54 protein-coding genes (1 of these 54 cut by a window edge) are annotated in these 55,744 nt (G+C 64.4%); 19 read left to right on the plus strand and 35 right to left on the minus strand.

Translation table 11 applies throughout. The annotated features are described in order from the left end of the window. The first annotated feature begins 7 nt into the window (after positions 1–7). Positions 8–148 (plus strand): GlsB/YeaQ/YmgE family stress response membrane protein, encoded by a 141-nt coding sequence (locus P0D68_RS31005; RefSeq protein WP_408468799.1) that lies wholly within the window; start codon positions 8–10, stop codon positions 146–148. 685 nt (positions 149–833) lie between these two features. Here P0D68_RS31005 and P0D68_RS31010 read toward each other — a convergent pair. Then, positions 834–1,475, minus strand: coding sequence for a YajG family lipoprotein (locus tag P0D68_RS31010; RefSeq protein WP_408184257.1), 642 nt, complete (start codon positions 1,473–1,475; stop codon positions 834–836). Between the two features lie 838 nt (positions 1,476–2,313). On the opposite strand from P0D68_RS31010, the gene P0D68_RS31015 reads away from it, so the two are divergent. After that, on the plus strand, positions 2,314–3,906 hold the full coding sequence (locus tag P0D68_RS31015; protein WP_408302562.1) for a methyl-accepting chemotaxis protein: 1,593 nt from the start codon (positions 2,314–2,316) through the stop codon (positions 3,904–3,906). Between the two features lie 115 nt (positions 3,907–4,021). Here P0D68_RS31015 and P0D68_RS31020 read toward each other — a convergent pair whose 3' ends face one another. Then, entirely contained in the window at positions 4,022–4,927 is a 906-nt protein-coding gene (locus P0D68_RS31020) for a LysR family transcriptional regulator (protein ID WP_408184182.1), read from the minus strand. Between the two features lie 281 nt (positions 4,928–5,208). Between P0D68_RS31020 and P0D68_RS31025 the strand changes: the two genes are divergently transcribed. Then, positions 5,209–5,499, plus strand: a complete 291-nt coding sequence (locus P0D68_RS31025; RefSeq protein WP_408302565.1) for a DUF1330 domain-containing protein — start codon at positions 5,209–5,211, stop codon at positions 5,497–5,499. A 173-nt stretch (positions 5,500–5,672) separates the two neighbouring features. Here P0D68_RS31025 and gph read toward each other — a convergent pair whose 3' ends face one another. The 5 genes from gph to P0D68_RS31050 form a co-directional block, all read right to left on the minus strand. Further along, a complete protein-coding gene (gene gph, locus P0D68_RS31030; protein ID WP_408468795.1) occupies positions 5,673–6,401 on the minus strand; it encodes a phosphoglycolate phosphatase in 729 nt (242 codons plus the stop codon). Between the two features lie 2 nt (positions 6,402–6,403). After that, positions 6,404–7,168, minus strand: a complete 765-nt coding sequence (locus P0D68_RS31035) for an HAD family hydrolase (RefSeq protein WP_408302569.1) — start codon at positions 7,166–7,168, stop codon at positions 6,404–6,406. A 165-nt stretch (positions 7,169–7,333) separates the two neighbouring features. Next, positions 7,334–7,756: an ExbD/TolR family protein gene (locus P0D68_RS31040; protein WP_408184186.1), complete on the minus strand. Its 423-nt coding sequence runs from the start codon at positions 7,754–7,756 to the stop codon at positions 7,334–7,336. Beyond that, positions 7,747–8,550 carry a MotA/TolQ/ExbB proton channel family protein gene (locus P0D68_RS31045; RefSeq protein WP_408302571.1) on the minus strand — a complete coding sequence of 268 codons (804 nt, stop codon included), beginning with the start codon at positions 8,548–8,550 and terminating at the stop codon, positions 7,747–7,749. The genes P0D68_RS31040 and P0D68_RS31045 overlap by 10 nt, the downstream gene beginning before the upstream one ends. A gap of 27 nt (positions 8,551–8,577) precedes the next feature. Further along, a complete protein-coding gene (locus P0D68_RS31050; protein ID WP_408468796.1) occupies positions 8,578–9,351 on the minus strand; it encodes an energy transducer TonB in 774 nt (257 codons plus the stop codon). Between the two features lie 215 nt (positions 9,352–9,566). Between P0D68_RS31050 and P0D68_RS31055 the strand changes: the two genes are divergently transcribed. Beyond that, a complete protein-coding gene (locus P0D68_RS31055; protein WP_091803622.1) occupies positions 9,567–10,697 on the plus strand; it encodes a YVTN family beta-propeller repeat protein in 1,131 nt (376 codons plus the stop codon). Between the two features lie 53 nt (positions 10,698–10,750). Here the strand turns inward: P0D68_RS31055 and P0D68_RS31060 are convergent, their stop codons facing one another. Beyond that, a complete protein-coding gene (locus P0D68_RS31060; RefSeq protein ID WP_408302575.1) occupies positions 10,751–13,114 on the minus strand; it encodes a TonB-dependent receptor in 2,364 nt (787 codons plus the stop codon). Between the two features lie 219 nt (positions 13,115–13,333). Here P0D68_RS31060 and P0D68_RS31065 point away from each other — a divergent pair, with 219 nt between their 5' ends. Continuing rightward, entirely contained in the window at positions 13,334–14,344 is a 1,011-nt protein-coding gene (locus tag P0D68_RS31065; protein WP_408302577.1) for a histidine kinase, read from the plus strand. On the opposite strand, the gene P0D68_RS31070 is transcribed toward P0D68_RS31065, so the two are convergent. The 12 genes from P0D68_RS31070 to P0D68_RS31125 all read right to left on the minus strand — a co-directional run bounded on the left by P0D68_RS31070 (position 14,314) and on the right by P0D68_RS31125 (position 25,829). Continuing rightward, positions 14,314–14,976, minus strand: coding sequence for a response regulator (locus P0D68_RS31070; RefSeq protein ID WP_091803612.1), 663 nt, complete (start codon positions 14,974–14,976; stop codon positions 14,314–14,316). The two genes, P0D68_RS31065 and P0D68_RS31070, sit on opposite strands and share 31 nt — an antisense overlap. A 2-nt stretch (positions 14,977–14,978) precedes the next feature. Further along, positions 14,979–16,193, minus strand: coding sequence for a pyrroloquinoline quinone biosynthesis protein PqqE (pqqE, locus tag P0D68_RS31075; protein ID WP_091803609.1), 1,215 nt, complete (start codon positions 16,191–16,193; stop codon positions 14,979–14,981). Positions 16,194–16,197: 4 nt separating this feature from the next. Beyond that, positions 16,198–16,488 carry a pyrroloquinoline quinone biosynthesis peptide chaperone PqqD gene (gene pqqD, locus P0D68_RS31080; protein WP_408302580.1) on the minus strand — a complete coding sequence of 97 codons (291 nt, stop codon included), beginning with the start codon at positions 16,486–16,488 and terminating at the stop codon, positions 16,198–16,200. Continuing rightward, positions 16,485–17,237: a pyrroloquinoline-quinone synthase PqqC gene (gene pqqC, locus P0D68_RS31085; protein WP_408184194.1), complete on the minus strand. Its 753-nt coding sequence runs from the start codon at positions 17,235–17,237 to the stop codon at positions 16,485–16,487. The genes pqqD and pqqC overlap by 4 nt, the downstream gene beginning before the upstream one ends. Before the next feature lie 78 nt (positions 17,238–17,315). Next, on the minus strand, positions 17,316–18,236 hold the full coding sequence (gene pqqB / locus P0D68_RS31090; RefSeq protein ID WP_408302582.1) for a pyrroloquinoline quinone biosynthesis protein PqqB: 921 nt from the start codon (positions 18,234–18,236) through the stop codon (positions 17,316–17,318). Beyond that, positions 18,233–19,246, minus strand: coding sequence for an alpha/beta fold hydrolase (locus P0D68_RS31095; protein ID WP_408302584.1), 1,014 nt, complete (start codon positions 19,244–19,246; stop codon positions 18,233–18,235). The genes pqqB and P0D68_RS31095 overlap by 4 nt, the downstream gene beginning before the upstream one ends. After that, the gene (locus P0D68_RS31100) at positions 19,243–19,809 is read right to left on the minus strand and encodes a cytochrome b (protein ID WP_091803597.1); all 567 of its coding nucleotides are present in this window, start codon (positions 19,807–19,809) and stop codon (positions 19,243–19,245) included. The genes P0D68_RS31095 and P0D68_RS31100 overlap by 4 nt, the downstream gene beginning before the upstream one ends. 78 nt (positions 19,810–19,887) lie before the next feature. Further along, positions 19,888–20,733, minus strand: coding sequence for a formylmethanofuran dehydrogenase subunit C (locus P0D68_RS31105; RefSeq protein ID WP_408302586.1), 846 nt, complete (start codon positions 20,731–20,733; stop codon positions 19,888–19,890). Next, on the minus strand, positions 20,730–21,689 hold the full coding sequence (fhcD, locus tag P0D68_RS31110) for a formylmethanofuran--tetrahydromethanopterin N-formyltransferase (protein ID WP_408302588.1): 960 nt from the start codon (positions 21,687–21,689) through the stop codon (positions 20,730–20,732). Before fhcD ends, P0D68_RS31105 begins: the two co-directional genes overlap by 4 nt. Before the next feature lie 21 nt (positions 21,690–21,710). Next, on the minus strand, positions 21,711–23,411 hold the full coding sequence (locus tag P0D68_RS31115; protein WP_408468797.1) for a formylmethanofuran dehydrogenase subunit A: 1,701 nt from the start codon (positions 23,409–23,411) through the stop codon (positions 21,711–21,713). After that, entirely contained in the window at positions 23,408–24,784 is a 1,377-nt protein-coding gene (locus tag P0D68_RS31120) for a molybdopterin-binding domain-containing protein (protein WP_408302713.1), read from the minus strand. The genes P0D68_RS31115 and P0D68_RS31120 overlap by 4 nt, the downstream gene beginning before the upstream one ends. A gap of 286 nt (positions 24,785–25,070) precedes the next feature. Further along, on the minus strand, positions 25,071–25,829 hold the full coding sequence (locus P0D68_RS31125) for a HisA/HisF-related TIM barrel protein (protein ID WP_091803582.1): 759 nt from the start codon (positions 25,827–25,829) through the stop codon (positions 25,071–25,073). A gap of 14 nt (positions 25,830–25,843) precedes the next feature. Here P0D68_RS31125 and P0D68_RS31130 point away from each other — a divergent pair, with 14 nt between their 5' ends. From P0D68_RS31130 to P0D68_RS31140, 3 genes are all read left to right on the plus strand, one after another. Then, positions 25,844–26,923, plus strand: coding sequence for an ATP-grasp domain-containing protein (locus tag P0D68_RS31130; RefSeq protein WP_408302592.1), 1,080 nt, complete (start codon positions 25,844–25,846; stop codon positions 26,921–26,923). Further along, on the plus strand, positions 26,920–28,059 hold the full coding sequence (locus P0D68_RS31135) for a hydantoinase/oxoprolinase family protein (RefSeq protein ID WP_408302595.1): 1,140 nt from the start codon (positions 26,920–26,922) through the stop codon (positions 28,057–28,059). The genes P0D68_RS31130 and P0D68_RS31135 overlap by 4 nt, the downstream gene beginning before the upstream one ends. Positions 28,060–28,216: 157 nt before the next feature. Beyond that, on the plus strand, positions 28,217–28,807 hold the full coding sequence (locus P0D68_RS31140) for an amino acid kinase family protein (protein WP_091803572.1): 591 nt from the start codon (positions 28,217–28,219) through the stop codon (positions 28,805–28,807). Between the two features lie 80 nt (positions 28,808–28,887). Here the strand turns inward: P0D68_RS31140 and P0D68_RS31145 are convergent, their stop codons facing one another. The 3 genes from P0D68_RS31145 to pqqA form a co-directional block, all read right to left on the minus strand. Further along, complete coding sequence (locus tag P0D68_RS31145; protein WP_408184202.1) at positions 28,888–29,631, minus strand: (5-formylfuran-3-yl)methyl phosphate synthase; 744 nt, start codon at positions 29,629–29,631, stop codon at positions 28,888–28,890. 26 nt (positions 29,632–29,657) lie between these two features. Continuing rightward, a complete protein-coding gene (locus P0D68_RS31150; RefSeq protein WP_408302598.1) occupies positions 29,658–30,257 on the minus strand; it encodes a DUF447 domain-containing protein in 600 nt (199 codons plus the stop codon). Between the two features lie 101 nt (positions 30,258–30,358). Next, positions 30,359–30,433: a pyrroloquinoline quinone precursor peptide PqqA gene (gene pqqA / locus P0D68_RS31155; protein ID WP_013342881.1), complete on the minus strand. Its 75-nt coding sequence runs from the start codon at positions 30,431–30,433 to the stop codon at positions 30,359–30,361. A 473-nt stretch (positions 30,434–30,906) separates the two neighbouring features. Here pqqA and P0D68_RS31160 point away from each other — a divergent pair, with 473 nt between their 5' ends. The 8 genes from P0D68_RS31160 (at position 30,907) to rpe (ending at position 40,115) form a co-directional block, all read left to right on the plus strand. After that, a complete protein-coding gene (locus P0D68_RS31160; protein WP_408302600.1) occupies positions 30,907–32,406 on the plus strand; it encodes a form I ribulose bisphosphate carboxylase large subunit in 1,500 nt (499 codons plus the stop codon). 109 nt (positions 32,407–32,515) lie between these two features. Then, complete coding sequence (locus P0D68_RS31165) at positions 32,516–32,944, plus strand: ribulose bisphosphate carboxylase small subunit (protein ID WP_408302602.1); 429 nt, start codon at positions 32,516–32,518, stop codon at positions 32,942–32,944. A 55-nt stretch (positions 32,945–32,999) separates the two neighbouring features. Next, on the plus strand, positions 33,000–34,049 hold the full coding sequence (gene cbbX, locus P0D68_RS31170; RefSeq protein WP_408302604.1) for a CbbX protein: 1,050 nt from the start codon (positions 33,000–33,002) through the stop codon (positions 34,047–34,049). A 26-nt stretch (positions 34,050–34,075) separates the two neighbouring features. Beyond that, positions 34,076–35,215, plus strand: a complete 1,140-nt coding sequence (locus tag P0D68_RS31175) for a class 1 fructose-bisphosphatase (RefSeq protein ID WP_408302606.1) — start codon at positions 34,076–34,078, stop codon at positions 35,213–35,215. A 64-nt stretch (positions 35,216–35,279) separates the two neighbouring features. Continuing rightward, positions 35,280–36,152 (plus strand): phosphoribulokinase, encoded by an 873-nt coding sequence (locus tag P0D68_RS31180; RefSeq protein WP_091803556.1) that lies wholly within the window; start codon positions 35,280–35,282, stop codon positions 36,150–36,152. A 46-nt stretch (positions 36,153–36,198) separates the two neighbouring features. Further along, positions 36,199–38,250 carry a transketolase gene (gene tkt, locus P0D68_RS31185; RefSeq protein ID WP_408302608.1) on the plus strand — a complete coding sequence of 684 codons (2,052 nt, stop codon included), beginning with the start codon at positions 36,199–36,201 and terminating at the stop codon, positions 38,248–38,250. 78 nt (positions 38,251–38,328) lie between these two features. Then, positions 38,329–39,366 (plus strand): class II fructose-bisphosphate aldolase, encoded by a 1,038-nt coding sequence (gene fba, locus P0D68_RS31190; protein ID WP_408302610.1) that lies wholly within the window; start codon positions 38,329–38,331, stop codon positions 39,364–39,366. A gap of 29 nt (positions 39,367–39,395) precedes the next feature. After that, positions 39,396–40,115 (plus strand): ribulose-phosphate 3-epimerase, encoded by a 720-nt coding sequence (rpe, locus tag P0D68_RS31195; RefSeq protein WP_408302612.1) that lies wholly within the window; start codon positions 39,396–39,398, stop codon positions 40,113–40,115. 22 nt (positions 40,116–40,137) lie between these two features. Here the strand turns inward: rpe and P0D68_RS31200 are convergent, their stop codons facing one another. The 3 genes from P0D68_RS31200 to P0D68_RS31210 all read right to left on the minus strand — a co-directional run bounded on the left by P0D68_RS31200 (position 40,138) and on the right by P0D68_RS31210 (position 44,275). After that, positions 40,138–41,520 carry a DUF6513 domain-containing protein gene (locus P0D68_RS31200; protein ID WP_408302614.1) on the minus strand — a complete coding sequence of 461 codons (1,383 nt, stop codon included), beginning with the start codon at positions 41,518–41,520 and terminating at the stop codon, positions 40,138–40,140. Positions 41,521–41,609: 89 nt separating this feature from the next. After that, positions 41,610–42,188, minus strand: a complete 579-nt coding sequence (locus P0D68_RS31205; protein WP_091803545.1) for a flavoprotein — start codon at positions 42,186–42,188, stop codon at positions 41,610–41,612. Beyond that, positions 42,185–44,275 carry a sigma-54-dependent Fis family transcriptional regulator gene (locus tag P0D68_RS31210; protein ID WP_408302616.1) on the minus strand — a complete coding sequence of 697 codons (2,091 nt, stop codon included), beginning with the start codon at positions 44,273–44,275 and terminating at the stop codon, positions 42,185–42,187. The genes P0D68_RS31205 and P0D68_RS31210 overlap by 4 nt, the downstream gene beginning before the upstream one ends. A gap of 439 nt (positions 44,276–44,714) precedes the next feature. Here P0D68_RS31210 and P0D68_RS31215 point away from each other — a divergent pair, with 439 nt between their 5' ends. Then, the gene (locus P0D68_RS31215) at positions 44,715–45,239 is read left to right on the plus strand and encodes a dihydroneopterin aldolase (protein WP_408302618.1); all 525 of its coding nucleotides are present in this window, start codon (positions 44,715–44,717) and stop codon (positions 45,237–45,239) included. A 79-nt stretch (positions 45,240–45,318) separates the two neighbouring features. Here the strand turns inward: P0D68_RS31215 and P0D68_RS31220 are convergent, their stop codons facing one another. The 9 genes from P0D68_RS31220 to P0D68_RS31260 form a co-directional block, all read right to left on the minus strand. Beyond that, positions 45,319–45,726: a hypothetical protein gene (locus P0D68_RS31220; RefSeq protein ID WP_408302620.1), complete on the minus strand. Its 408-nt coding sequence runs from the start codon at positions 45,724–45,726 to the stop codon at positions 45,319–45,321. An 87-nt stretch (positions 45,727–45,813) separates the two neighbouring features. Then, positions 45,814–46,323 carry a formaldehyde-activating enzyme gene (gene fae, locus P0D68_RS31225; protein ID WP_091803533.1) on the minus strand — a complete coding sequence of 170 codons (510 nt, stop codon included), beginning with the start codon at positions 46,321–46,323 and terminating at the stop codon, positions 45,814–45,816. Between the two features lie 101 nt (positions 46,324–46,424). Beyond that, complete coding sequence (locus P0D68_RS31230) at positions 46,425–47,363, minus strand: triphosphoribosyl-dephospho-CoA synthase (RefSeq protein ID WP_408302622.1); 939 nt, start codon at positions 47,361–47,363, stop codon at positions 46,425–46,427. Beyond that, positions 47,356–48,390 (minus strand): ATP-grasp domain-containing protein, encoded by a 1,035-nt coding sequence (locus P0D68_RS31235; RefSeq protein ID WP_408302624.1) that lies wholly within the window; start codon positions 48,388–48,390, stop codon positions 47,356–47,358. The genes P0D68_RS31230 and P0D68_RS31235 overlap by 8 nt, the downstream gene beginning before the upstream one ends. After that, complete coding sequence (mch, locus tag P0D68_RS31240) at positions 48,387–49,427, minus strand: methenyltetrahydromethanopterin cyclohydrolase (RefSeq protein ID WP_408302715.1); 1,041 nt, start codon at positions 49,425–49,427, stop codon at positions 48,387–48,389. The genes P0D68_RS31235 and mch overlap by 4 nt, the downstream gene beginning before the upstream one ends. After that, positions 49,402–50,604 carry an ATP-grasp domain-containing protein gene (locus tag P0D68_RS31245; protein WP_408302626.1) on the minus strand — a complete coding sequence of 401 codons (1,203 nt, stop codon included), beginning with the start codon at positions 50,602–50,604 and terminating at the stop codon, positions 49,402–49,404. The genes mch and P0D68_RS31245 overlap by 26 nt, the downstream gene beginning before the upstream one ends. A 43-nt stretch (positions 50,605–50,647) precedes the next feature. Continuing rightward, positions 50,648–51,589, minus strand: coding sequence for an NAD(P)-dependent methylenetetrahydromethanopterin dehydrogenase (locus P0D68_RS31250; RefSeq protein ID WP_408302628.1), 942 nt, complete (start codon positions 51,587–51,589; stop codon positions 50,648–50,650). 115 nt (positions 51,590–51,704) lie between these two features. Beyond that, positions 51,705–52,733, minus strand: coding sequence for a beta-ribofuranosylaminobenzene 5'-phosphate synthase family protein (locus P0D68_RS31255; RefSeq protein ID WP_408184219.1), 1,029 nt, complete (start codon positions 52,731–52,733; stop codon positions 51,705–51,707). Positions 52,734–52,926: 193 nt separating this feature from the next. After that, positions 52,927–53,325, minus strand: coding sequence for a 4a-hydroxytetrahydrobiopterin dehydratase (locus P0D68_RS31260; RefSeq protein ID WP_408184220.1), 399 nt, complete (start codon positions 53,323–53,325; stop codon positions 52,927–52,929). Between the two features lie 423 nt (positions 53,326–53,748). Here P0D68_RS31260 and P0D68_RS31265 point away from each other — a divergent pair, with 423 nt between their 5' ends. Next, positions 53,749–55,566, plus strand: a complete 1,818-nt coding sequence (locus tag P0D68_RS31265; RefSeq protein ID WP_408302631.1) for a methanol/ethanol family PQQ-dependent dehydrogenase — start codon at positions 53,749–53,751, stop codon at positions 55,564–55,566. Positions 55,567–55,737: 171 nt separating this feature from the next. After that, positions 55,738–55,744: the 5' end (the start) of a c-type cytochrome gene (locus P0D68_RS31270; RefSeq protein ID WP_091803505.1), read on the plus strand. It continues 413 nt past the right edge of the window; 7 of the gene's 420 nt are visible here — the first part of the coding sequence; it begins with the start codon at positions 55,738–55,740; the stop codon falls past the right edge of the window.

Genomic DNA, 55,744 nt, shown 5'->3' on the forward strand with positions numbered 1-55,744 from the left:
CGCATTCATCGGGGGTTGGCTGGGTGGGGCACTAGGATTACACCTGGGTAGCGGCATAATCGGGTCACTGATTACAGCTCTTATTGGGGCCGTTATTCTGCTTGCCATCCTGCGCCTTTTCAGCGGGGGTAGAGGGCGCGCCCTCTGACAGTACGAACACGGGTATCAGTTGTTTCCGGCCTATCTGTGGTTTTATGACGATAGGCTTTTGCGGAAGCTTTGGTGCCGTAAAGCGTTCCGGGCGACCTGACCCGCACTCCGATCGACTGAATGTTTTCGCCTGACCTGTCAGTCATCCGGAACTGCCGGGCGGCGAGATTTTGCCTCGTCGATACGTGTGACTCGAGAAGGCGCTGACGCTCTATCAATTTACAGTCTTATCCGAGTACGCGATGCCGGTGAAATCACCCGAACCAATATACAACCGGAGCAAACCTGTATGAGCGACGCGCGTGGCGCTCCTCTTGAGGTTTGTTCAACGCCTGCCCACACGCGTCGTCGTAAGCTCACGCGCTAGCAGACAAGCGCAGGCGTCGAACAAACCCAAACGACAAGCGTCTGTCATCGCCGTTGTCATCTGCAAAGTGACGATGTAGCGGTATTCACACGCCTTCTTGGTACTGCAGGCAACTCGCACAAGCTCGGTGGCAACGGCACAGATTACGACCTGTGCGTGCCGTCATGTCAGCATCGAACGGATCCGAAGTGGCGACGCCCGATGCTGCTCGACGCCGCCAATCTGCAGGTCCAGATACCGATTAGCACGCCCGGCTTGCGAGCCACGCGCTCCCGTCGTCTTCACGACGAGCGACGTGGCTGTCTCCTGGAGGAAGCTATTTCCCGCTTACCAGTTCCTTTGTCCGCTGGGTGATGGCAGACAGGCCTTTTTCCACGATCTCCTGCCAGTCGCTGGAGACCACGACCTGCTTGGATTCGCTAACGCGAGTCTTGACGGTCTGAGCACCATGAAGAGCACCGATATCGCCTGACAGTTGCAGTTCTGACTTCTGATTCGTTGTAATGGACCAGAAGCCGGGCTGGAACCATGCCCAGAAATCGATTAATTGTGCTGTCACCGGAGCGGCGGCGGCAAAGTTGGGGTCACCCTGCTTCACGACAATGTAACCCGCCTCCTGAAAGCCCGTGGCCAATGCGCTTTCAACGAGGCCGGAGGCCGTCTTGCCTTCGGGAAGCACCACATCGCCGAGTGCTTTGCCATAACCGTTTCTTTTCCTGCCGATCGCGCGAGCTTTCGACGCATCGCTAGAATCTTCATCAGGATCCAGTGATGCCATGTCGGCGCTGGGGGGCTTGACCGTAAAAATGCGTTTGTCCTGAACGGAATCAATTCGCACGTACTTGCCCGTCGTGGGGTTCGTGCCTTGAGGCGCGGAAACATCGACAGTTGTCCGGCCGAGCGCGCATCCGGCGAGGATGGACGCGGCGAGGCTATAGATTGCGATTCGACCCAACATCTTATTGTTTTGCTCCTGGTGGATTATTCTGGTTGCCAAGTCCAACGTTTGACGATGCCCAGCCGCAAAATGCACGCGCTGGTAATCCTGCGAGATCGGACGCATCGCTGCCAGCGCCGAGACGCTAGTTCATTTTGGCCCGGTGTCTTTTGTTGGAAATTCGCAGAGTACGCGTTCAGACCACGTCATTTGGAATAACGGCTTGTCATTGGAAATCTGAAGGTCGATATCGGGAAGGGCAGTCAGCACAAGAACCGCGGTCACGGGCCTGGGCAAGGTTGAGGCTCCTCTCCCGTACCGGCACACGTCAACGGGACTGCTGTCCCCTAAGGGTCGGTTTGGACAGCCGGAGCACTAATAAGCTGCCGCTAAAGCGCCGGTAGCGCGACCGGTGGCTGCGGGTCGGCTTCTGCCTTTCGCATACGCGCCTTGAACCTCGAATCATCAGGGCGCGCGAGGGACCGGGCGCGAGCACGAAAAGTCATTCGCCTCCACCAGAAGTCGGCCGGTTGAATCCGCCTTCCGAATGCGGCCGTTTGATCGGCATGCTCGCGGCACACACACGCCGCACGGAGCCTGAATCTCGTTCTGGCTCAGACGTTGGTCAAATGGTTGCTCGCCGTTGGAGCAATTTGGCGGCCTTCGTTTTTGCAGTGCCGCGGCGCCTTATATCAGCATGCAGCGCAAACCATAACCAACGATCCCGGGAAACATCTGTTGCTAAATCCCGCATTAATCTGAACGGCTTTGGGCCGTTAGCTAGGGAGTGACCTCGCGCACACCGTACCCTATTAGCTTGACGTGCATGCGTCGGCCCACATTCACACCTTCTATCGCCATGATCAGAAATTTAAGCATTCGTGCCCGCCTAGCGCTGGCGATGAGTTTTCTTGGAATGCTGCTAGTCACTGGTGGCATCATCGGTGTCGTTGGCGTGGCAATTGGCAACAACGATGTGAAGGAGCTGTATTCCAGCCGGCTGGCATCTTCAGAGGCTCTCGGTCAGGCAAACGTAGCACTCTCGAGAACCCGTCTGTGGCTGTATCGCGTCGCGCTCGACCCGGCCAGTCCAGATGTGCCCAAGGAAACTCAGACCGCCCGAGATCTGCTCACCGCATCGAAGAGGGCGTGGGATACGTATCGCACGCTGCCGTTTTCCAGCCCCGATGAAGCACACCGTGCGGCCGACGCGAATGCAAAGTTCGACGCATTCGTCGCAAACGGTCTGGAACCGATGTTCAGCGCCATTGCCACTCGTGATGCGGCAAAGATGCTCGAGGTCTGGCTGCATGTACCGCCGTCGTTGTTTATCGATGTGTCCGACGGCATGGATTCACTCGAACAGATTCAAGTCGCGGCTGCGAGGGCGACGTTTGATGCCGCGCAAGCACGCTTCCACCTGTTCGTTGGTATAGCAATCGCCGGTAGTGTCGTAGCGCTTGGTGCGGCGGCGCTCGCATGGTGGTCGCTGCAGCGGGCGATCGGCAGGCCGTTGACCCAGGCACTGTCCCACTTCGGGGCAATTGCCGACGGGGATCTGACCACACTGGTCGAGGTCCACTCGGGGGATGAAATGGGGCAACTGATGACTGGCCTGCAGACGATGCAAAGCAAACTGGTTCAGACAATCAGAATCGTGCGAGAGGGATCGCGGTCGATCGACACCGCCGCACATGAAATTTCGGCCGGTAATATGAACCTGTCGCAACGTACCGAAGAACAGGCCGCGTCGCTAGAGGAGACCGCCTCGTCCATGGAAGAACTGACTTCGACGGTTCGCCAGAACGCCGACAACGCGAAGCAGGTAAACCAGGTGGTGAGCAGTACGGCAATGCTAACCGAGCAGGGCAATCAGGCGACGCAGGATGTCGTCCAGACGATGCGGGGTCTATCCGACTCTTCCGGCAAGATTGCCGAAATTACAGGCGTAATCGAAGGGATTGCCTTTCAGACCAATATCCTGTCTTTGAATGCGGCCGTGGAAGCGGCACGCGCAGGCGAGCAGGGGCGCGGGTTCGCGGTGGTCGCCAGCGAAGTGCGCTCATTGGCCCAACGCAGCGCCACGGCGTCAAGGGAGATCAAGGCGCTCATTACGGATTCGCTGAGCCGCGTTGAAACCGGTGCGCAGCAGGCGGATCGCGCAACCCGGACCATGGCAGAAATCCTGACTTCTGTGCGAAGAGTCAGCGACCTGATCGGCGAAATTGCCGCCGCGTCTGAAGAACAGTCAAAGGGTATCGAACAGGTCAATCGTGCGGTTGCGCAAATGGATCAGGCGACCCAGCAGAACGCGGCGCTGGTCGAGCAAGCATCAGCGGCGGCGCTATCGCTCAAAGAGCGGGCGGGACAGCTGGAGACTACTGTCTCAGTATTTCGTGTCGGTGCCGTCAAAGATCCCGAAGGTGGTTACGCCCCTAGAGTGAGTAGCTAGAAGTCGCCGGAAGCTGGGGGTCACAAGACAATATGTCGTACCGAATGGCCTTTGTACCGCGTCGTGTCGAAAAAGTCGGGGACGCGTTTTTTACTGCCGCAAAATCGAATATCGTTTAATCAAAATAGGGCTCCAATACCCTCTCGATCCAATTCATAAAAGCCCGGACGCGTTGCGACAGGTTACGCCGATGTGCCACGACGAGCGACGCGGCAAGAGACTCAGGACGTAGGTCCGGCAGAATCTCCACTAGCGCGCCACGTTCGATGTGATGCACAAGCGCCGAATATCCCGCCTGAATCAACCCGATGCCGGCAAGCCCTGCTGCATGATAAGTCTGCACGCTGTTGACCTGCATCGCGCCCGGCAACGTAAGCGTCGCGTATCCATCGCCGTCAGGATATTCCCATCCAGCAAGCTTGCCGCCGAGCGTGCGCGTGTAATGAACCATCTGGTGCCCCTGGTCGCGCAGATCGTCGAGCGTGTGCGGTATGCCGTACCGTGCCAGATAGCTCGGACTCGCCGCATTGATCATGCGCAGCTTGCCAAGCGGTCGGGCAATCAGCGTCTCGTCGACGATCGGACCCAGCCGCACCACGCAATCGAACCCTTCCTGAACGAGATCGACACGCCGATCGGTGCTGGACACTTCCAGTTCCAACTCTGGATGCGCCGCCATCAGTTGAGGGAGTGCGGGAATCACGACGCTTTGTGCCAACTCGGTTGGCATGTCGACGCGCAACTTTCCCCGTAGTGGTGCGCCGTTACTCGCGAACATTGACTGCAATTCTTCTACTTCGGCCAGCAGGTCGCGTGCGCGTGAATAAAAGGCGCGTCCATCTTCGGTGAGTTGCACACTTCGCGTGGTCCGATGCAGGAGGGTGACCCCCACATCCCGCTCAAGCGCACTGACCACCATAGAGACACGTCCTTTCTGGATACCGAGGCTTTCGGCTGCACGCGTGAAGCTCGCCATTTCAGCGACACGTGAAAAAATCAGAAGTGCATCCAGGTTTTGCATTGTTCACCTGAGGAGTAACGGAGCGTTATGTTTGACGTCATTTATAGCTCAATTGCGACTCAGTAGACTAGCTTCTCGTGTCGTCCACAGGACAACCTGAACGAATGGGAGCGACGGCGGCTGGATGATCGATCATCAGGACGCGAGCAGAATCCCCTCCATTTCAGGGTCGGCACGTCGAATTAGGACAGGCTACTGCATACCCACACCTTATACGTGGGCGATTGCCAGCACGCACCCAGCGTTGAATTGAATGCGCTTACCACACCAGAGAGATAAACATGCCAAAAGGTTATCTGATCGCACACGTCAGCATTTCGGATGCAACCGTTTACGCCGCCTATGCAAAAGCCGCAGGCGATGCAATGAAGAATTTCAGCCCGAAGGTCATTGCGTCCTCGGGACAGTATGAAATTCTCGAAGGCGAAGCACACGAGCGGCATGTGATCTTTGAGTTCGATTCGTTCGCCGACGCCAAGCGTTTCTACGAGAGCCCCGAGTACCAGGCGGCCAAAGCGCTCCGCGCCGGAGCAGCGGCCGGGACGTTTGTCATTCTCGAAGGGACTTCATAACTCTGAGCGCGAAGCGCTCGAACACCAGGCCCACCGCTTCGACCAGGCGGCAGGCATTCACACGAATCCCTGCCTCCGCTCTTTTGGGGCGACACAGTGTGCGAAAGCGGGAAATAAAGCTTGCCGACGCATTACATTAAGATGCCTAACTAATTCACTGAATCTAAATCCATTCAAGTTTCTCCCCGACGACCTTGACCCCTACCACCCACACCCCACGACGCCAGAATCGCGGGCATCGCCATCAGCGAATCGATCAAACCATCACACTCCAGCGCCGCCGACCCCGCCGGCCCGGCATAGCCATAGCTTACGATGAACACCGGCAGACCGGCCGCTCGCGCGGCACTCACATCGACCGGCGAATCACCAACCAATACGCTGTGCTCAGGTTCCACGTCGAGCAGCCGGCACGCGTGCCACAGCGGTTCGGGATCGGGCTTCATTTTGTCGATAGAATCCCCCGCAACCACCACATCGAGGTAGCGGGCGAGCCCCGTTGCGAGCAGCAGTGGCGCGGCGAGTTCCTTCGGCTTGTTGGTCACGCAGGCAAGCCGGTATCCAAGCCGCTGCAACTCGCGGAGCCCACTCCCCACATCGGGAAAAACGCGGCCGAGGCGTCCATTGGTCTGCGCGTAGTGGCGATGGAACACATTCACCGCATGTTCGGCGTCGACGCGCCGAGCCAAACCGGCTGCTTCCAGCGAGCGTCGAACCAGATTGGGCACGCCCTTGCCGATAAAGCCGCTGACAGTCGCGAACGGCAAGGGCGCCGAACGGAACTCGTCGAGCATCTGGCTGACTGCTTCGACGATGTCCGGCGCGGTGTCGACCATCGTGCCGTCGAGATCGATCAGTACGGCTTTGGGTCGCATGCCTCTCACGAGAAGTTCCTGATGCATGCTCAGGCCGACTCGGTCAGCGCGTGGCGATGCCAATGACGCAAGGTGGCCAGATCGACCCAGCGAGCCTCTTCATTCGGGACCAACGAAGGAATCGGCGCGTGCGGCTCACCCAAGTCGGGCAGCACGGCCAACGCGCCGTCGAAGTCATCCTGCGACGTGTATGCGGTCGGTGTCACGATCGTAGGAACGCCGGCCGCGCGTGCCGCGCGCAGACCATTCGATGAGTCCTCGAAGGCAACGCAGTCCGAACCTTTGAGCCCGAGTTGCCGAAGCACGTCGAGGTAGACCTCGGGCGAGGGCTTCTTCTCGTGGGTCGTGCCGGCATCGCAGATTGCGGAGAAGCGGGTCCGCCACGCGGGTCCGAACGGTGTTTGCAGTAGTGCATCGAGGTTTGCGGGGGTCGTGGTCGTGGCGATCGCGACTGGAATGGCGGCAGCATGCGCCTCGGCAATCAGTCGCGCAATGCCTGGCCGCAACGGCAAACCGCCATTGCGCACGCGCTCTGCGTAATGGCGCGTCTTGATCGCATGCACGGCGTCGATCACGTCGCTCACGCGCGTGCCGTCCGCTTCTTCCAGATCGGCGACGTGCCAGTAATGCAGCAGGCGCTCCTTACCGCCCGCCACCTTCAAAAGGCGCGTGTAAAGGGGCTCGTCCCAGAACCAGTCGAGACCCGCTTCGGCGAATGCGGCATTGAAGGCCTGCAAATGAGCGGTCTCGGTATCGGCAAGCGTGCCGTCGACGTCGAAGATCAAGGCTTGCATGGTCCGGTGCTCCTGGTTTCATGCAGCCACGATAGCGGAGCCGGATGCCGATTTGAATTCAGAGATTCTTTGGACTTCGTTAAGGCATCCTTTATGTGAACGTGGCATGCGCCGCGCGGCGGCGCGAACGCAAGACAGCGCAAGGCAGCGCAAGTGCGGTGGTCTTCACTTCTTCGCCCGGGGATCAGTCACGAAGCCGATTTTCGTCAGCCCTCCGGCCTGTGCAGCCGACATCACGTCGGCGACGCGCTCGTAGGGCACTTTGCGGTCGGCCCGTAAATGCAGTTCGGGTTGAGGTTTCGCGCGAGCAGCCTCGGCGATCCTCGCGCGTAAAACATCGTCCGCCACGGCATGGCCGTCCCAGAGAATCGAGCCATCCGCCTGCACGGCGACGTCGAGATGCGCGGGTTTGAGATTGTCCGGCTGGCTGCTCGCTTGCGGAAGATCGATTTTCACCGCGTGCTGCATGGCCGGAATGGTGACGAGAAAGATGATCAGCAGCACCAGCATCACGTCGACAAGCGGCGTCATGTTGATTTCGCTCATCAGGCCGCTTTCGTCGTCGTCGGAGAACGGGGTCATTGCCATTTGAGCGCTCCATCGCGTGTGTCGTCGCTCGTGCCGTCATTCGCTCCGCCCGCCACCAGGGGTGCACCGCGCGGCACGATGCGCATGTCAGGACCGGTACTCGACGGCAGTTGCGAACCGGTTACGAAATACGCGTGCAGTCCATGCGCGAAACGCTTGAGTCTCGTCACGATCGACTTGTTCGCGCGTGTCAGGCCGTTATATCCCAGCACCGCCGGTATCGCCACGAACAGGCCGAAGGCCGTCATGATCAGCGACTCGCCGACCGGTCCGGCGACATGATCGATCGACGTCTGTCCCGTCTCGCCAATCAGGATCAACGCGTGATAAATGCCCCAGACGGTCCCGAACAGCCCCACGAAGGGCGCGGTGCTGCCGATCGACGCCAACACTGCGAGGCCGCTTTGCATGCGTGCAATGGCGTCGTCCATCGTGTCCTGCAGGCGGCGCGTAATCCAGTCGGATACGTCGATGCGGTCGTGCAGATGCGATTGCGTCTGCTGATGGTGGGCAGCGGCTTCCTCGCCGGCGAGAGCGAGCGCGAGAAGCGGATTGTCGCGGGGAGTCGACCCCGATGCGTGCGCGCCGAGGCTGCGCAATCCGTCTTCGAAACGATCGGCTTTCCAGAATTGCGCTTCGGCCTGGCGCGTCACGCGCTTGATCCGCATGATGGTCCATAGCTTGATGAGGATCACCGTCCACGACAGGACGGACATGATCAGCAGCGCGCTCAGAATGCAGCGCGTGATGATATCGCCGTTTTCCCAGACATTTGCGAGGCCATAGTGTTGCATGGTGTTTTCCTTTGACTCGGAGACAGGCTACTCGGCCAATCCGAAGATAAACGATTCCGAATAAGCGGCACGCACCGCTTCGCCGTTTTCCCGGTAGGGTTGGCACGCTCCCGCATGGATCGCAGCGAGCGCCGCGTCGTCGAGCCGGGGATAGCCACTGCTCTTTTGAACTTGAGCGGTTTCGATGTGGCCGCTCAGGCCTACCACGAATCGGACGATCGCAGTGCCGCTTTCACCGCGGCGCTTCGATACCTCGGGATAGTCCGGCTTGGGGATAGCGCAGTCGACGTGCGACACGCTCCTTGGGGTACTCGATGCAGGCACGGTGCGCTCGCCAGCGGTTGCAGAAGCATTCGCCGCCGGTGCTGCGGGGGATGGCGCAGCGGCAATGGGCGCAACCACCGGTGCAGGCGAGCGCGCGGAGTCGCCGGATGGCGACGGCACGCTCGGCGCCGGCGCTGCGCTCGCGCGCGGCGGCTTGGGATGAGGCTGCGGCAGGAGTTTGCTGCGTACTGCGGGGTGCGCGGCTTGCGGCGCGGCAACAGCGGCGGCCGGAGCGGGCACGGCAGGCTGAACAGGCGCGACAGGTTCGACAGGTTCGACAGGTGCAAGGACTTGCGAGTCATCCCTCAACAGCATCGCGACGATGGGCGTCGCTTCGAGCGTTCGCTCGACTGTCCTGTCTCGCGTCGCCAACACCCACCCAAGCAAGCCCGCATGAGCGGCGATGACGGCGCCCAGCGCCATGACGATACGACGCCGCGATGCCGTATCGATCGCGGTGTATCCAGCCGTCGCCATTGCACGTTCGAGCATTGCGGTCGAGGCCTCGCATTGGCCACCTCCGCGCTCATTTTCCACCCCTACAGCGCGTTTTAGTACTGCCGCTGGTCTCACCGAGTCAATTCGGGAAAATCTCCTGCCCGATGTGCGTTGTCAAACGATCCTCCGATGAACTACTTTGCTTGAATGGCGCGAGCTTTCGCGGCGTAGCGATTTCACTACGGAGTACAACAATGCTGGAGACAAGCTTTCGTATCACAACACCAGGACGGTCCCTCGCTTTCGCTGTCACCACCCTGGCCACCGCCGTTGCGGCGCTTGCGCTCGCCGCGAGTACCGCCTACGCGGCGGCCCCAATAGCCTACGTGACCAGCGAGAAGGCCGGTGTCGGCGTGATCGATCTGGATCAGATGACGTTGACGAAGACGTTTCCGGTCGGCGCCGACGGCCCGCGCGGCCTGAGTCTGAATGCGGATGGCACACGGCTTCTCGTGGCGAACAAGAATACCGGTGACCTGGCGGTGATCGACACGGCTTCGGGTCAGGTCGTCCAGCGTGTGAAGATCGGCAAGAACCCGGAATTTGTGCGCGTGCACAACGGCTACGCGTACGTGACCTACGAGCCCGGCGAAGACGGCGGCCCACCCGCCGCCAAAGGCAAGCCAGGTGCTGATAGCCCGCCCGCCGCCAACGGCAAGCCGGGCGCCGACGACGATGACGCCAACAAGCCGCCCGCGGAAATCGCGATCGTCGATATGAAGACCTGGCGCGTGATTCGTTCGGTCACGAGCGGCCACGAAACCGAGGGGATCGAATTTTCGCGCGACGGCAACACCATGCTTGTCACCAATGAGGGCGACGATACGGTCTCGGTCTATCACGTCCGCACGGGCGCGCCGGTCCGAACCGTGAAGCTCGCGGCAGGCGGCCGGCCGCGCGGCATCCGCCTGTCACCCGACGGCAAGGACTATGTCGTCACGCTCGAATCGCTGAGCAAGTTCGTGGTGATCGATGCGCGCACATTCCAGGTCGTGAAGACCGTCGATACGAAGCTCGGCCCGTACGGCGTAGCGTTCGGACCGGATGGCAAGCGTCTTTTCGTCGCCGCGGCGCGCGACAAGACGGTGCAGGTGTTCGACGGGCACAGCTACGAGCATGTCGCCGACGTGCCGGTGGGCCAGCGCTGCTGGCACTTCAGCTTTACGCCGGACGGCGCGAAACTGCTGGTGGCATGTGGCCGCTCCGATGCGGTCTATGTGCTCGATGCGCAGAATTATCAGCCGATCAAGCAGATCGGCGAACTGCCGTTGGCGTGGGGCATCGTCACGTATCCGCATAGCGACGGCTCGATCGAATCGCATTGAGCGCGTTGCCAGTGAGCCGATCGACGCGTCGGTCGGTTCACGCGCATTACGCGTTACTTCCACGCGTAGTGCAGCCCGACCCAGAAACCGCGCGGCGCGCCCGGCCCGACGAACTGCTCGTTGATCGGGTTGGCGCCGTCGAACGTATGGTTCGGGCCGTTGAAGAAGTTCTCGCCGAGCGCGCCGAAGCTCGCATAGCGTTTGTCCAGCAGGTTCGTGATGCTCGCGAAGACCTGAAGCTGTTTGGTCACCTGGTACGAGGTGTCCAGATCGATCAGCAGGTAGCCCGCGATCTTGCCGTTCACATCCTGGTTGTTCTCGTCGCCCTGCGCATAGACGCTGCCGCGCCAGGTCAGGTTCGTGCCGATGTTCCACTTCGCGGTGGCCGCGTAGTCGAGTTGCAGCTTGACGGTGTTCGCCGGGATACTGGGAATATGATCACCCGACTTGACGGTGATGTTGCCGTTCTGATCCGCACTGGAATTGCTCGGACTGCTTTCGGTCCAGCTCGACCGGTAGGTCGCGTCGACGTAGCTGTAGCTGGCCGTAACGGCGAGCGGCCCGAGCTGGCTGTGTCCTGAGAGTTCGAGGCCTTGACGGCGCGTGCGGCCGACATTCTGAAAGAAGCCCTGGTTGCTGGTGGCGCCATTGGTGCTGATGAACTCGATATCGTTGTCGAGTGTCGTGCTGTAGACGGCCGCGCTCCAGGTGGTCGCCTGGCCTATCCGTCCACGGGCGCCGATTTCAAAGGTCTTCGAGATCACCGGCTGGAGCGACGGATCCGACACGAAGTCGTTCGGCAGTGAGCAGGGCGCGGACGGATCCGCACAGGCCAGTTCGATGGCGGTCGGCGAACGCATGCCTTCGTTATAGGTGGCATAGGCCGTGAATGCGGAAGTCGGATTCCAGTTGATGCCGATCGCCGGATTGAAGCGGGAAAATGTATGGTGGCCGTCGAGCTGAGGCTGCGTGCCGCTCGAGTCGCCGATCGTGGCGTCTGCCCAGTTATAGCGGCCGGCGAGCGTCAGCGTCCATTGCTTCGTAAGCGACAAGGTATCCTGCAGATAGATGCCGTAGTTTCCGTTATGCGTTTTCGCCGCGGTTTCCTGTTCGAAATCGCCGATGCCGATGGTCGCGCGTGAAGCGGTGAACACCGCATTCTGGGAAGACTGGGTGTACCGGGAGTTGGCGATATCCGCGGATATACCCGCGACGAACTGGTTCTCCATCCCACCGAGCTTGCCGAGCAGCGTGAGTTGCAGGCTCGCGCCATAGCTGTCGGTCGAGACGATCGATCTTTCGTTGGTCGCCTGGGTCGTATCGACGTTGCCGTCGTCGTCCACCGCGCCGAAATTCGGATTGGTGTTGCTGCTGACGTTGTCGTTGCGGAAGTGCCGGTAATAGACGTTGCCGCTCAGCTCGACATGATCGTTGAAGTAATGATCGCCCGACAGCGTCGCGTAGGCGGCGCTGTTCAGATTCTGGTCGGGATAGGTATAGGGCTGCTTTGGATTGCCGAGGAATGAGCGCGGAATGGTCTGCGTGCCGTGCAGATCGTTGTCCGCGCCGCCGCCCGAGAACGACAGCGTCGTATCCGCGTCGGTATAGCGCAGCTTGCCGAATGCCTGCCGCACGCGGCTGGAATTCTGCTCCGCCCAGCCGTTGTCGGTGGTCGCGTTGCCGGTCACGTAGTAATCGAGATTCTGACCGATGGTGCCGCCCTGTTCGATCTGGGCGGACTTGCGGCCCCAGGAGCCCACTTGCACCTCGGCCTCGCCGCCGGGGCTCGTCTTGCCGTTCTTCGTCGTGATCGCGATGGCGCCGCCCAGCGTGTTGAGACCGTAGGTCGGGTTCGAACCGGGAATCAGCTGGATCGTATCGATCGCCTGTTGCGGCAGCAGGTCCCAGTTGACCACGTCGCCGAACGGCTCGTTCACGCGCACGCCGTCGACGAACACGGAAAGGCCTTGCGGCGTGCCGAGCAAAGGCGACGCGGTGAAGCCGCGATAATTGACGTTGACCTGATAAGAATTGCCCTGCGCATCGGCGATATCGACACTCGGCAGGTTCGTCGCGAAGTAATCGGTGAGCGTGCTGCGGTGCTGTTGTTCGAGATCCGGTGCGTGAACGGTCTGCACATTGGCGGGCACTTGCGAGAGCGGCGTGCCGATACCGAGAAGCGGCGTGGTGCCGACGATGACGATCGGCGCGAGCTTCACCGTATCAGCCTCCGGATTCGCGCCGGCCGGCGCGGCGGCCGACGCCGCTGAGGGCGTGGCCGCTTCCGTCTGGGCCCACGCCGAAACGGACAAACTCGCGAGGGCGCCGCCGAAGCAGAGCGTGAGACCGGCCCGCCGGCGCAAACGTGGCAAGTCCGGTAAGCGAGATGCGCGGTGCGCGCTGGATGGCGTGTTCATCGTTCTGTCTCCGGCCGGATCGACGCTATCTTCATGAGCGCCACCGCGTTGCGGCGTGCGTAGCGCTTTCTTTCTGTGTGTGCAAAGCTTCGCATACGCCGGCGCGCGAAACCCGGGAGCTTTTCCCGATATCGCGGGGAAGCGTTCCCAAACGCGCTGCAACACAGCGCTGTGTGCAATCGGTCTGAGTAGAATGCAAACGTGACGAATGCAAACGTGATGGCTAGCGACCCCTCGAACCCTTCTTCAGTGCGCTCCGTACCACCGCATTCGGCGGTGTGGCGTGACCTTGCGTGGGTGTTTGCGCTGTCGATGCTCGCCGCCGTGCTGAGCGCGAGGTTCGATTTCAGCGAGCACGCGTACCGCTGGACGCGGGGCCTCGAGCGTTTCCAGCTCGACGAATTGCCGGGCACGCTGTGCGTGCTCTCCATCGGCCTCGCGTGGTTTGCATGGCGCCGTTACCGCGACGCGCGCCGCGAACTGAGCCGGCGCTGCGCACTGGAAGAGCAGGCTGAGCGCCTGCTCGCCGACAACCGGCGTCTCGCCAATCAGGCGCTGCAAGCAGAGGAACTGGAGCGCCGCCATCTGGCGCGCGAGCTGCACGATGAGCTAGGCCAGTACCTCAACGCAATCTCGCTCGACGCCGCGCGCATCCGCGATTTGTCCAGCACACGCGAGCCGGAGATACATCGCGTCGCGCTCGGCCTCATGCAGAGCGCGAGCCACGTCTATCGGCAGATTGGCGGCATGATCCGGCGACTGCGGCCGATCGGCCTGGATGAGTTCGGTTTGCCGAGCGCGCTGGAGCATTGCGTCGACGGCTGGCGTGAGCGTCTGCCGGACGCGTCGTTCTCGCTGACGATCGAAGGGGACTTTGCCGGTCTGAGCGACGCGCTGACCATCACGCTTTACCGGCTCGTGCAGGAAGGGCTGACCAATGTGTCGAAGTTTGCCCGCACTGCACGCGTGGAAGTGTTCATGGTGCGTGCCCCACGCGAGTCGCACGAAGGGCATGACGCCGGGCTCATCGATGAAATCGTCGTCACCATGGCCGACGACGGCCCCGGCGTCGACCTCGACAAGCCGCGCGGCGGGCTCGGCCTGATCGGCATGCGCGAGCGGGTCGAGGCGCTAGGCGGCGAGTTTCACGTGGCGAGCAAGCCGGAAGGCGGTTTCCTGTTCTGCGCGCGGGTGCCCGCTCACGCAGGGCTTGCCGAACCGGTGAACTGAAGCCCGAGGCGGCTCGCCATCTGGGCGAGCTGCACGCCATTGTCGGCGCCGAATTTCTGCCGGATCACGGACTGATGATTGGCCACGGTCTTCTGGCTCAACCCCAGTTTCTCGGCAATGCTCGGCAGCGTATAACCTTGCACGAGCAGTCGCAGCACTTCGAACTCACGCGCCGACAACTGCCGTCCTGGCGGACCTTCGCTGAACGCGTTGCGCAGCGCGAGCGCCTGCGAGATATCCGGGCTCAGATAACCGGCGCGCCGGGCGATGGTGCGCACCGCCTCCACCAGCACGTCGGGGGCGCTCGCCTTGGTCACGTAGCCGAGAGCGCCCGCATCGAGCGCGCGGCGCACGAAAATCGCGTCCTCATGCACGCTGAAGATCAGCACGCGAGCGTCCGGCTCGCGCGCGAGCATACGGCGCATCGCTTCGATGCCGCTGGCGCCCGGCAACGATACGTCCATTACCACCACGTCCGGGCGCAGCGCGCAGAAACGCTGATAGGCCTGACTGGCGTCGGCGGCCTCGCCGCACACATGCACGTCGGCATTCTGTTCGAGCAGACGCCGGTAGCCCTCGCGCACCACCGCGTGATCGTCGACGAGCAAGACGGAAATGTCTCCCGCTGTCATGGTCAGCCTCCTGTGCCGCCGTGTTCGCCGGTCTTCCCGCATGCCGCAACGGACGCCAGCTTGCGCGAGTTGGCGTCGTTGCGAAACAGGATCGGCTGCTCGCGCGGTTCAACTGCGGCGGCCGCGCGCCGCGCCACGTTCACCACCTTCAAGACGGTGTCATGCGACGGCGACTTGTCGCAGACGGGGTCGGCATTGGCCGCATCGCCGGTGAGTAGATACGCCTGGCAACGACAGCCGCCGAGGTCGCGTTCCTTTTCGTCGCAACTGCGGCACGGCTCTTTCATCCACGCGAGGCCGCGAAAGCGGTTGAAGGCGTCGCTCTCGTACCAGATTTCGCGCAGCGGCGTGTCTTTGACATTCGGCAGCACGAGTCCGGGCAGACTGCGTGCGGCGTGGCAGGGGAGCGCAGCGCCGTCTGGCGCAACGCCGAGAAACACTGCGCCCCAGCCGTTCATGCAGCGCTTCGGGCGTCGTTCGAAATAGTCCGGCACGACGAAGAAAATCTTGCAGCGCTCGCCCTGCGTGCGGCGGTAGCGTTCGACTACCGCTTCGGCTTCGTCGAGCTGTTCCTGAGTCGGCATCAACTGCGCTTCGTTCTGATGCGCCCAGCCGTAGTACTGCGTGTTGGCGAGCTCCAGGTATTCGGCGCCCATCGCGAGCGCCATCTCGATGATCTTGTCGACGTGCGGCAGGTTATAGCGATGCAGCACGCAGTTGAGCACCATCGGAAAGCCGTGCTGTTTGATCGATGCGGCGACGCGCTGTTTCAGATCGAAGGTTCGGGTGCTGCTCAGGAAGTCGTTCAGTTCCTGCGTCGAATCCTGGAAAGACAACTGGATGTGGTCGAGGCCGGCCGCTTTCAGGTCGCCGAGCCGCTTATCGGTGAGACCGACGCCGGAGGTGATCAGATTCGTATAAAAGCCGAGCTTGCGCGCCTCGGCGACCAGCACTTCGAGATCATCCCGCACCAGCGGCTCGCCGCCTGAAAACCCCAGTTGCGCGGCGCCGAGCGCGCGTGCCTCGCGCAGCACGCCGATCCATTGTTCGGTGCTCAACTCGCGGCTGTGATCCGTATAGTCGACCGGGTTGTAGCAGAACGCGCAGTGCAGCGGGCAGCGGTAAGTCAGTTCCGCGAGCAGCCAGAGCGGCGGCGCCACACCGTCCGGCGTTGCTTGAGGTTGCGCCGCGGCTGCAGGTTGTGAGAGATCGGTCATCGCGCTACTCCAGCCAGCCGCGCAACTGCGCGTCGGCAACGAACGCCCGCACGTCCGGACCCAGCCCGGTCGTGTTGAACGCCTGCTCCAGGTCGGCGATCAGAGCGTTCATATCGCGCGTGCCGTCGCAACGTTTGAGGATTTCCGCCGCGCTCTGATTGAGCTTCACCATCCCTTCCGGGTAGAGCAGAACGTGCGCGTTCTGAGCGGGCTCCCATTGCAGACGAAAGAGCTTGTTGATGGTCGGACGATCGGCGGTTTGCATGGCGCCGCCGGCGCGTGGCAGGTCGTTCATTGCGGAAAGGCCTTTTCGATCGAATCCAGCATGGTCCACAGGATATCGAGCTTGAATTGCAGGATCTCCAGCGCGCGTTCCTGTTGTTCGCGCCGTGTGAAATGATCGAGCGTGACCGCGAGCCCGTGCTCCACGTCGCGTTGCGCGAGCGAGATGCGCGAGCGGAAATACGCGAGGCCTGACGACTCGATCCACGGATAGTGTTCCGGCCAGGTCGCGAGCCGGTCGCGATGAACCTGCGGCGCGAACATTTCCGTGAGCGACGAGCAGACCGATTCCTGCCACGGCGCGCGGCGCGCGAAATTGACATAAGCGTCAACGGCGAAGCGCACGCCGGGCGTCACCTGTTTCAGCGACCACAGGTCGTCGCGCGAGAGGCCGACCGCGTCGCCCAGGCGCGCCCATGTTTCGATGCCGCCTTCCTGATCGCCATAGCCGTCGTGGTCGAGAATGCGCAGCACCCAGCGGCGGCGTGTCTCGCGATCGGGGCAATTCGACAACACGGCCGCATCTTTGAGCGGAATATTGATCTGATAATAGAAGCGGTTTGCGACCCAGCCGCGTATCTGTTCGCGGGAGCAGCCACCGCTATTCATCTTCACATTGAACGGATGATGGATATGGTAAGCGGTGCCTTTCGCCCGCAACTGTGCTTCGAATTCTTCGCGGGTCCAGGCGGGACTGTCGCCCCGTCCGTTCGTCTGCGTGTCGTGCGGCGGCGCCGTGCCCAAAGTGTCTTTCGCGTTCATGCCGTCTCCGTTTTCTGCTTCATGGCTATGCTTTTGAATTGACGCTTCATAACCTGACTTCTGCAGTCATGCTTAACGTCATATTTCGAACGTCATTCCGTCGTACGCTACCTCGATGCCGTGTTCGGTCAGCGTGCGCCGTTCTGGCCCATCCTCGACGAGAATCGGATTGGTGTTGTTGATGTGAATCAGCACCTTGCGGACATTGTGCGCGTCGAGCGAATCCAGTACCTCGATCATGCCGCCCGGCCCGGATTGTTGCAGATGGCCCATATCGGCAGCAGTCTTCTTCGAGAGACCCAGGCGGATCATTTCGTCGCCGGTCCACACCGTACCGTCGACTAGCAGCAGGTCAGCCTCACGCATCGCGGCGAGCACGTGCGCTTCGATCGCGCCGAGTCCGGGCGCGTAGAACACGCGCTTGCCGGTCTGCCGGTTCGTGATGACGAGCCCGATATTGTCGCCGCGCTCGGGTGCGTTGCGATGCGGCGAATAGGGCGGCGCCTTGCTCGACAGCGGCAGCGCGTCGATCTGTACGCCGTTGAGTGCGTCCACGGCGAGCGGCGCGCCGTCGAGCGCGATACGGCGATGTTCGACGCCGCAATAGTGCGAGAGGATCGGCGCGACCGGAAAACCGCTGCACAGGTCCTGCCAAACGGCATCGGTTGCGTAGAGCGGCAGTGGCGTGTCGCGCTCGCGCAGCATCAGCAGGCCGGTGACGTGGTCGATCTGCGCGTCGATGACGAGCACTGCGGCAATGCCGCTATCGCGCACGCGGCGGGCCGGCTGCAATTCCGGATTGGCGGCGATCTGCGCGAGCAGATCGGGCGACGCGTTGACGAGCAGCCAGTCCTCGCCATTCGCACTGACTGCGATCGACGATTGCGTGCGGCGCGTCGCCTTCAGCGTGCCGCGCCGCACGCCGTCGCAATTGTGGCAATTGCAATTCCATTGCGGGAAACCGCCGCCCGCCGACGAGCCGAGTACCTTGATTTTCATGCCGCGCGGCGCAGAACGCGCCCCTCGTGAGCGGTTGGAAGGAACATCGTTGCGAGTGCGTGGGCAACACGTTCGTGCAGTCTCGGGTCGCTCGCGAGATGGCCGGCGCGCACGCATTCGACGTGGGCCGCGGGAACGGCACGCACGAGACGTCGCAGATTGCCCGGTGGGCAGACTGGATCGCGTGAGCCATGCACCGCGGCGAGCGGCACGCCGGCCGAGGCAGCGTGGCGCGCCAGCGCGAGCAGACGGGTTTCGCCGAGCCAGCAGCGATGCATCAGGTAGTGGGCCTGAATGCGGTATTTGCCGACCAGCTTGCGTACGTCTCGACGCGAAGTTCGTGCGGGCGAGTGTGAGCGGCGCGAGTCGGCGCTGGCGAGCACGGCATTTTCATAGCCGCGCCATGCGAGTGCGAGCGCATGCTGGGTCGCTTCCTTTGCATCGCCACCCCGTTGCAAGCGCTCATGGCAGCGGGCCAGCAACGCGGCGGGCCGGTCGCAATGCGCGGCCGCACAGAGCTGCGTCCATGCCCGTGGTGCGTGTTTGCGCGCCGTGACGAAGAGCCCGCGGACCTCGCGCAACGAAGTGAGAAACAGCCCACGCATCACCACGCCCGTCACCGAGTGCGGATGCCGGCCGGCGTAAGCGAGCGCGAGCGCGGCGCCCCACGAGCCGCCGAGTACGCCCCAACGCTGCACGCCCAGGCGAACGCGGATCGCTTCAATGTCTTCGATCAGCCTATCCGTGCGGTTATGGCGCACGCTGCCGTGCGGCGTCGAGGCGCCCGTGCCGCGCTGGTCGATCAGCACGACCCTGAAGCGCGTCAGATCGAAAAGCCGCAGCGCGCCTGGCTGGCTGCCGCTGCCTGGGCCACCGTGCAATACGACGACCGGCACGCCGTCAACTGCGCCCGCCACCGTGAACGACACACGATGCCCGTCGCGCGTACGCAGCGTATCGACCTTCAGCGGTGCAGGTGCCGACGCCTGCCGTGAAGCGCGCCGCGTCATGGCAACATCCTCGCGAGCAGATTGTCGCGATCGATCAACTGATGCTTGAGCGCACCCGCCACATGCAGCACGATCAATACGATCAGCGCATAGCCGATCGCCTGGTGAAGCCCGAAGAAAAGTTCGCGCAAGCTCGCGTCATCCCAGCCCCACTTTGGCAGCGCAATGCCCCAGAAGCGCGTCCCGTAACGGTTGAACGACGAACCCAGATAGCCGCACACCGGCATCGCGACCATGGCTACATATAAAAGGCCCTGCGTAGTGCGCGCGGCGGCGCGTTGCCACGGTCGCATCGGCGGCAAGGGCGGCCCTTTGAAGGCCGCACGCGCCATGATGCGCAGAAGCACCAGCAGGAAAACCGTCAGTCCGACCGACTTGTGAAGGTTGAGCAGCGTCGCCTTGAGAGGCAGCCCCTTCGGCAGTCCGACCATATACAGTCCAAGCGCGAGCAGGCCGATAATGCCGACGGCAATCAGCCAGTGCAACGCGATCATCGCGCCGGCATAGCGCGGTGCGGGTGCGTCGGCACCCGCAGATAGGTGGGGAGAATGCGCCATCGTCATGCCTGTCTCCTTCGTTATCCGGTGTTTCTGCCGAACACCGTTTGCCTGGCCGCTTTGCGGGCCGACCGGTTTCGGCGGCTAGCTCACGACCAGTATTTCGCCGCGTCCGTCGACTGCGAGATCACCCGTATGACGCGCCGGCAAGCTCGCCGTGCGCCACTGCGAGAAGGGCGCGATTTCATCGGCGAGACTGCGCACGAGGAGCGCCCAGAACACGTCGAAACCGCGACCGCCGCCGGTAAACGTCGGCGGCAAGCGCGTGGGCCGCTGGGCAAGCACGAGCGTGCCGCGTCTCATACCATACGCATAATGCGCGCCCAGTTGCCCGGCGATACCAATGGTGCCGGCCACGAGCCGCGACGCGGCAAAATCGCCCGCATTGCCGCCGACCAGCACGAGGCCGCGGCGCATGCGATCAGCAAGCCGTGCGCCCGCGTTGCCATGAATCGTCAGCGTGCCGCCTGTCATGCCTTCCATGTCGCCGGCGAGTGCGCCGGCGGCAAAATCGCCGCTATGGCCGGTCACGGTGAGGCGGCCGCCGCGCATTTCACATGCGGTGAAATGGCCGGCGTCGCCGTGAATCTGCAACGTGCCGCCCGCCATCTGGAAACCGCTAAAGTCGCCGGTCGAACCGTGCACGACGATATGCCCGTCCGCCATCCGCGCACCGATACGATCAAGCCAGGGTGCCGCGTTCTCGATCACCAGCATGGCGCCAGCGTGAGGCGCCGCGGGTTCAGTGGCGGCCTCATGGCGCGACACGTCGAATATATCGCCCACGATACACCTGTCATTGCCCGCGGGCAGGGCGAGGCGCTCGATCTGCGCCACGCTCATCGCCGCGAGCGACGCCGGCTGCAGCGCGGAAGCGTCGACGCGGAAACCCGGGGCCGTTTTCACGCGCAACGTGGTGTGTTGACTCATGCGCGGCTCCCGTCGAGGCCTGCGGCAAGGCTGTGCAGGTGAAAGTGGTAAGGCCCCAGCTTGCCGCCGTAGTTGCCCGCCGAAATCCGCAGCAGGCCTGCCGCCCGCCCGAGTCCGGTGGCCGCAGCGATCCCCGCGCTCATCGCGGCGCCGACATCCGCATCCGTGAGCCCGTCGATCACGATTTCGAGCACGCAGCCGACTTCCGCGCTCAGTTCGCTGCGCGGCGAGAGACCCGTGAGGGTGGGACAGAACGCGTCGTTGGTGGAGGCGCTCGCGCCTTTGTATCTGGAGCCGACCTTCGAACCCGAGCGCACCACGCCGCCCGGGAACGGCATGATCACATTCCGCAGCTTGCGCATGGCGGCGACCGCCGCTTCCGAGGCGGCGAGCGCGGCGTCGATATCGCGCGCGAGCAGGATCAGGTTGCCGCCGCCCACGGCCTTGACGGTCAGCGCGGTGTCTTCGCAGACGAACTCGCCGTCCATGACCGGCACGCGCCAGTAACGCGTGTCGCCGAGCATCTTCGAGATTTGCCAGCCATCGCCGAAAAAACGCAGCCCGCTGCCGAGCGACGCCCGATCGGATAGCGGCGCGCCGCTCGTGTCAGGATCGATGCCGCCATACACGGCGGTGGTCGGACACGTGAGCACGCATTGTCCGACGCGCCGCCCGATCTGTTTGGCCAATTCCTTCGACGACACCGCGAACAGCAGCACCGTCACACCCGGCCGGCCATCGGGCGTTTCCGCGGGCGGCAGCATGCGCTCGACGCCGGCCTCGCAGCCGCAGCCGATCACCGAGGTCGCGAACCCCGTCAGCGAGTTGGCGGCATGCATCGCCCACGCCGGCGTATGGGCGGTGATGACGAGCCGGGTCGCCTTCATCGGAAAAGCTTCCGCGAAGGTGGCGTCGATCGTGGTGCCGTTGATCTGCAGGGTCGCCGGTTCGCTCATTGTGTGCGCTTCACTTTGTGCTCAGCCGTTCGCGAGACATTCGACCGGCAGCAATCTGCCGCCGCGGCAGCAATTGCAGATCTCGTCGTCGCTGATGGCCGCATGCGCGAAGTTGCTCGCGAGATTAGCGTCGCTGTAGGCGCGCAGCGTCTTCTCAATGCCGCGATCGAATTCGGGCGAGACGAAATGGATGCCGCCCGTGGGCGTGGCGACGAGCGTGCCGTCGCGCGCGACCAGTTCGCCGTCCTTGAACACATAAGCGGGCGACGTAAACATCCGCTCGCGGTCCGCGACATCGCGATAGACGGCAATATCCGCCGCGGCGCCCACGCCCAGATGGCCCCGGTCGCGCAGTCCGAGCAGGCGAGCCGGTCCGGCGCGCGTGATGATGGCGATCTCGTACAGCGAGAACTCGCGTTGCAACTGCGGCAACGCGCTCGCCACTTGCGCGTCGGCATTGAGCCTCGCGAGCTGCTCGTCGCGAAACGATTTGTCCATCAGCAGACGGATCAGATGCGGATAGCTCGTAAACGGGCCGCCGTTCGGATGATCGGTCGTCATCGCGACACGCCACGGGTCGTCGACCAGCAAAAAGATTTCAAGCCCGATGATCCACTGCAATGCATTCACATAGCTCTGCTCGCGATAGCGGAACGGCACCACGCCACAGCCCGCGTCGCATTCGATATCGCCGACCACCCATTTGTGCGGCCGCGCGAGCGGCGTGTTGCGGAACTGCATCATGGTGTCACCGGAGGCCGTGACGGTCTGTCCGAAGATGATCTGGCCGACGTCGATCGACACGTTCGGCCGCGCGTTCACCGCTTCCGCGATCTGCCGCGCGCCCGACGAAAATTTTTGCGGACCCTCGGTGCCATAGCTATGAAACTGGATATGCGTGAGATGGATCGGCAGCCCGTCGGCGGCATCCATCGTGGCGATCGTCGAGTCGATATTGCCGGGCACGCCGAGATTGCTCGCGTGCACATGCAGCGGATGCGGCACGCGCAGTTCGGTCAACGCGCGCGACAACGTGTGCAGCACATCGCGCGGCGTGATGCCGTAGTGCACGTGCGGCTCGTCGACGTTGAGCGAGCGCTGGTTGAATTTGAATGCGGAGATGCCGCCCGGATTGACGACCTTCACGCCGAGCGCCTTGCTCGAGTGAATCGTCCAGCCGATGTAGTCGCGCAGACGCTCGAAGTCATTGCGTGCAGCGAGCATCTGCAGGAACAGTTCGTCGTTGCCGAGCATCACATACGCGCCGTGGTCGATGATCGGCGTATCGCCCATTTCGAGGTGCGTGTGGCGTGCGTTGGACGGCATCATGGCCGGTTCGAACGCGGCCGTGTAGCCCATCTCGGCGTAGCGGTAGCCGGTCGCGAGCGTGCCGGGCGTGCACACGCCGCACGACGGTAGCCGCAGGTAGCGGCCGTTCGCGTCCTGTACCGCTTCGTAGGCGGCGTCCCGCACAGGATCGTCGCGATGATCCTCGGGTAGCAGCAGGCGCGAAAGATTGGTCTTGCCGCCGCCGATATGCGAGTGCATGTCGATACCGCCTGCCATCACGATCATGCCGGTGGCATCGTATTCATGATCGGCCGGCGTGGTGGCGGGCAGGTCGACAACGCGGCCGTCGCGGAACGTCAGATCGCGGCGCTCGCCGTCGACGCCGTTCGCCGGGTCGTAGATCGTGCCGCCTTTGAGCCGGACGAGACTCATGACTGCACCTGTGCGGCGGGCTCGGCGACGAGTCGCGCGGCCAGTTGCGAGACGATCGCCGCCACCGAGGGCAGCGCCGCGCCTCGCGCAGGAGCAAGCGGCATGACGACCGAGCCGTCGACACGAAACAGATGGCCGCCGCTATCGATGCCTGGCGTCGCGACCGGAATGAAGACAGTGGCGCCGCCGCGCGCTTTGGCGGCGTCGGCTAGAGCGGGATGGCCGAGCACGATCGCCGGCACGTTCTCCTCGAGCGCTTGCGGCCATGCCGGCGGCGCGAAGCTGGCGACCCACAGCAGGGCATCGATTTCGCCCTCGGCGAGCAGTCTGGCCGTGCGATAGCGATACGGATCGTAGTCGAGCGGCGCCGCGCCGGCGATGCGTGCGGGCGTCGAGACACGCGTGCGGAGCGGCAGACCCGAGAGCCAGGTCACGGTCTGGTTGACGGTCAATGCGCCGTCGTCGCCGCCGAGCGCGAGACAGCCGGCGCGTACCGTGCGGTTTGCCGCTTTGACGATCCGGTTCAAGGCTTCGATCAGCAATGCGGCGTGCGGGCCGGGCAGTGCGGCAGGCTCGTAGACGAGCACGGTGTAGTGCGCGGCGGCGATGCGCGCCTGCAGCGTGGCCAGTGCTTGTGCCGCACCCGTGCCGTTGTCTTGCAACGTGCCGGCTTCACGGCCTTCGGCTAGCGCGGACCAAAGCGCGAGCGTATCGAAAGGATCGGCGTGCGGCAGGAGCGCTTCGACGTGTGTATTCGCCAGGCCGCTCGCAGCCGGGTCGGGCGTGCAACCGACGAACACCAGCTCGCGTTGCTGCGGCGTGCCTTCCAGCGTACGCGCGAAAAATCGCGGATAACGCTGCGACGGCTGACAGCCGAAAAACACCAGCAGGTCCGCACGCGAACGCACTTCGGAAAGCGTCGTGAAAAACGAGCCGCGATCCTGCAATGACAGCGTGGCGGCGCTCGATGCATCGCCATGCAGATGGTCGAGGATCGCGCCGCAGCCGGCGGCGAGCGTGTACAGCGCGCGGGTGCCCGCAACGTCCGTGGTCAGCGCACCGAACAACGGGCGGCGTGCCGACGACAGGATCCGCGCCGCGCTCGCCACTGCGGTATCGAGATCCGCGTCGTGTCCGTCGACGCTGTTGCGGCATGCTGCGTCCGCATTGCCGAAACACGCAAGCGCTTGCGCGAGCCGCGGGCATTCGGTATCCGGCACGGCGAGCGTGGCGTCTTCGCGAGACTCGACGACGAGGTCGTCGCACAGCAGTGGGCAGAACGGGCAGGTCCAATCGCGCGTCACTGTCGAGGCGGGCACGTTGGCCGCGGCCGACGGGTTCGGGGACGATGGATCATTGGGCGAGAGATGCATGGCCGCATTGTTAGCAAGCTCCATGCCGATCTGAATACAAGCCGGTGGCGCGGGTGTGCGACGCGTCGCGCGTGGCTTATGTGGCCCTGCGCTTAAAGCAATCGATACGGTCGCGGTTTTCGCCGCATTGCGCAGTCGTGGCGCTGATTCGGCGACGCGCCTGCCGGCTGCGCCGCACAGGTTGTGTGTCAACCTGGAGCAGAGTGTCACGAACTGCCACAACAGCTTGCCGTTCGTTTACATGCACACCCCCTGCGCCGATTGGCATGGAATTTGTATGGCTCGCTTAGGTGGACTCGGTGAGTGGCATGCCGATTCGGCGATCATGCAGCGCGGACGCCACGAGCCACGCAGAAGCGCCAGTGCGGGCTGCTGCCGCCATATCGTCGCGATCACGAATGCCGCCTGCTCCGATCACGGCGGTTTGCGCGGGTGCAGCGGCACGAATGCGTTCGACGGTGGCGAGATCGGGGCCGTCGTAGCTGCCCACCTGATCGAGTGTCATCGCGATCACTCTTCGAGGCCACCATGCGGCGGTGCGTTCGAAGGCGGTAGCGGTGAGCAGTTGGCCGGCGCGATGGTCGAGCGAAAGGATCGGCGAGAGTCCGGCAGCGTCGGCGGCGCAGAGCGCGTCGAGGTCGTGGAGCGACTCGGTGCCGAAGACAGGTACGAGAGTCGCAAGATCGTGCGCAGGAGGTGGATTGCCGCTGTGGCTGTTGCGCTTGCCGGTGGCTTCGATGCGTTCGAACAGCGTATGCATCGACGAGTAGTCGGCATAGCCCGCGTCGAGCCAGATGTCAGTGCCGGGCAGGGCGGCACGCAATGCAGCGAGCGTCTCGACATGAGCGCCTTGCTGAAGGATCGCGCCGAGGTCGGCGATATAGAGCGTTCGTGCGCCGCTTGCGGCAAGCAGCGCACGAGCGATGTGAAGCGGCTCGCTGGTGGCGGCGAGCGACGAGCGGATCGGCCGATAGGCCGTGCGTTCGCCGCGCACCGCGCGCACCACGTGGCCGTCGAGCAGATCGAGAACCGGTATCACCTGCATAGGGGCGCGTTCCTTTGACCAAGATCTTTGTCTTCGAGTATCTCACCGGCGGCGGTATCGACCCGGCGCATGCCGGCGCGGCGAGTCTTGCCGACCTGAGCGCGCTGATCGTCGAAGGCCGGGTGATGCGCGACGCGCTCGTGAACGACTTGCGCGAACTCGACGGTGTGCGAGTGAGCTTCGCGAGTTCGCGCTTCGAAACCGTCGACCCGGCGCTCGCTCATTGTAGGGCCGCGCAAGGGGAGTCGATGACGGCTTTCGTCGCACGGGTGGCGCGTGAACACGATTACGCGTGGATCATCGCGCCGGAATGCGATGGGCTGCTGCTGCGTCTGTACGATGCGGTGGGCGCGGCGCGCTGGCTCGGCTGCGCGAAAGAAGCGATCCGCGTGGCGTCGAGCAAGAGCGCGACGGCGGCGTGCCTCGCGGCGCATGGCATCGCCACCACGCCTGCTATCGAACCCGGACAGACCGAACCAGGACAGGCCGAACCGGCACAGGCCGATGAGCGGCGCGGCGAGCGTTGGGTCGTGAAACCCGACGACGGCGCGGGCGGTCTCGATACCTTCGTGTTCGACAATTTCGTCGACGCCTGCGCCGAATACGAAGCCCGCGCGGCCGCCGCACGCAACCCCGTACTGCAGGCATGGGTCGAGGGCGAACCGCTCAGCCTTTCGCTCGTCTGCCGCGCCGAGGGCGTGGAACTCGTGAGCATCAACCGTCAGCAAATCAGCTTGAGCGCAGGCGATGCGGGGCAGCAACCGCGCATCGTCGAATTCGACGGCGTGACGGTCAACCAGATCGATCCGGCCGGCGACCAGGGCCGCATGCTCGACGTGCTCGCGCAACGCGTCGCGAAGGCAATGCCGGGCTTGCGCGGCTTTGTCGGCATCGACGTGGTGTGGCATCCGCAGCGCGGGCCGGTTGTGATCGAGGTCAATCCGCGGCTGACCGTCGCGTATGCCGGCCTTTCCGAGGCGCTGGGCGGCAACCTCGCACGCACGCTGCTCGCCGCGCACGGGGTGCGCATCGAGCGATCCGGTCCGGCGGCGCGCAGCCATGGCGCGCCGTGTGCCTGCGGAGCCCAGCCATGAGCGCCGCGCATGTCACGGTTAAGCATGCAACCCCCACGACGGAACAACGCGCGCCGATATTCGGCTGGGATGTCGGCGGCGCGCACGTCAAGGTTTCGCTGACCGATGGCCACGGCGCCGTGCTCGACATCGCGCAATGGGCGTGTCCGCTGTGGCAGGGGCTCGACCATCTCGAGCGAACCATCGACCTCGTCTTCGAACGCTGGCCCGCCGCGCAGACAGCGGCCGCGCAACACGCGGTGACAATGACCGGCGAGATGGTCGACCTGTTCGAGGACCGCGCGCAAGGCGTGCGGGCGATCGCCGCCGCGCTGGCGCAGCGGCTCGGGCCGCGGCTGCGCTTCTACGCCGGCGACGCAGGCTGGCTTACGCCGCAGACCTGCGCGGCCGGCTGGCGCAGCGTCGCCTCGGCGAACTGGCTCGCGACCGCGCGCTGGGTGGCCGCACGCGTATCCGACGCGCTGCTCGTCGACATCGGCAGCACCACCACCGACATCATTCCGCTCGCGGGCGGCCGTGTCGTCGCGCGTGCCGCGACCGATGCCGGGCGGCTCGCCACGGGCGAACTCGTGTACCAGGGCGTGGTGCGCACGCCGTTGTGCGGTATCGCGCAGCGCATCGAATTCGCCGGGGCGGCCGTCAACGTGATGAACGAATGGTTTGCGACCACGGCGGACGTCTACCGGCTCACGGGTGAACTGGCGCCGCAGTACGACCTGTACCCGAGCGCCGACCAGGGACCGAAGACGCAGAGCGCAAGCCGCACACGGCTCGCGCGGATGATCGGCCGGGATGCCCATGAAGCGGACCCGGCCGAATGGCGCAGGTTCGCGCTCCGCTGGCGCGAGCTGCAGATGCGCGAAATCGGCGTGAATCTGGCGCGCGTCACGGCGGCGCACCCTGAACTCGCCGCCGCGCCGCTGGTGGGCGCCGGCTGCGGACGTTTTCTCGCGGCTGCGCTGGCGCGCGAAGAGGCACGCGGCTACATCGATTTCGGCGCGCTGGCGGCGGTGCCAGCGAGCCGCCTGGACTGGGCCGCGACGTGCGCGCCGAGTGTGGCGGTGGCATTGCTGGCCGCAATGCAGCAGGGCGAAGCCACCGACGAAAACCGCAGCGCGGCGCCGCGGGCGGCGTGAGGCGAACGACTTGAGGCGAACGACTCGGCGTGGCGCAGGTTTGGTTTGCCGCGTGAGGCGGAAAAGCCGCTGGCAGACGCGGCGGAACAGGCAGACGCATCGCGCAATTGAGCAAACAGCAGGCAAATGCAGTCAATCGGAAGCGAGGACAACGGTCATGTGGGTGGTCAAGATCGGGGGCAGCCTGAGTCACGAGCCGACGCTGCGCCACTGGCTCACCGAGCTCTGTGAAGTGGGGGGCGGGCGCGTCGTCATCGTGCCCGGTGGCGGCGATTTCGCGGACAAGGTGCGGCAATACCAGAGCGAGTGGCGCTTCGACGATCTCGCCGCCCATAACATGTGTCTGCTCGCCATGACGCAATACGCGATTCTCATGCAAGGGGTGTTGCCTGAACTCGTGCTCGCTTCGAGCGAGGCGAAGATCCGCCGCGCGCTGCGCGACGGCCATGTCGCCGTATGGGTGCCGACCGCGCTGATGCGCGACACGCCGGACGCGATGAGCAACTGGGACACCACCTCGGACAGCCTCGCCGCATGGCTCTCGACGATGCTCAACGCCGAGCGGCTGATCGTGGTGAAGTCATGCCCGATCTCCGAGGGCGAGCGGCTCGAGACGCTGGCCGCGAGCGGCGTGGTCGACCGGTGTTTCGTCGACTATGTGAACGAAGCCAACTACGTGGTCGAACTGCTCAACAAGGACAATGTCGCGTTGATGCGCGACCGGCTGCTGAATACGCCGGTGAGCTAGCGCCCGGCCGCGTTGCGTGTCGCCGTCCGTGCAGCGAAATGCGACGACTTGCAACGACATGCGCAAGCGGCAAGCGCGCCTTAGAAATGGGCCACGCCCGCGGCGCTCGCATCCGCTGCGGCAACGGCGCCGCTCACCTCGCCCGCAGGACGATGCAGCGCGGCGGCCCATTGCGCGACGCGTTGCGGATCGAGCCGCGAGCGCCGTCCATCGACACAGAGCGCCGTGCGAAAACCCGCCACATCCGGCGCGAGCGCACGAATCTGGTCGTACTGCGCCCAGCCGAGCGAACCGGCAATGCCGCTCATGGCGCCGCGCTCGCGTGTGATCCGTAGCCACTGCGCGAGCGTGTCGCTATCCACGTGGTCGAACAGCGTGCTGCCGTCTTTGCCGGACGTGTCGAACATCATGCCCACGAAGCCGAGCGTGGCCGCGTAAGCGACCAGCTCGCCGTCCATGCCGCCGTCGCACAGCAGCACGGGCACGACCGCCGCCGGCAGGCTGGCCAGTTGATCGAGGCAGTGCCGTGCGGCCGGTCCGCGCGTCACGCCCACTTTCACATAATCGACGCCCGCGTCGCTGACTTCGATGACGCGTGTGGCGATCTCGTCCAGTGCGTCCGACGGCACGTCGCCAATCGTCGCGCTGATCGGCTTGACCGGGTAATGGGCGCGCAGCCGGCGCGCGATCCGCGTGATATCGCTAATCGACACACCGCCGAGCGCGCCCGCGTTCGGCTCTTTCAGGTCGATCAGGTCGGCGCCGGCCTGGGCGGCGTCGAACGCCTCGTCGTCCGAGCGGACGCTCGCGAGCAATGCGGTCATCGAGATTCTCCGAAACACGGGAAGGGCTAGTGGGATACGAGTTCGGCGGCCGAACCGCCGGAAGCTGCGAGATTCTCGCGGTGCCGCGCGATCGCGGCCGTGAGCCAGCTCCAGGCGGTGAGTTCGACCTCGCCCGCGGTTTTGTCGATGGCGATCTGCAGGTAGGCCATTTCCCGGTCCACCTTGTCGGCGGGCAGCATGAAAAGCCGGCTGACGAGAATCGCGCCTTCCACCACCGCGGCCTGGGCGCGGTTAAAGCCGCCGAACGGCGCATGGTTTTCGCGGTGCACGCATTTCATGCGCAGCACCGGGCGCTCCTTGTCGTCGCGGAGTTCGTCGAGTTCGAGTTCCGTATGCGCGAGCGACTCGGCGAGCCTGACGCTAGCCACGCGGCTTGCCGCGAGTGTCGGCCAATCGGTGGCGCAATGCGTGACGCAGCCGGCGAAGATACGAACGTCCGTGGTGAAGTTCAGTACCGCCGCGCGCGATGCGACGATATTGTCGAGCGTCACCGAAGGACGAAAAGGGGAAAGGATGACGAAGTCGCCCTCATAACGGGCTCCCATCGGCGCGATATGAGGACGGCCATCGCACGCTGCCGTGGTGACGATCGTTTCGTGGATCATGGCTGGGAACGCGTGTCCTGGCAGCGCCGAAAGGCCGGCCGTCTAGCTAGGGATTAACCCACCAATCCGCAGAAGGGCCGCGTCTCGCGGCCCTTGCGGGCTTAACGCGTAGCGATATACATCGTGATTTCGAAACCAAAACGCATATCGGTGTAGCTCGGAGTCGTCCATTGCATATGTGCTTCCTCCATGTAGTGATACAGCGTTGCGCCGTCGGTCCGGCGTGATGCCGAACTGCATTGGCGTTCATTACCACGCAAGCTCCATGCCGGGTTTTCGACCACGCGGCGTGAACCGCGCAGTGACGCGCCGCAATACAGCGTTTGCCGAATTGCACCGGCGCGGCGACCGGGCGGGCGGCACGAAACTGTGACGCCGCGCACTGTTCCGGGAATGCAGCAAAGTGTTCCATGACGGGCAGACGCTTGCTGTCCTCCTGTCACGCCATGCTTGCAGTTCCCATATGAGCCATTGTCCACCGTTCCGAGCGCGGGTGTTGAAAATTCGCTTCGCGTTTCCGTGATGGATAACGGATCGGTTAAGTCTGCCAAATAAAATCGTGAATTCTCAATGACTGCGTTCATGCCTACAGTGCACACAAGCGCTTCGTTCTTCCGGCAGCGCGCCTGTTCACACTCGAGGATACGTCATGAACGATTTCAGTCAACCGGTGATCGATTCCATACACAAGCCGCGCGATGCGGCGAACCCTCGCGAACGGTACGCCGCGGGCGTGATGAAGTATCGCGAGATGGGCTACTGGCAGCCGGATTACACGCCGAAAGATACCGACGTGATCGCGCTCTTTCGCATTACGCCGCAACCCGGCGTGGATCCGGAGGAGGCGGCGGCGGCCGTGGCAGGCGAATCGTCCACGGCGACCTGGACCGTGGTGTGGACCGACCGGCTGACCGCATGCGACATGTACCGCGCGAAAGCCTATCGTGTCGATCCGGTGCCGGCCTCGAACGCCGGCGAACCGCAGTACTTCGCATACATCGCCTATGAACTGGATCTGTTCGAAGAAGGGTCGGTCGCGAACCTGACCGCGTCGATCATCGGCAACGTGTTCGGCTTCAAACCGCTCAAGGCGCTGCGTCTCGAAGACATGCGCATACCTGTTGCTTATCTGAAGACCTTCCAGGGGCCGCCGACCGGCATCGTCGTCGAACGTGAACGGCTCGACAAGTACGGACGGCCGCTGCTTGGGGCCACCGTCAAGCCGAAACTGGGACTGTCGGGCAAGAACTATGGTCGCGTGGTGTACGAAGGATTGAGTGGCGGGCTGGATTTTCTGAAGGACGACGAGAACATCAATTCGCAGGCGTTCATGCACTGGCGCGACCGTTTTCTGTTTGCGATGGAAGCAGTGAATCACGCGCAAGCGCAGACGGGTGAAGTGAAAGGCCATTACCTGAACGTGACGGCCGGCACGATGGAGGACATGTATGAGCGCGCCGAATTCGCGAAGGAACTGGGTTCATGCATCGTAATGATCGATCTGGTGATCGGCTGGACCGCGATTCAATCGATGGCGCGCTGGGCGCGCAGGAACGACATGATCCTACACCTGCATCGCGCGGGACACAGCACCTATACGCGCCAGCGCAATCACGGCATTTCGTTTCGCGTGATCGCGAAGTGGCTGCGTATGGCGGGTGTCGATCACGCGCATGCGGGCACGGCGGTCGGCAAGCTCGAAGGCGATCCGCTCTCGGTGCAGGGCTATTACAACGTGTGCCGCGAGGCGCACAACGAGGTCGATCTGTCGCGCGGGATTTTCTTCGACCAGCCGTGGGCCGGCCTGCGCAAAGTGATGCCGGTGGCCTCGGGCGGTATTCATGCGGGACAGATGCATCAACTGCTCGATCTGTTTGGCGACGACGCGATCCTGCAGTTCGGCGGCGGCACGATCGGCCATCCGGCCGGGATTCAGGCGGGCGCGGTGGCCAATCGCGTCGCGCTCGAAGCCATGGTGAAGGCGCGCAACGAGGGCCGCGACATCGTTCACGAAGGGCCGGACATTCTCGAAGCCGCGGCGCGCTGGTGTACGCCGCTCAAGCAGGCGCTCGATACGTGGCGGGACGTGACCTTCAACTACGCGTCCACCGACACGCCGGATTTCGCCGCCACGCCGACCGCCGCTTGAGCGGCGGGCATTTGAAGATTCTCCGCGCAGGTCTGACCGCAGTGCCGCCGCATTGCGCGGGAGACTGTCGGCGCCGCTCCGAACGCTGCATTCATCAACGAGGTACGTCATGCGTATTACACAGGGCACGTTTTCCTTCTTGCCGGAATTGACCGACGAGGAGATCAGCTTGCAGATCGACTATGCGCTGCGCCAGGGCTGGGCCTGTTCGGTCGAATTCACCGACGACCCGCATCCGCGCAACACCTATTGGGAAATGTGGGGCCTGCCGATGTTCGATCTGCACGATGCGGCCGGCGTGATGCAGGAAGTGAAGGCGTGCCGCGAGGCGCAGCCGCAGCACTACATCAAGATCAACGCATTCGACTCGGTGCGCGGCTTCGAGACGATGCGGCTGTCGTTCATCGTCAACCGTCCGGACGGGGAGCCAGGGTTCCGCCTGACGCGTCAGGACGGCCCGGGACGGGTGCAGCGTTACGGGTTGTCGGGCTACGCGGGCGACCGGCCGTCGGGTGAGCGATACGGGCCGGCGCGTTAGAAGATGGCCTCGCAATGCGAGGCTCGATGAACCGCCATGAGCAGAAGGAGTGGCCATGACCGAAGCTGCCGCCGTCGACACGAACGCGCCGGACACGAACGCGCCGGTTTCCGCAGAGCGGGCCGCTGCCGCTGTCGCGCCCCACGACAGGCGCGCGCCAGCGCCGCAGGTCGATCTCGCCGCGCTCTATCGCGATTCCGGCATCGGCGACGTGCTCGCCGAACTCGACCGCGATCTGGTCGGGCTCGTTCCGGTGAAGACCCGCATTCGCGAGATCGCGGCGCATCTGCTGGTTGAGCGCGCGCGCGATTCGCTCGGTCTCGCGAGCGGCGCGCCCACCTTGCATATGTGTTTCTCGGGCAATCCCGGCACGGGCAAGACCACCGTCGCGCTGCGCATGGCCGAAGTGCTGCACCGGCTCGGCTACATTCGCCGCAATCATCTGGTTTCAGTAACGCGCGACGATCTGGTCGGCCAGTACATCGGCCATACCGCGCCGAAAACGCGCGATGTACTGAAACGCGCGATGGGCGGCGTGCTGTTCATCGACGAAGCGTATTACCTGTACCGCCCGGAAAACGAACGCGATTACGGTCAGGAGGCGATCGAAATCCTGCTTCAGACCATGGAGAACCAGCGCGACGATCTGGTGGTGATTCTGGCCGGATACGCGGATCGCATGGAAGTATTCTTCGAGAGCAATCCGGGCTTTCGCTCGCGCATTGCGCATCACATCACGTTTCCCGACTACGACGGCGCGGAACTGCTCGACATTGCCGAGCGCATGCTCGCGACGATGCACTACCGTTTCGACGGCGATTCGCGGCGTGCTTTCGCGGACTATCTCGCCCTGCGCACCCGCCAGGCGAATTTCGCCAACGCCCGCTCCGTGCGCAATGCGCTCGATCGCTCGCGGCTGCGCCAGGCCAATCGTCTGTTCGCCACGGCGATGCAAGGCGGCGCGCCGATCGACGCAGCCGCGCTCACCCTGATCGCCGCCGCCGACGTGCGTGCGAGCCGCGTGTTCACTGAACCGCTCGCCGCAAACGCCGGGGCGCCTGCGTCCTCTCATGCAACGCGCGCCGTGCCGGCGCCGCCAGGCTAAACGAAAACAATCCTCAGGAGATCGCCATGCAAGACGGACGTACGACGCTTTCGAAGTTTCTGATCGACACCCTCGACCGCCAGCCCAGTTCGGCGGGGACGGTACGTAACGCCGGCCTCTCGGCGCTCCTGATCGACGTCGCCGCCGCGATCAAGTCGATCTCCGCGATGCTCACCAAAGGCGCGCTCGGCGGCAACTACGGTTCCGCGCAAAGTCTCAACACGCACGGCGAGGAGCAGAAGAAACTCGATGTCGCGACCAACGAAATCTTCGTGCAGCAATGCGAATGGGACGGACTGCTGGCGGCGATGGCGTCCGAGGAAATGGAGAGCGTCTATTCGATTCCGCCTGGCTACCCGCGTGGCGACTATCTGCTCGCCTTCGATCCGCTCGATGGTTCGTCGAATATCGACATCAACGGTGTGGTGGGGTCGATCTTTTCGGTGCTGCGCAATGGCGACGGCAGCGTGGACAGCAGCGTGGACGGCAACGCGGGCGAGCCGCGCGGCACGATCGGCGAATCCGCGTTTTTGCGGCCGGGCCGCGAACAGGTGGCGGCGGGTTACGCCGTCTACGGCCCGTCGACCATGCTCGTGCTCTCGGTCGGCAACGGTACGCACGGCTTCACGCTGGAGCGCGACATCGGCAACTTCGTGCTCACGCATTCGAATATCCGCATTCCCGAAGACACCGTCGAGTTCGCGATCAACGCGTCCAACGAACGGTTCTGGGAACCGCCGGTGCGCCGCTATGTGCAGGAGTGCAAGGACGGGCGCAGCGGATGCCGCGCGAGCGACTTCAACATGCGCTGGATCGCCTCGATGGTCGCCGAGGTGCATCGCATCCTGATGCGCGGCGGCGTGTTCATGTACCCGCGCGACTCGAAGACGGCGGCTATGGAAGGGCGCTTGCGGCTTCTGTATGAAGCCAGCCCGATGAGCTTTCTCGTCGAACAGGCAGGCGGTCTGTCGATCACCGGGCGCGAGCGCATTCTCGACGTGGTGCCGCGCGCGCTGCATGGACGCGTGCCGGTGATTCTCGGCTCGAAGAACGAGGTGGAGCGCATCGGCCGCTATCACGGCGAATACGACCGCGGCGAGGATCAGCCCTTCAGCTCACCGCTATTCAGCCGGCGCTCGCTGTTCCTGCCGGGTTTCACCGCCTAGCGGCCCGAATACCCAGGCTCGCGAAGCGCGGCCGACCAGAACACTACTATCCGGAGACAAGCGCATGTCAGTCAAACACCCGATCATCGCGGTAACCGGTTCGAGCGGCGCCGGCACCACGACCGTGATGAAGAGCTTCACCCATATTTTCCGGCGCGAAAAGATCAACGCGCAGATCGTGGAAGGCGATGCTTTTCATCGTTATGACCGCAACGGCATGCGCGAGGCCATGAAAGAGCACGAGCGGGATGGCGCGCCGAATTTCAGCCATTTTGGACCGCAAGCGAATCTCCTCGAAGAACTCGAGTCCCTGTTCGCCAGTTACGGCGAGAACGGCACCGGAAGATTGCGCCACTACGTGCATGACGAACCCGAAACGCGGCTCTACAAGCAGGATGCCGGAACTTTCACGCCGTGGGAGGACGTGACGCCCGACACGGACCTGATGTTCTATGAAGGGCTGCACGGCGCGGTGGTGACCGACGATATCGACATTGCGCGGCACGCGGATCTGCTGATCGGCGTCGTGCCGATCATCAACCTCGAATGGATCCAGAAACTGCATCGCGACCAGACCATGCGCGGTTACTCGCACGAGGCCGTGGTCGACACGATCCTGCGGCGCATGCCTGACTACGTGAACTACATTTGCCCGCAATTCTCGCGCACGCATGTGAATTTCCAGCGCGTGCCGACGGTGGATACATCGAATCCGTTTATCGCCCGTGAGATTCCGCAGCCGGACGAGAGCTTCGTCGTGATCCGTTTCGCTCGCTCGAAGGGAATCGACTTCCAGTATCTGCTGACCATGCTGCACGACTCGTTCATGTCGCGTCCGAATGTGATCGTCGTGCCGGGCGGCAAGATGGGTCTGGCGATGCAGCTGATTTTCACGCCGATGATTCTGCAACTGGTCGACCGTCGGGCGCGCGCCTGAGGCGCCGCGCAACACGGTCCGTCCATTTCGAGCAAGGAGACATTCGATGAGTGCCGTCGCAGAATCCGTCGCAACACCCGCAACCCGGCTGATGGCCGACGCGCTGCGCATGCTCGCGATCGATGCGGTCGAAGCCGCGAAGTCCGGTCATCCCGGCATGCCACTCGGCATGGCCGAGATTGCCGTCGCGCTGTGGGACCGGCATCTGAAACACAATCCGCGTCATCCGGCGTGGCCCGACCGCGACCGCTTCGTGTTGTCGAACGGGCACGGCTCCATGCTGTTGTATGGGTTGCTGCATCTCACCGGCTACGACCTGCCGATCGGGGAACTCAAGCGGTTCAGGCAATTGCACAGCAAGACGCCCGGGCATCCTGAAGTGGGCGTGACCCCCGGCGTCGAAACGACCACTGGCCCGCTCGGGCAGGGATTGGCAAACGCGGTCGGCATGGCGCTCGCCGAGGCGCTGCTCGCGCGCGAATTCAACCGGCCCGGCCATTCCATCGTCGATCATCGCACGTATGTATTTGCCGGCGACGGCTGCATGATGGAGGGCATTTCGCACGAGGCGGCCTCGCTCGCCGGCACCTTGAAGCTCGACAAGCTCACGGTGCTGTACGACGACAATGGCATCTCGATCGACGGCCACGTCGCGCAGTGGTTCGGCGACGACACCCCGGCGCGTTTCGCGGCGTACGGCTGGCATGTCGTGCGCGAAGTGGACGGACACGACGTGGACGCGGTCGACCAGGCCTTGGCGCGCGCACGCGCAACGGACCGGCCGACGCTGATTTGCTGCCGCACGGTGATCGGCAAGGGGGCGCCGTCAAAGGCGGGTACGCACGATGTACACGGCGCGCCGCTCGGCGCCGACGAAGTCGCGAACATGCGGCGGGTGCTCGGTTGGCCGCATGCGCCGTTCGCAATGCCCACAGAGGTTCGCGCGCTGTGGGACGCGAACGAGCGGGGCGCGAGCGCCGAAGCCGACTGGAACACGCGTTTCGCGGCCTATCGCCGGCGCTATCCGCATGAAGCGGCCGAGTTCGAGCGGCGCACGCAAGGCACGCTGCCCGCGCAGTGGCGCGATGCGGTCCGCGCGATGGTGCGCGACGCGGACCACGCGGCCGAGTCGATAGCAACCCGCAAGGCCTCGCAGCAGGCAATCACCGTGCTGGCTCGCGCATTGCCCGAACTGTTGGGCGGTTCGGCCGACCTGACCGGCTCGAACCTCACCAACTGGAAAACCTCGGTCGACGTGCACGCCGACGACAACGGACTGCGAGGCGGCAACTATCTGCACTACGGCGTGCGCGAATTCGGCATGAGCGCGGTGATGAACGGCATCGCGCTGCATCGCGGGCATATTCCGTTCGGCGGGACCTTCCTCACGTTCTCCGACTATTCGCGCAGCGCGTTACGCATGGCCGCGTTAATGAAGACCCGTTCGATTTTCGTGTTCACGCACGACTCGATCGGCCTCGGCGAAGACGGGCCGACGCATCAGTCGGTAGAGCATGCGGCGAGTTTGCGGCTGATTCCCGGACTCGATGTCTGGCGTCCGTGCGACACCGTCGAAACCGCTCGCGCGTGGGCGAGCGCGGTGGAACGCGACGGCCCGTCGTGCCTGCTGTTGAGCCGCCAGAATCTGCCGTTCGCCGCACGCAGCGGTGAACAGATCGACGCGATCGAGCGCGGCGGCTATGTGTTGCGCGACTGGCCGGCGCAGGCGGGCCAAGCTGGGCAAGCGCGGGTCGTGCTGATCGCCACCGGCTCGGAAGTCTCACTTGCGCTCGATGCTGTCGTGCTGCTTGCCGAAGCGGGCATCGCCGCGCGGGTCGTGTCGATGCCGTCCACCAGCGTGTTCGACCGGCAGCCCGGCGCATGGCGCGACGCGGTCCTGCCGCCGGGTGTGCCGCGCGTCGCGGTCGAAGCGGGCGTGCGGGCGCTCTGGCGGCAATACGTGGGACTCGAAGGCGGCGTGGTGGGTATCGATACCTTCGGCGAATCCGCCCCCGCTGCCGCGCTGTTCGAGCATTTCGACCTGACCGCGCGGGCCGTGGTGGATGAAGCCCGCCGCGTCGCGCAACGCGCGCGATAACGCCGCCATGCGGCACGCGCGGTGCGCCACGAGCCAATACGTTCAGGTCCGATCCGATTCGACTTCGAGGAGTTTGCGATGCCCTTCATAGCACTGCGGCAACTATTGGACCACGCGGCCGAGCACGGCTACGGCGTGCCCGCTTTCAACGTCAATAACATGGAGCAGATCCACGCGATCATGCAGGCCGCCGAAGCGACCGCCAGTCCGGTGATCCTGCAGGCGTCGGCGGGCGCGCGCAAGTACGCGGGCGAACCGTACCTGCGCCATCTCGTGCTGGCCGCGCTGGAGGCGCATCCGGATATCCCGCTCGTGCTGCACCAGGATCACGGCGCGAGCCCGGCGGTGTGTCAGCAGGCAATCCGCTCGGGCTTCACGTCGGTGATGATGGACGGCTCCTTGCCGCCCGACCAGAAGACGCCCGCAGCCTACGAGTACAACGTCGACGTGAGTCGCCGGGTCGTGGAGGCGGCGCATGCGGTGGGCGTTTCCGTCGAAGGCGAACTCGGTTGTCTTGGTTCGCTCGAAACCGGCACGGCGGGTGACGAGGACGGTGTGGGCGCCGAAGGCCAGCTCTCGCGCGACGAGTTGCTCACCGATCCGCGCGAGGCGCAGATTTTCGTGGAGGCGACCGGCGTGGACGCGTTGGCGATTGCGATCGGCACGTCGCATGGCGCATACAAATTCAGCCGCCAGCCGACCGGTGATATTCTCGCGATCGACCGGATCGTCGAAATTCATGAACGGATTCCGAACACGCATCTCGTCATGCACGGTTCCTCGTCGGTGCCGCAGGAGTGGCTCGCGGTGATCCGCGAATACGGCGGCGAGATTCCCACCACGTTCGGCGTGCCCGTCGAGGAAATCCAGCGCGGCATTGCGCATGGCGTGCGCAAGGTCAATATCGACACCGACATCCGGCTCGCGATGAGCGGCGCGATGCGCAAGTCGATGGCGAATGCGCGCGCCGAATTCGACCCGCGCGCCGCGTTGAAGGCGGCGACGGCGGCGGCGAGCGCGATCTGCGTCGAACGTTTCGAGGCGTTCGGCTGCGCGGGCCAGGCGTCGCGCATCAAGCCCTTGCCGCTCGATGCGATGGCGCGCCGCTACCACTAAACCACTGACCTGTTTCCAAGGAGACGCCCATGCGTGATTTCCTGATCGCCCCATCGCTGCTGTCGGCGGATTTTGCCCGCCTGGCCGACGAGATTCGCGACGTGACCGCGGCCGGCGCGGACTGGATTCATCTTGACGTGATGGACAATCATTACGTGCCGAACCTCACGGTCGGGCCGCTCGTGTGCTCGGCCATTCGCCCGCATACGTCCGTGCCGATCGACGTGCATCTGATGACGATACCCGTCGATTCGCTCGTGACCAGCTTTGCCGAAGCGGGCGCGAATACCATCAGCTTTCATCCGGAAGCGTCGCTGCACGTACACCGCACCATCGAGCTCATCAAGACGAGCGGCGCGCGCGCGGGACTGGCGCTCAATCCGGCCACGCCGCTCACGGTGCTCGACCATGTGATCGAGCGGCTCGACGTGGTGCTCGTGATGTCGGTGAATCCGGGTTTTGGCGGGCAGGCGTTCATTCCACAAACGCTGGATAAACTGCGAGCGTTGCGCGGACGGGTCGATGCGACGATGCAGCGGACCGGACGGCGCTTGCTGATCGAGGTGGACGGCGGGGTGAAGGCGGCCAATATCGCGCAGATCGCGGCGGCGGGCGCGGATGTATTCGTGGCGGGTTCCGCGGTGTTCGGCGCTGGCGACTACGCGCGGGCGATCGCCGCGATGCGCGACGAACTGGAGCAGGTAAACGAAGACAGCGAAGGCGCTGGCGCATTGGCGATGGCGCAATGAATGGACGCTCGGGCGCCGGCCTTCAGCGCTTTTTCATCGTCTCGCCCGGCGCGTGCCACGCCGTGAGGTCCTGCTCGGGACGCTCGACCGCGCAGCCCCAGTCGAGCGGCTGGTCCTGATCGAAACGCTTGCCGAGCCGCCATGCGATCTCCGCGCGCGCGAGCTGGACGCCCATATAGAATGCGTGGCCGCCGTCGGCTTCGAGATGCAGGTCAGGGTAGAGCGCGAATGGGTCGCCTGCCTGGCGATGGCCGTCGCGGTTGTAGACATGAATGCCGTCGGCGCTGACCTGGACACGGAAGTTGGGGTCGCGCACGTCGCGGGCAAACTCGTCGATTTCGGCGGCGCTGTACGGAAACGGGCGTTTGGCATGAACGGTCGCGAGATCGCTGTTGATGCCTTTGGGCAGCACCTGCGCCTCGCGGGCGGCGTGCATCACCCGGCGGGCTACGTCGGCTTCGCGCACCGCGCGCCGCGCATGCAGGCTGACTGACGTGGTGAGCACCGCGCTCACGCGAAGCTCCGCGGCCATGCCGAGCAGGACGGCGTTGATGCCGCTGGTGTCGGCCTCGGTCAACTCGGTGACATTGCCGATGCCCATCATGATGGCGATATCCGGGTAACGCTCGCGCAGCCGGACATAACGCGCAATCGACGCGGCAAGGCCGAATGGAATCGGATCGAGAATCGGGTCGGCGAGAAACGCGCGTCCGCGTGCGGCGAGCAGCTCGATCGCGGCGTCGAGCGAGGCCGGATCGCCCGGTTCGCGGGCGACGAGGATCGGCGTGGACGGCACCTCGTCGGCGATCCATAGCGTATCGAGGTTCAGGCTCATCAGATAGTCGGCGCCGGCGCGGCCGCCGCGCAGCAGTTCTTCGCTACGCATCGAATCGACGCTCACACGATGCCCCTGGTCTTTCAGCAGGCGCACCGCGTCTTCCAGATGCGGAAACGGCGTTTCGGGCAGGCAACCAATGTCGATCACGTCTGCGCCCTGCGCGGCGTACTCGCGCGCCCGCGCGGCGATGCCGTCCAGGTCGAGCCGAGGCGCATCGACGATCTCGGCAAAAATGTCGGTCTCGTAGCGCGTCAGGTCGAAAGGCTGCGCCTCGCGGCCGAAGAATTGCGGCAGATCCTTGACCTCCTCCGGGCCGCGCTCGAACGGCACGCCGTAGTGTTCGGCCAGCGCGGCGAGATCGCCACGGCAGCGACCCGGCACGATCACGCGCTGTGCAACGAGCGGAACAGGCACCCGGCGGCGGATCATGTCGGCCGTCATGAGTGCCGCGACCTGCAGGCCGATTTCGCGAATCTCCCAACTGAACGGCGTCGGCGCCATGCTTTCGAGCACGCGGATCAGGCTCTTTTCGGCGAGCCGGCCAGTCAGGAAGACAATGTGGTCCATGTCAGTACGCGTCGGTCCGCGCAAGGCGTATTGATTCCCACTCGGCGAGCCGCGACCGCAAGGTGCGTGGGGGCTGTTTCATGCGAGATTTATGCGAGATCGAGAGTCGACAAGCGTTCAGCGAGCGCCGCTTTCAGTTCATCCAGCGAGCGGACGAGCGTCGTGTATTCGAAGCGCGACAGGCGCTCAACGTTGTCGAGTTCGATCGCCCGCGGACGCAGTTCGACCCATTCGTTCGGGCTTTGCGTGACCACGGTCGGTTCCGTGTCGCATGCAAAGACAATGCCCGGAATGCATTGCTTGCCCGCCTGCGCGTACATATTGGTCGGCAGCGTATCGGAGATGCCGAACGCGCATTTGGCCACCGTATTGCTGGTGGCCGGCGCGATCACGACAGTGTGATACATGCCGTGATAGAGCATGCCGACCGGCACGCCGCTCGCGCTATTGTCGCGAAACACGCGAAAGTGCTTGCGCAAGGTCGGCAGCGGCCAGCCGTATAGCGGCAGGACTTCTTCCGCGGCTGCGGAAAGGAAGAGGTCGACGCGCGGCAACTCGAGTGCGAGCGCAATCGACTCGTCGAGCAAGTGGCCGGAGCCGGTTACGCACCATGCGAAGCGCGCATCGGGCTTGAAGTCCGCGAGATTGCGAGCGGGCGCCTGGGTCATGCGTTACAGGGCGGCGATTCTTCGGATGGCGAATCGTCGGGTGACAGTCCGTCGGGCGGCGCGCCGTCGTGCGCCGAGCCGTCGTGCGACAGACGGATGTGCAGCCGGCGCATCTTCCGGTACAGCGTGTTGCGGCTGATGCCGAGCGCCTTGGCGACGTTGCTGACATTCCAGCGATGCTCGTCGAGCAGCGTGAGAACGGTTCCGCGTTCGTTCAACTGGATCGCATTGAGCGCGGAAAGATCCGCTTCGTCGGCCAGATGCGGTTCGGGGTCCACTACCGCCGTGCGGGAAGCTGCCACCAGTCCGGTTTCCGGCCCACGTTGCGTGACTTCGGCAGGCAGGTCTTCGCAGCGGATCGGCTGCCCGTCGCACAGCGCGATAGCCATCTGCAACACGTGACGCAACTGGCGGATATTGCCGGGCCACGCATAGGTCAGCAACGCGTGTTCGGCTTCCGGGGTCAACTCGGGTGGTTCATCGTCGGATTCGTTTTCGAGCAGATGATGAATCAGCGCGAGCTTGTCGATCCGTTCCGCGAGCGGCGGCAGATTCAGTTCGACGCCTTTGAGCCGGTAATACAGATCCTCGCGGAATTGCCCGCTATGCACGAGTTCGAGCAGATTGCGGTGACTCGCGCTAATGAGCTGAAAATCGACCTTGATGGTCGTTTCGGCGCCGAGCGGCGTGACCTCGTGTTCCTCGATCACGCGCAGAAGCCGCGCCTGCAACGAGAGCGGCATGTCGCCGATTTCGTCGAGAAAGAGTGTGCCGCCGTTGGCCTGCACGATCTTGCCGCGCCGCCCTTCGCGCTGCGCGCCGGTGAAGGCGCCGGCACGATAGCCGAACAGTTCGCTTTCGATCAGGTTTTCGGGCAGCGACGCGCAGTTCACCGGCACGAACGGGCCCGCCGCGTGCGGGCTGATGCTGTGCAGCGCCTGCGCGAAAACTTCCTTGCCGGTGCCCGTTTGCCCGCGGATGATCACCGGGATTTTGCGCTGGACCACGCGCGCCGCAAGCTGGATTTGCGAAGCCATGCGCGGGTCGCCGAATTCGAGGTGCGCGATTTCGTCGAGCCGGGCCGGCGCCGGCCGTTTGTCGACGGCGCTGGCGCGCGCGGCCGGCGCTGTCATCGCCACCCTGGTGCCGCGCCCCGCGCTGCTTTGCGGCGTTTGCGCGACGAGAAAGAAGCGGTTGGTCGCGTTCGCGCTATACACGGTGACAGGATGAAACGACCCGCGAATGCTGCGCGCGATCATGTCTTCGAGCGATGCATTGAAGGCTTCCTCGATGCGCCGGCCGCGCAATTCGCCGAGCGTGCGGAAACCGAGCTGAAAGAGGGCGCTGCGATTCGCGGCGAGCACCGTGCTGTCGTCCGCGACCGCCAGTTTGCCGCCGTGCAGCGTACCGACGAATTCCGGGCGGCTGTGAAAGTGGATCATGTTCGCGTGCCGGTAACGCGCATCCAGCAGGCGGTTTTCGATCATTTGCCGCGACATGCCCACGAGCACCAGAGAATGCTGCTGGAGCAGCTTCGAGCGGCTCGTCACGTCCAGCACGGCGGCAATCTCGCCGCGGTCGTCGAAAATCGGCGCGGCGGAGCAGGTGAGCGACGTATAGCGCGGATAGAAATGTTCGTGCTGGCACACGGCGATGCAGTCGCGTTCGGCCAGACACGTGCCCATGCCGTTCGTGCCGGCTTCGCGCTCGCTCCACAAGGCGCCGACGCGAAAGCCGTCTGCCGCCACGGCTTCAGCGAAAGGCACCGACGAAACCTGATGGACGATCATCCCACCCGCATCGACCAGCACGACCGCCAGTTCGGGATCGGCCAGTTGCTGATAAAGCGTGGTCATTTCGAGCTTCGAGCACGCGATCAGATCGCCCATGGCATCGCGGCGCGAGCTTAGTTCGTAGTCCGTCAGGACCGGGGGCGTGACAAAACGGGAAGGGTCGAGCTGGAATTCGTTCATGCAGCGCGCCCACGATTGAGCGACGGGTTCGCTCGTCGGTCGCGTTGCCAACTGATGGTTGACGACGTTCAGAACTTCGCGGACGTGCAGCGTGCTGTCAGCAAGCAACGACATAGGGCCTGTCTCCGTTGCGTCAGTTCGTGCGCGCCGGTCCGCATTGCGTTGCATGAGTTCTGCTTCGCGATGCGCGCCACGAGTGCCGCTTTATCGATACTGTCTTCCCCTTGCGCCGCGGCTTCTGCGGTCCGTATGCGCACCGAGTGATTCGCCGTTATGTCAGGCGTCGGCTTAAAACTGTACGCCGGATGTCGCTCCCGTTCAATAAGAAGTCGCCATAACCCTACATGGCGTGCCCGATTTTTGCTTTTCCCGAAGCCATGCCGTGAAGAGCGTTTCCGGCCCGCCGGCAGCAGGGAGAGTGTTGCAGGTTCGGCGCAGAGTGCTGCGCGTGCTGTCACCTGACCTGCTTTATGTTTACCCGTTTGCGTTTACCCGAATCACTTCTGCTAACTCGTCTTGCTGAATTTTTTGCCGCACTGCGGCGGAGTACACCATGGACCGTATCGATGCCGTTCGCCTTGCCAGTTTCTCCGCTGCCGGCGCGCCGCGCGCCACTGTCCCGTCCGATTCGCCCGCTACCGGCACGCGGCCCGGGCGCATGGACATCGTTTTTATCGAGGAATTCATCGGTCAGACGATTATCGGTATCGACAGCAGCGAGCAACATGTGCTGCAGCCGGTGAGGATGAACCTCGCGATCGGGGTTCCCGCGATCCGTGCATGCACGACTGATCGTATCGAGGACACGATCAACTATGCGGCGGTACGCAATGCGCTGCATGCGCTGCTCGCCGCGCACGGCGTGCGCCTGCTCGAAGCGCTTGCCGAAGCGGTGGCGCGCCTGCTGATCAACGACTTCGGCGCTCATTGGGTGCGTGTGGCGCTCGCCAAACCCGCCAAGTTCGATGACGTGGCGGCCGTCGGCGTGCAGATCGAGCGGCAGCGCAGCGATATGGCCCAACCGGCCACGAGTCTCGTGGGGTATGCGTCGCTTGGAGCAGGGTTGATTCCGAACTGAGCGCGACAGAGCGGCGCGGCGCCGTTGCCGGCTCCGCGCGCCAAGGCCCTCACACGCCTCACACGCATCACACGCTCGGCTATTTCGCCGACGCCGTTTTGTCGGAGCCTATTCCGCAACTGTGATAGGCGTCCGTCTGCAACGTGCGGAATTTCTTCGTCTGCGCTTTAGCGTGGTCGACCCGAAATTCCGAGCCGCCTTCGCCGCCCAAGGTTGCGTACTTCGAGAACGTCGACTGAGCGACGAAGTCATCGTAGGACAGCTTGGCGGCCATCTTGTCGATCACGCACGAGCATTTATAGACGTTCACGAAATCGTGCCCGTTGTCGTCCATGCAACTCAACACGTATTCGACGCGGCCCTGCGTCGGGTAGTTGTGGCCCCCCGCCGGGGCAGGCGCCGTGGGCGTGTCGCCGTCCGCCCAGGCGAGCGGTACCGCGAGCGCGATGCAGGCGAAGGCCGCCAGCGCACGACATCGTATGGTCATCTCATGCCTCTATCAAAGAGTTCGCGCTTCAGCCCGGGGCCCGCGTAACGGCGGGCGCCCGTCGCATTCACGCGAACTCGCGCACACTCAGTTCGGGGCAAACGGGTGCGCGACGCTGCCCTTCTTCGCCACGACTTCCGCGGCAGTCGGTTCACCGGCAACCGCGCGCTGGATCGCCTCACGCGTTGCCTTGTAGTTGAACTCCTGAATCTTCTTGTCGTCTTCCGCCTGCCAGTGAATGAAGACGCCGACGCACAGGAACAGATCGTCCGCCTCGTCCTTCGGGATCGTGCCGTCCTCGACGCTGTCTGCGACAGCGAGCGCAACGGCGTGCTGCGCGGGGCCGAACATCTGCACGGCCTGTTTGGCGCCCTTGATGGTCACCTTGTTGAACAGAATCGTGTTCGGCTTGGTGAGGAGGTTTGGCGCGATGACGGCAAGTAGCGATGTAAAGCCATCCTTATTATTGGTGAGCGCATTGCAGAATGCGGTTTCCGCAGCCGAACCCCGCGGTCCGATCAGCAAGTCGATGTGTGCGACCTCGTTGCCGTCGCCGACGAGCGACTCTCCTATCAGCACGCGATTGATCTTGGCCATTCTGTTCCTCCGATGAGTGGAATACGGACTTGCTGACTGACATGCCGCCGGTGGCGATCGTATTGCCCGATCGCCGGGCGGCTGGTTGATGCACGGTGGCACTAACTAACAGGATCCGTGCCAGTGCGCGGTTCGCGCCGCTCGCGTGGCGATGCGCCGGCGTTGCAGGCGCAGGCGAGGCAGCCGGCGACGAACAGCGTCGCCACGGTCAGGTCCGCGCTGGTGCCCGGGTTGATCGCGCTCGCCTTCAGTTCGGCATCCCATGCATCGAGCGGTTGAGCCGCCGCGTCAGGGTGCTTTTGCGCGAGCGCGAGGCGCCATTGCGCGTGCCGCTCGCGTGCCGCAAGCGTGACACTCTGCGCCACGGCGCGACCTTGCTTACGCACAATGTGAGAGTCGGGCCAGTGGCCGAGAAAGGTGAGAAACACATTGAGGGTCGCGACGTGTGGCTGATCGGCGGGCATCTCGCGATATGCGGCGAGCCCGGTTTCGAAGATGTCGCGAAAGCCCTCCGCGTATTGACGGGCGATGCTGTCGCGTCCGGCGGCGAGCGTCATCGCCTCGCGCAGGTCGACGGTCGGCGGCTCGTGGACCGATTGCTCGGGGGCTTCGCCGAGACCGCCGGGGTTGGCGAGCGCAATTGCGCGGTACGTGAGGCGCGCGTCGTCGATATCGAGCCGCGCGAGCACGCGCGCGGTCGCCGTGCGCCAGGCGTTGGCTGACAGCGGGCGCACGGTGTCCTCCAGCGCCGCGGCGAGCGGGGCGACGAGCAGCAGGATGCCGAGGTTCGTGTTGCAGCCGACCGCGTCGCGCGTGCGGGTCAGCGCATCGAGCACGCGCTGGCCGACCGGCGCGCCGCGTTTGAGCAGCGCATCGGCGGCGGCCTGCGCGCTGGTGATGAACTGGGCTGCGCGCATGCCGTGGCCGGCGCTTTGCACGCTGACGTTGCCGGGCTTGGGCGTTTCCACATCGAGCCGGCACGCCGCTAGGAAAGCGGCGTGAACGTCGTCGACTGCGACGGAACAGGGAGGCTCAGCCATGACGTCCATGCAACGCCACGGCGGCGGCCTCGCTGGTTTGCGCGGGCTCACTGACGGTGCGGCGCTGCGCGGGCAGCTTGCGCTGCAGCAGGTCGTCGGCGAGCGCCGCGGCTAGATCGACCGGCGTGACCGACTGCAGGCCGCGCCATGCCGCCACGCCGTTCACTTCCAGCACGAGCGGCCGGGTGGCGTCTTGGGGATCGGGAATCAGGTCGACGCCCGCATAGTCGAGTCCGAGTGCCTCGGTGGCGCGCACCGCGGTTTGCGCGAGCGGCAGATCGAGTTCGGCCGCCTCGCATGTCGCGCCTTGCGCGAAGTTATGAATCCAGCCCTTGCCGCCGACACGCCGCATCGCCGCCACGGCGCGGCCGCCGATCACCAGCACGCGCCAGTCGAAACCCGGGCGGCCGCCATCGATATAGCGCTGTAGATACGCAACCTGCTGATACGGTTTGAGCGAGGGCAGAGGGGCCAGCGCGCCAGAATGGGGGCCGCCCGCGCCGAGTCGTTTGAGTCCGTGGCCTTGCGAGCCGAACAGCGGTTTGAGCACGACCTGGCGTCCGGCCGCCGCTTCGCGCATCAGCACGCGCTGCGCGAATGCCGCCGATTCGCCGGCCCATGTCGCGGGCGTCGGTACGCCGTTGCGGTGAAGCAGAAAACTCGTCATCGATTTATCGACGCTGCGCTCGATCGCGCGCGCGTCGTTGTAGACCGGCACGCCGGACTCGCGCAGCGCATGCAGGATGCCCAGCCGCAGCGTGACCTGCTCGAAGGTGCCACCGGCAATGCCGCGCACGAAAACCGCGTCCGGCAGCGTGTGACCGAAGCCCGGCAGCACCAGACCATGCGGTTCCCACGTCGTGTCGATCCGGCAATCCGCCAGATCGATGCAGCGTGCTTCCGCGCCGCGCGCGCGGAAGGCCTTTTTCAGACGTCCGGTATGCCAGCCCGTTTCGTCGGTCATGATCGCGATGCGCAGAGTCGCTCGCGGGGTGACGGAGTCGGCGTGAGGCTCGGGGAAGCTCATGGCTTGCCGCCCCATTGATCGTGCAGCAATGCCGCGTCGACGCGGCCGCCGTGATACGTCGCGCCGCTCTCGAGACTGCTCACCCACACTTCGGCGGGCGCGAACAGCGCGGGATCGATCTGATAGAAGTCGTAATTGAACGACGTGAAGATGTCCGCGAAAGGGCGGCCGTAATCGCGTGAAGTAGATGCGGGCAATTCCTCGGCGAGCTGTCTGGCCACGGCATCGTGCTTCACGGTGAGATGCACGCGGCCGCCGTACAGGATCGCGTCGTTGGTTCGCCCCATTGCCTGAATGCCGTCCGGCGCGGGTGGCGGCAGCGGCGCCGAGCCGCCGCCTTCCACCACCTCGTCCAGCGCGACGCCGAGCACATGCGTTTTGTGCAACGCAACCTCGACGACACGCGCCACCACCTGTACCGTTCCCGCGACAGAGTGTGTCGGCGTGGTAATGAGCGTCAACCGCTCAGGTGCGAGGCCGCAGTCGTGCACCACCTTGTCGATCACGACCTGCGGCGGCAGGCGATCGACCTCGAGCACCAGCACGCCGCGCTCGTGCCGGTCGCGATAGCCGAGTTCGGCGAACAGCGGCTCCTTCACCGCCAGCGCGCGCGCCGGACCCGAACCGAGCGAGAAGAACTTCTTGCCGCCGGTCTGTTCCTTCGTCGCCGACAGGCTCCAGCCGGCGTACTGGCTGCCGAGGCAGGCGAGCACCGGCCACGAGGTGCGCACTTCGATCATGCTGGGCCACAGCGGCTGCGCGTCCAGGCTTTCGCGCACCGTGACGTGGCCGAGGCCGCCCATGCAGATGCGCGCAATCAGCACGCCGGCCGCGACGCTGCCGGGCGCCGTGACGCCCGCGTCGACCAGCACGGTGCCGTGTTCCGCGTGGGTGATGGCCGCGCCGAAGCGCACGGCGTCCTCGACCAGACGGCTGACGAGACGCTCGCTCAGCGCGTTGACGCTTAGCGCGGCAGCACCGGCGAGCGGCGGCTGCGGAGGTTGCGGCGCGTCAGGAGTGGCATTGGATGAAGGCATAGTCGGGTTCATGACAGGTTTCGATTCGTTGCAGAACGAGCGCTTGCTGCGCGGCGAGCGCGTACCGCACGGCGTCGACCGAAGTTGCGCGCACGAGCAGCGTGCAGACCGGGTCGCCGGCGTCGATCCGCATGCCGGGCATGGGCACGTCGCGGCAGAGCGGGTCGCGCAGGCAGGCGTCGCTGAAGGACGGGGAGACGGCGAACGGACGCGGCGCGAACAGCACCTGTTGACCCGCGCGCCACGGCGACGCAGTGGGCGCTGGCGGCAGACGGCCGTGGCGGCAGGCTTCGATATGACAGGCGAGCAGGCCGCGCGGCCACGCGTGCGGCGACGCGGTCTCGTAGAGCGTCATCGTCGACGAGGGGCGGGTGTTGATTTCGAGCAGTTCGAACGCGTCGCCGTCGAGCAGAAAGTCGCAGCTATTGATGCCGGTGAGGCCGGTCTGCGCGCTAAGCGCGGCGATGGCCGCGTGCACGCGTGCCACCACGCTCGGCGGCAGATCGATCGGACCGATCGATCCGGTATGAACGAAAGGCAGATGCCCCATTGCGCAGGTGAGTTGCTCCGCGAAGCCAAGCACGCGCGCACTGCCGCGAGCGGCAATGAATAGTGCCGATAGCGAGCGCCCGTCACGTCGGCGCTGGAAATAGGCTTGCGCGGGCACGCGCGCATCGCCGAACGCCGAGGCCGGCTCGATATGGGTGCCGCCGCAACCGTCCGCGCGTTTGACCAGCCATCCTTGCGTGGTAGCGGGCGGCGCGAAGGCGACCGGCGGATGCGGAATATCCAGCGCGTCCAGCAGCGCGAAAAACCGCTGCGGTTCGCGCACCGCGGCGCTCGCTTCCACAGGATTGCCAATGAAGCGGGGCAGGCCGGGTATCGCGCACAAGTGCGCGACGAACGGCTCGAGCCCGCTGCCGTCGATCCAGCCGATGAGGCCCGGCAAACGCGCGGTGCGTTCGAGCGCTGCGGCGAGTTGCTGCCCGTCGATCGCCAATGGCCCGCCGCCAATGTCGAACCACAACTCGGACGCCTCACGGGTATCGCGGTCGCCGAACACATCGAGCGCGGCGACGCGCAGGCCGGCGCGCGCGGCGGACTGCGCGAGCATGCGGGCGGACAGTCCCGCCACGACGACGAACGGCGCGTGCGGGAGCAATGGGCGCGGCTTCATGGCGACTCGGGTCGTGGTAACGCGCGGGTGCGACGCAGCGCGCTCAACCGAGGCCGGCCGCGACGGCGCGGGCCTCGTCGAAGGCTTGCGGGAAACCCAGGTAGACCGGCTTGCCGCCGGTGCGCATGCGGATGAAGAGACGATGCTCCACCTGGTATTTGACATTGCCGATCGCCAGCGCGCCGATGCCAATGGCGCCGCCCGCCGTCGGCACGCCTCCGATCGGTTTGCCGTCGTTCATCACGTTGACGCCCGCGATGCCTTCCGGCGGCACGGCGTTCACATCCGCGGCAATCAGCAGATGCCGGGCATGCGCGAGATCCTCGGTGCCGACCACCTGCACGCCGGCGATGGCCGTGGCGAGCACGATTTCGGCCTCGCCCAACGCGGCGCGCAGTTCTGCCGGGGTTGCCGTGCCCACGCCCTTGGTGACGATGCTAAAGCGCTGATTGATGTCGTCGCTGACATGCATCGCGCGCGCCGGGTCGCTGTGGCTTGCAATCGACACGTCGGCGCCGAGCGAGGCCGCCATGGCCGCGGCCACACGTCCCACCGCGCCGGTGCCGCCGAGAATCAGCACGCGCTTGCCGCCCAGTTCCATGCCGAAGGCCTTGGCCAGATGCCGCTCTACCAACGCGACGAGCGCGGCGGCGGTCGTGTACGAGCCGCTCGGATCGGCGAACACGGAGACTTCGAACGGCGGCACCATGGCTTTGCGCGCGCTGTCGAGCATGTCGGCCGCGAGCATGACGTCACGCCCGCCGATGAAGATGCCGGTGCGCGACACACCCTTCGGACCACGCGAGAAAATCGCGTCCTGAGTGAGGTTCGCGACCATCCCCGCATCGACGCCGCAGTACGGCACGATGATCTGGTAGCCGGCGTCGGCGGCCATGTTCACGTCGAATGGACTCATCTGCGGCGTGGCCGTGAACATGTGCAGGATATAAGGTCTTTCAGCGGGCTTTTCAGTGGTGTCGGACATGGCGGGCGGCTCGTTTCAGTGACATTTCTCATGCAAGGCGCAAGGGAGGCTCGTGGCGGCGCGGGGTTGTCCGCGGCTGGCGGATCGGCGGGCCGGAACGCGGGACCGAGGCGCATCATGCGGCGTCGATGTGCTGCTGCTGCCGTGCTTCGGCGGAGCGCACCGTCGCGCCGCGATTGCGTCCGGTGACGATCGTGCATTCGATGTGCGGCAGTCCGCGCGTGGCCTCGCGTGCCGTGGCGAGCGCAGCTTCGGCCTCGCGCGCGTTGGCGACGATCGCAAAGCCCGTCGGTCCCCACGAGGTCTGGCCGATGCCCGCGGTCCGCTCGGCGGCCACGGCGCGCAGCGCGCGCTCGACATCGGGGCTCGCGAACACGCCGCCTTGCACGGGCGCGAAGTATTCGCCGATGGTTTGCTGCATCTGCGTCAGACCCTGCGCAAAGGGCACGATGTTGCGCTCCGCGGCGCCCGGCAGAATCTTCATCAGCACGAGGTGGCACAAATGCGCGGCGAGTTGTTGCGGAAACGGCGCGAGCGCGGCGAGGCCGCGGCGCTCTTCAGCACCGTGCAGGCCCTCGCGGGCGTTGTCGCTGACAAGCAGCACGCGCCAGCTATCGGGAAACGTCTGGCGCGCGAGCAGAGGCGGCACGCCCGCATGCAGATCGCCGGACGGTCCCCCGTCCACCAGCAGGCCGCCGGAGTCGAAACCGAGTACGCCGATGCCCGAACGGGCGCCGCGTCCGAGCAGACTGGCAAGCTCGGCTGTGGTCGCCACGTGGCCGAGCAGACGAACGAAGGCGCTGCCCACGGCGAGCGAGAGTTGCGTGCCCGATCCCATGCCGCTGTGCGCGCGCGGTGTGCGGATCACTTCGATCGCGACGGGCGTCGGGTCATAGGCCGCGTGCAGCCGTTCCAGACAGATCGCAATGCGCTCGCGTTCCGCATCGGTCACCACACCGTCGATCCGGTCGCGCTCGGCGAGCCGCGCTTCGACGCGGGTGCCCGCGCCGTCGATGACCAGCCCGAGACTGCCGAACGCGCGTCCGAGCGAGGCGTTCGGATCGAGAAACCCCAGATGCAGCCGCGCGGGCGCGTCGACCGACACGGTGGCTTGAGGCGGAAGGCGGCGAACGTGAAGCTGCATCGCGAGTGTCCTTATTCGTGCTTGAGTGGCCGCGCATGACTTGCAGTGCATGAGTTGCCGTGCATGAGTTGCCGTGCATGAGCGGGCATACTCGAAGAGGCCGCCGCGGCGACCGCGCGTGCCGCGGCGCGGCGGCCCGGCGGGGGACTTCAAGCGAAACCCGTACCAGGCCCGCGGCGAGCGGCGGCGCGCTTCAATCGCTCGGGGTGGTTTTCGGCTTGTCGTACTTGATATATCGGAAGCGTTGATCGTCCGTCGGCGTGCCTTCGAGGGGCCCGCCTTCAGTGCCCGGCTGCCACTGAATGAACGACTCGATCTTGCCGGCGAGCGCGAAGTCCTTGTCCGTGATGCCTTTTGCGGAATGCGTCTTGAGCTTCACGGTGACGAATGCGTAGGAGACCGTGAGATCAGGGTGATGCCAGGCCGCTTCCGCGAGATGGCCCACCGCGTTCACGACCATCAAAGTTCCTTTCCAGCCTTCGGTGCGGTATTTGCGCCGCAGCCAGCCGTCTTCCAGATACCAGTGCTGTAGCGGGCCGACGAGGCGTTGCTGGATCTCCTCGTCGGAGTAGACCTGTTCTGCGTTTGCCATGACCGTTGCTCCACACGTGTTGGAACCACCCTTAACCACATGATGCGCTGCAAATGACAGGCCAGTGAACGGGTCGCGCCCTGGGTGCGCGCGTTCTGTTGCTGCCTGCTTCGCGACGGACACGCTTCGTACCGGCGCGTGACACAGTATGTCCCACCCGGGGCGGCGCAGCCGTTGCGGCCACGCTGCCGATGCGCGGCACGCTTCGCCGCGCGGCGCGCCCGGACGAGCTTCTGGCGGCGAAGGATGCGCACGGTGGTTCGATTCCGGCATGGAATATGCGTTGGCCGTCATGCGCCATAAAGCCCGGCAACGATCGGGAAGCGGCGCTGATCGTTACCCGCATTCGAGGAGGCGCGCCCGATGCGACGAGGTAGCGTGGGTCATTCGTGAGTTGAACAGCAAGACCATTCTGGAGGAGACATGAACTTACGCACCACGGTTCTTGGGCTCGCGATCCTCGCGTCGGCAGCCTTGAGTTCTTTCGTTGCACAGGCCGACTCGCAGCTCGACGGGCTCATGAAGAATCCGTCCAACTGGGCGGCGCAGGCGGGTGATTATGCCAACCGTCGCTATAGCCCACTCAAGCAGATCAACGAAAACAACGTCGGGAAACTACAGGTCGCCTGGACCATGTCGACCGGCGTGCTGCGCGGCCACGAAGGCTCGCCGCTCGTGATCGGCGACACCATGTATATCCACTCGCCGTTCCCTAACAAGGTCATTGCCATCAACCTGAAGGATCAAACGTTCATCTGGCAGTACCTGCCGAAGCAGGACGAGTCGGTGGTCTCCGTGATGTGCTGCGATACCGTCAACCGCGGGCTCGCCTATGGCGACGGCAAGATCTTCCTGCAGCAGGCGGATACCAAACTCGTCGCGTTGAACGCGAAAACCGGCGATGTGGTCTGGACCGCGCAAAACGGCAATCCCAAGGCAGGTGAAACCAACACCAACGCGCCGCACGTGTTCGGCGACAAGGTGCTGACCGGCATCTCCGGCGGCGAGTTCGGCGTGCGCGGGCGTCTCATTGCGTACGACATCAAGACCGGCAAGCCGGCCTGGACGGCCTACAGCACGGGTCCGGACAAGGACATGCTGATCGACCCCGACAAGACGACGACCTATGCCGACGGCAAGATGGTGCCGGTGGGCGCGGACTCGTCGCTGAAGTCGTGGAAGGGTGATCAGTGGAAACTGGGCGGCGGCACCACCTGGGGCTGGTACGCGTGGGATCCGAAACTCAACCTTGTCTACTACGGCACTGGCAATCCGGGTACATGGAACCCGACGCAACGTCCGGGCGACAACAAATGGTCAATGTCGATCTTCGCGCGTGATCTGAACACCGGTCAGGCCAAGTGGGTCTACCAGATGACGCCGCACGACGAGTGGGACTATGACGGCGTGAATGAAATGATCCTGTCGGACCTGTCGATCGACGGCAAGAAGGTTCCGGCTATCGTCCACTTCGACCGTAACGGTTTCGGCTACACGTTGAATCGCGAATCCGGACAACTGCTGGTTGCGCAGAAGTTCGATCCGGCGGTGAACTGGGCTGATCACGTCGATATGAAGAGCGGCAAGCCGATTCGCAACGCGGCCTATTCGACCCAGGCAGCCGGCTCGGATCACAACGTGAAGGGCATCTGTCCGGCGGCGCTCGGCTCGAAGGACCAGCAGCCGGCAGCGTTCGACCCGGGTTCGAGCTTGTTCCTCGTGCCGACCAACCACGTCTGCATGGACTATGAGCCGTTCGATGTCGACTACGTGTCGGGCCAGCCGTATGTGGGTGCCACGCTGTCGATGTATCCGGGCCCGAACGACAACAACTCGATGGGTAACTTCATTGCCTGGGATGCTTCGAAGGGCAAGATCGTCTGGTCCAAGCCGGAGCGGTTCTCGGTATGGTCGGGCGTGCTCGCGACCGCGGGCGGCGTGGCCTTCTACGGCACGCTGGAAGGCTACATCAAGGCCGTGCGCATCAAGGACGGCAAGGAACTGTGGCGCTTCAAGACACCGTCGGGAATCATCGGCAACGTGTTTACCTACGAGTATCAGGGCAAGCAGTTCATCGGCGTCTATTCGGGTATTGGCGGCTGGGCCGGTATCGGCATGGCGGCGGGCCTCGAGAAGTCGAATGAAGGCCTCGGCGCGGTGGGCGGTTATCGCGAGCTTGCGAAGTACACGGCACTGGGCGGCACGCTGTTCGTGTTCGCCATTCCCGGCGGCAACGGCTGAACGGCCGGGTCAGGTTGAAACGCGCGGCCGGTTTGCCCTGTGAAGGTTCGGGCAGCCGGCAGCGCCTTCGATCACACGAGTCGTCTACGAGTTATCCGGGCCGCGCTTTTTCGTCCACGCGTCGATGAAACGCGCCGGGGCGCGGCCCCACTTTGAAGGAGACATGTGCATATGAAAG

The organism is Paraburkholderia sp. RL17-380-BIE-A (genome assembly GCF_046028085.1).
In the GTDB taxonomy this organism is placed as follows: domain Bacteria; phylum Pseudomonadota; class Gammaproteobacteria; order Burkholderiales; family Burkholderiaceae; genus Paraburkholderia.

Excerpts from the sequence above, each read along its gene's own strand:
- P0D68_RS31010 (WP_408184257.1), bottom strand. The coding sequence starts at position 1,475 with ATGTTGGGTCGAATCGCAATCTATAGCCTCGCCGCGTCCATCCTCGCC.
- P0D68_RS31015 (WP_408302562.1), top strand. The coding sequence starts at position 2,314 with ATGATCAGAAATTTAAGCATTCGTGCCCGCCTAGCGCTGGCGATGAGT.
- P0D68_RS31020 (WP_408184182.1), bottom strand. The coding sequence starts at position 4,927 with ATGCAAAACCTGGATGCACTTCTGATTTTTTCACGTGTCGCTGAAATG.
- P0D68_RS31025 (WP_408302565.1), top strand. The coding sequence starts at position 5,209 with ATGCCAAAAGGTTATCTGATCGCACACGTCAGCATTTCGGATGCAACC.
- gph (WP_408468795.1), bottom strand. The coding sequence starts at position 6,401 with ATGCATCAGGAACTTCTCGTGAGAGGCATGCGACCCAAAGCCGTACTG.
- P0D68_RS31035 (WP_408302569.1), bottom strand. The coding sequence starts at position 7,168 with ATGCAAGCCTTGATCTTCGACGTCGACGGCACGCTTGCCGATACCGAG.
- P0D68_RS31040 (WP_408184186.1), bottom strand. The coding sequence starts at position 7,756 with ATGGCAATGACCCCGTTCTCCGACGACGACGAAAGCGGCCTGATGAGC.
- P0D68_RS31045 (WP_408302571.1), bottom strand. The coding sequence starts at position 8,550 with ATGCAACACTATGGCCTCGCAAATGTCTGGGAAAACGGCGATATCATC.
- P0D68_RS31050 (WP_408468796.1), bottom strand. The coding sequence starts at position 9,351 with ATGGCGACGGCTGGATACACCGCGATCGATACGGCATCGCGGCGTCGT.
- P0D68_RS31055 (WP_091803622.1), top strand. The coding sequence starts at position 9,567 with ATGCTGGAGACAAGCTTTCGTATCACAACACCAGGACGGTCCCTCGCT.
- P0D68_RS31060 (WP_408302575.1), bottom strand. The coding sequence starts at position 13,114 with ATGAACACGCCATCCAGCGCGCACCGCGCATCTCGCTTACCGGACTTG.
- P0D68_RS31065 (WP_408302577.1), top strand. The coding sequence starts at position 13,334 with ATGGCTAGCGACCCCTCGAACCCTTCTTCAGTGCGCTCCGTACCACCG.
- P0D68_RS31070 (WP_091803612.1), bottom strand. The coding sequence starts at position 14,976 with ATGACAGCGGGAGACATTTCCGTCTTGCTCGTCGACGATCACGCGGTG.
- pqqE (WP_091803609.1), bottom strand. The coding sequence starts at position 16,193 with ATGACCGATCTCTCACAACCTGCAGCCGCGGCGCAACCTCAAGCAACG.
- pqqD (WP_408302580.1), bottom strand. The coding sequence starts at position 16,488 with ATGAACGACCTGCCACGCGCCGGCGGCGCCATGCAAACCGCCGATCGT.
- pqqC (WP_408184194.1), bottom strand. The coding sequence starts at position 17,237 with ATGAACGCGAAAGACACTTTGGGCACGGCGCCGCCGCACGACACGCAG.
- pqqB (WP_408302582.1), bottom strand. The coding sequence starts at position 18,236 with ATGAAAATCAAGGTACTCGGCTCGTCGGCGGGCGGCGGTTTCCCGCAA.
- P0D68_RS31095 (WP_408302584.1), bottom strand. The coding sequence starts at position 19,246 with ATGACGCGGCGCGCTTCACGGCAGGCGTCGGCACCTGCACCGCTGAAG.
- P0D68_RS31100 (WP_091803597.1), bottom strand. The coding sequence starts at position 19,809 with ATGACGATGGCGCATTCTCCCCACCTATCTGCGGGTGCCGACGCACCC.
- P0D68_RS31105 (WP_408302586.1), bottom strand. The coding sequence starts at position 20,733 with ATGAGTCAACACACCACGTTGCGCGTGAAAACGGCCCCGGGTTTCCGC.
- fhcD (WP_408302588.1), bottom strand. The coding sequence starts at position 21,689 with ATGAGCGAACCGGCGACCCTGCAGATCAACGGCACCACGATCGACGCC.
- P0D68_RS31115 (WP_408468797.1), bottom strand. The coding sequence starts at position 23,411 with ATGAGTCTCGTCCGGCTCAAAGGCGGCACGATCTACGACCCGGCGAAC.
- P0D68_RS31120 (WP_408302713.1), bottom strand. The coding sequence starts at position 24,784 with ATGCATCTCTCGCCCAATGATCCATCGTCCCCGAACCCGTCGGCCGCG.
- P0D68_RS31125 (WP_091803582.1), bottom strand. The coding sequence starts at position 25,829 with ATGCAGGTGATACCGGTTCTCGATCTGCTCGACGGCCACGTGGTGCGC.
- P0D68_RS31135 (WP_408302595.1), top strand. The coding sequence starts at position 26,920 with ATGAGCGCCGCGCATGTCACGGTTAAGCATGCAACCCCCACGACGGAA.
- P0D68_RS31140 (WP_091803572.1), top strand. The coding sequence starts at position 28,217 with ATGTGGGTGGTCAAGATCGGGGGCAGCCTGAGTCACGAGCCGACGCTG.
- P0D68_RS31145 (WP_408184202.1), bottom strand. The coding sequence starts at position 29,631 with ATGACCGCATTGCTCGCGAGCGTCCGCTCGGACGACGAGGCGTTCGAC.
- P0D68_RS31150 (WP_408302598.1), bottom strand. The coding sequence starts at position 30,257 with ATGATCCACGAAACGATCGTCACCACGGCAGCGTGCGATGGCCGTCCT.
- P0D68_RS31160 (WP_408302600.1), top strand. The coding sequence starts at position 30,907 with ATGAACGATTTCAGTCAACCGGTGATCGATTCCATACACAAGCCGCGC.
- P0D68_RS31165 (WP_408302602.1), top strand. The coding sequence starts at position 32,516 with ATGCGTATTACACAGGGCACGTTTTCCTTCTTGCCGGAATTGACCGAC.
- cbbX (WP_408302604.1), top strand. The coding sequence starts at position 33,000 with ATGACCGAAGCTGCCGCCGTCGACACGAACGCGCCGGACACGAACGCG.
- P0D68_RS31175 (WP_408302606.1), top strand. The coding sequence starts at position 34,076 with ATGCAAGACGGACGTACGACGCTTTCGAAGTTTCTGATCGACACCCTC.
- P0D68_RS31180 (WP_091803556.1), top strand. The coding sequence starts at position 35,280 with ATGTCAGTCAAACACCCGATCATCGCGGTAACCGGTTCGAGCGGCGCC.
- tkt (WP_408302608.1), top strand. The coding sequence starts at position 36,199 with ATGAGTGCCGTCGCAGAATCCGTCGCAACACCCGCAACCCGGCTGATG.
- fba (WP_408302610.1), top strand. The coding sequence starts at position 38,329 with ATGCCCTTCATAGCACTGCGGCAACTATTGGACCACGCGGCCGAGCAC.
- rpe (WP_408302612.1), top strand. The coding sequence starts at position 39,396 with ATGCGTGATTTCCTGATCGCCCCATCGCTGCTGTCGGCGGATTTTGCC.
- P0D68_RS31200 (WP_408302614.1), bottom strand. The coding sequence starts at position 41,520 with ATGGACCACATTGTCTTCCTGACTGGCCGGCTCGCCGAAAAGAGCCTG.
- P0D68_RS31205 (WP_091803545.1), bottom strand. The coding sequence starts at position 42,188 with ATGACCCAGGCGCCCGCTCGCAATCTCGCGGACTTCAAGCCCGATGCG.
- P0D68_RS31210 (WP_408302616.1), bottom strand. The coding sequence starts at position 44,275 with ATGTCGTTGCTTGCTGACAGCACGCTGCACGTCCGCGAAGTTCTGAAC.
- P0D68_RS31215 (WP_408302618.1), top strand. The coding sequence starts at position 44,715 with ATGGACCGTATCGATGCCGTTCGCCTTGCCAGTTTCTCCGCTGCCGGC.
- P0D68_RS31220 (WP_408302620.1), bottom strand. The coding sequence starts at position 45,726 with ATGACCATACGATGTCGTGCGCTGGCGGCCTTCGCCTGCATCGCGCTC.
- fae (WP_091803533.1), bottom strand. The coding sequence starts at position 46,323 with ATGGCCAAGATCAATCGCGTGCTGATAGGAGAGTCGCTCGTCGGCGAC.
- P0D68_RS31230 (WP_408302622.1), bottom strand. The coding sequence starts at position 47,363 with ATGGCTGAGCCTCCCTGTTCCGTCGCAGTCGACGACGTTCACGCCGCT.
- P0D68_RS31235 (WP_408302624.1), bottom strand. The coding sequence starts at position 48,390 with ATGAGCTTCCCCGAGCCTCACGCCGACTCCGTCACCCCGCGAGCGACT.
- mch (WP_408302715.1), bottom strand. The coding sequence starts at position 49,427 with ATGCCTTCATCCAATGCCACTCCTGACGCGCCGCAACCTCCGCAGCCG.
- P0D68_RS31245 (WP_408302626.1), bottom strand. The coding sequence starts at position 50,604 with ATGAAGCCGCGCCCATTGCTCCCGCACGCGCCGTTCGTCGTCGTGGCG.
- P0D68_RS31250 (WP_408302628.1), bottom strand. The coding sequence starts at position 51,589 with ATGTCCGACACCACTGAAAAGCCCGCTGAAAGACCTTATATCCTGCAC.
- P0D68_RS31255 (WP_408184219.1), bottom strand. The coding sequence starts at position 52,733 with ATGCAGCTTCACGTTCGCCGCCTTCCGCCTCAAGCCACCGTGTCGGTC.
- P0D68_RS31260 (WP_408184220.1), bottom strand. The coding sequence starts at position 53,325 with ATGGCAAACGCAGAACAGGTCTACTCCGACGAGGAGATCCAGCAACGC.
- P0D68_RS31265 (WP_408302631.1), top strand. The coding sequence starts at position 53,749 with ATGAACTTACGCACCACGGTTCTTGGGCTCGCGATCCTCGCGTCGGCA.